The sequence below is a fragment of the Geodermatophilus sp. SYSU D00965 genome (assembly GCF_054050075.1).
The window spans coordinates 1-56,958 of the sequence record NZ_JBJGYQ010000027.1; the positions used below are offsets into that span (position 1 = coordinate 1).

At 75.8% G+C, this 56,958-nt stretch carries 52 protein-coding genes and 1 pseudogene (1 of these 53 only partly in view); 23 read left to right on the forward strand and 30 right to left on the reverse strand.

Features of this window, described 5'->3' with window-relative positions; all coding sequences use genetic code 11:
- The first annotated feature begins 255 nt into the window (after positions 1-255).
- Positions 256-684 carry a hypothetical protein gene (locus ACI789_RS21285; protein WP_457011408.1) on the forward strand — a complete coding sequence of 143 codons (429 nt, stop codon included), beginning with the start codon at positions 256-258 and terminating at the stop codon, positions 682-684.
- On the forward strand, positions 681-1,955 hold the full coding sequence (locus ACI789_RS21290) for a patatin-like phospholipase family protein (protein WP_457011409.1): 1,275 nt from the start codon (positions 681-683) through the stop codon (positions 1,953-1,955). The genes ACI789_RS21285 and ACI789_RS21290 overlap by 4 nt, the downstream gene beginning before the upstream one ends.
- Here the strand turns inward: ACI789_RS21290 and ACI789_RS21295 are convergent.
- Together ACI789_RS21295 and ACI789_RS21300 are read right to left on the reverse strand one after the other, a co-directional pair.
- Positions 1,952-3,769 carry a glycosyltransferase gene (locus tag ACI789_RS21295; protein WP_457011410.1) on the reverse strand — a complete coding sequence of 606 codons (1,818 nt, stop codon included), beginning with the start codon at positions 3,767-3,769 and terminating at the stop codon, positions 1,952-1,954. The genes ACI789_RS21290 and ACI789_RS21295 overlap by 4 nt on opposite strands.
- Positions 3,766-5,031 (reverse strand): glycosyltransferase, encoded by a 1,266-nt coding sequence (locus ACI789_RS21300; RefSeq protein WP_457011412.1) that lies wholly within the window; start codon positions 5,029-5,031, stop codon positions 3,766-3,768. The genes ACI789_RS21295 and ACI789_RS21300 overlap by 4 nt, the downstream gene beginning before the upstream one ends.
- Positions 5,032-5,084: 53 nt before the next feature.
- On the opposite strand from ACI789_RS21300, the gene ACI789_RS21305 reads away from it, so the two are divergent.
- From ACI789_RS21305 to ACI789_RS21325, 5 genes are read left to right on the forward strand one after another with little or no spacing between them, the layout of a single operon-like run.
- On the forward strand, positions 5,085-6,167 hold the full coding sequence (locus tag ACI789_RS21305) for a glycosyltransferase family 9 protein (RefSeq protein ID WP_457011413.1): 1,083 nt from the start codon (positions 5,085-5,087) through the stop codon (positions 6,165-6,167).
- Positions 6,164-7,246, forward strand: a complete 1,083-nt coding sequence (locus tag ACI789_RS21310) for a glycosyltransferase (protein ID WP_457011414.1) — start codon at positions 6,164-6,166, stop codon at positions 7,244-7,246. The genes ACI789_RS21305 and ACI789_RS21310 overlap by 4 nt, the downstream gene beginning before the upstream one ends.
- Positions 7,243-7,419 (forward strand): hypothetical protein, encoded by a 177-nt coding sequence (locus ACI789_RS21315; RefSeq protein WP_457011415.1) that lies wholly within the window; start codon positions 7,243-7,245, stop codon positions 7,417-7,419. Before ACI789_RS21310 ends, ACI789_RS21315 begins: the two co-directional genes overlap by 4 nt.
- 46 nt (positions 7,420-7,465) lie before the next feature.
- Positions 7,466-8,890 (forward strand): NADP-dependent succinic semialdehyde dehydrogenase, encoded by a 1,425-nt coding sequence (locus ACI789_RS21320; RefSeq protein ID WP_457011417.1) that lies wholly within the window; start codon positions 7,466-7,468, stop codon positions 8,888-8,890.
- 52 nt (positions 8,891-8,942) lie between these two features.
- Positions 8,943-9,890 (forward strand): NADP-dependent oxidoreductase, encoded by a 948-nt coding sequence (locus ACI789_RS21325; RefSeq protein ID WP_457011419.1) that lies wholly within the window; start codon positions 8,943-8,945, stop codon positions 9,888-9,890.
- Between the two features lie 33 nt (positions 9,891-9,923).
- Here ACI789_RS21325 and ACI789_RS21330 read toward each other — a convergent pair whose 3' ends face one another.
- The 3 genes from ACI789_RS21330 to ACI789_RS21340 all read right to left on the reverse strand — a co-directional run bounded on the left by ACI789_RS21330 (position 9,924) and on the right by ACI789_RS21340 (position 12,736).
- Positions 9,924-11,384, reverse strand: coding sequence for an amino acid permease (locus ACI789_RS21330; protein ID WP_457011420.1), 1,461 nt, complete (start codon positions 11,382-11,384; stop codon positions 9,924-9,926).
- A gap of 46 nt (positions 11,385-11,430) precedes the next feature.
- Positions 11,431-12,282, reverse strand: a complete 852-nt coding sequence (gene pdxY, locus ACI789_RS21335) for a pyridoxal kinase PdxY (protein WP_457011421.1) — start codon at positions 12,280-12,282, stop codon at positions 11,431-11,433.
- A 100-nt stretch (positions 12,283-12,382) separates the two neighbouring features.
- Positions 12,383-12,736: a rhodanese-like domain-containing protein gene (locus ACI789_RS21340; RefSeq protein WP_457011422.1), complete on the reverse strand. Its 354-nt coding sequence runs from the start codon at positions 12,734-12,736 to the stop codon at positions 12,383-12,385.
- A gap of 201 nt (positions 12,737-12,937) precedes the next feature.
- Between ACI789_RS21340 and ACI789_RS21345 the strand changes: the two genes are divergently transcribed.
- Entirely contained in the window at positions 12,938-14,113 is a 1,176-nt protein-coding gene (locus ACI789_RS21345) for a cysteine--tRNA ligase (RefSeq protein WP_457011423.1), read from the forward strand.
- A 70-nt stretch (positions 14,114-14,183) separates the two neighbouring features.
- Complete coding sequence (locus ACI789_RS21350; protein ID WP_457011424.1) at positions 14,184-14,828, forward strand: class I SAM-dependent methyltransferase; 645 nt, start codon at positions 14,184-14,186, stop codon at positions 14,826-14,828.
- A gap of 37 nt (positions 14,829-14,865) precedes the next feature.
- Here the strand turns inward: ACI789_RS21350 and ACI789_RS21355 are convergent, their stop codons facing one another.
- Together ACI789_RS21355 and ACI789_RS21360 are read right to left on the reverse strand one after the other, a co-directional pair.
- Positions 14,866-16,344: an FAD-dependent monooxygenase gene (locus ACI789_RS21355; protein WP_457011425.1), complete on the reverse strand. Its 1,479-nt coding sequence runs from the start codon at positions 16,342-16,344 to the stop codon at positions 14,866-14,868.
- Positions 16,345-16,464: 120 nt separating this feature from the next.
- Positions 16,465-16,677 carry a hypothetical protein gene (locus tag ACI789_RS21360; protein WP_457011426.1) on the reverse strand — a complete coding sequence of 71 codons (213 nt, stop codon included), beginning with the start codon at positions 16,675-16,677 and terminating at the stop codon, positions 16,465-16,467.
- A 71-nt stretch (positions 16,678-16,748) separates the two neighbouring features.
- On the opposite strand from ACI789_RS21360, the gene ACI789_RS21365 reads away from it, so the two are divergent.
- Positions 16,749-16,928 (forward strand): hypothetical protein, encoded by a 180-nt coding sequence (locus ACI789_RS21365; protein WP_457011428.1) that lies wholly within the window; start codon positions 16,749-16,751, stop codon positions 16,926-16,928.
- A gap of 31 nt (positions 16,929-16,959) precedes the next feature.
- Here the strand turns inward: ACI789_RS21365 and ACI789_RS21370 are convergent, their stop codons facing one another.
- Positions 16,960-17,214 (reverse strand): hypothetical protein, encoded by a 255-nt coding sequence (locus ACI789_RS21370; protein WP_457011429.1) that lies wholly within the window; start codon positions 17,212-17,214, stop codon positions 16,960-16,962.
- Positions 17,215-17,345: 131 nt separating this feature from the next.
- Entirely contained in the window at positions 17,346-18,263 is a 918-nt protein-coding gene (locus ACI789_RS21375) for an NADP-dependent oxidoreductase (RefSeq protein ID WP_457011430.1), read from the reverse strand.
- 464 nt (positions 18,264-18,727) lie between these two features.
- Here ACI789_RS21375 and ACI789_RS21380 point away from each other — a divergent pair, with 464 nt between their 5' ends.
- On the forward strand, positions 18,728-19,018 hold the full coding sequence (locus ACI789_RS21380; RefSeq protein WP_457011431.1) for a hypothetical protein: 291 nt from the start codon (positions 18,728-18,730) through the stop codon (positions 19,016-19,018).
- A gap of 109 nt (positions 19,019-19,127) precedes the next feature.
- Here the strand turns inward: ACI789_RS21380 and ACI789_RS21385 are convergent, their stop codons facing one another.
- Complete coding sequence (locus ACI789_RS21385) at positions 19,128-19,733, reverse strand: dihydrofolate reductase family protein (protein ID WP_457011433.1); 606 nt, start codon at positions 19,731-19,733, stop codon at positions 19,128-19,130.
- Positions 19,734-20,469: 736 nt separating this feature from the next.
- Complete coding sequence (locus tag ACI789_RS21390; RefSeq protein WP_457011434.1) at positions 20,470-22,077, reverse strand: DUF222 domain-containing protein; 1,608 nt, start codon at positions 22,075-22,077, stop codon at positions 20,470-20,472.
- Between the two features lie 255 nt (positions 22,078-22,332).
- Between ACI789_RS21390 and ACI789_RS21395 the strand changes: the two genes are divergently transcribed.
- Positions 22,333-23,019, forward strand: coding sequence for a response regulator (locus tag ACI789_RS21395; RefSeq protein ID WP_457011435.1), 687 nt, complete (start codon positions 22,333-22,335; stop codon positions 23,017-23,019).
- Positions 23,020-23,073: 54 nt separating this feature from the next.
- Here ACI789_RS21395 and ACI789_RS21400 read toward each other — a convergent pair whose 3' ends face one another.
- From ACI789_RS21400 to ACI789_RS21415, 4 genes are all read right to left on the reverse strand, one after another.
- Positions 23,074-24,729, reverse strand: a complete 1,656-nt coding sequence (locus ACI789_RS21400) for a GAF domain-containing protein (protein ID WP_457011436.1) — start codon at positions 24,727-24,729, stop codon at positions 23,074-23,076.
- Positions 24,730-24,870: 141 nt separating this feature from the next.
- Positions 24,871-25,329, reverse strand: coding sequence for a pyridoxamine 5'-phosphate oxidase family protein (locus tag ACI789_RS21405; RefSeq protein ID WP_457011437.1), 459 nt, complete (start codon positions 25,327-25,329; stop codon positions 24,871-24,873).
- Between the two features lie 218 nt (positions 25,330-25,547).
- Entirely contained in the window at positions 25,548-26,441 is an 894-nt protein-coding gene (locus tag ACI789_RS21410) for a universal stress protein (RefSeq protein WP_457011438.1), read from the reverse strand.
- A 167-nt stretch (positions 26,442-26,608) separates the two neighbouring features.
- Positions 26,609-27,448 carry a universal stress protein gene (locus tag ACI789_RS21415; RefSeq protein ID WP_457011439.1) on the reverse strand — a complete coding sequence of 280 codons (840 nt, stop codon included), beginning with the start codon at positions 27,446-27,448 and terminating at the stop codon, positions 26,609-26,611.
- Between the two features lie 174 nt (positions 27,449-27,622).
- Between ACI789_RS21415 and ACI789_RS21420 the strand changes: the two genes are divergently transcribed.
- Positions 27,623-28,621, forward strand: coding sequence for a zinc-dependent alcohol dehydrogenase family protein (locus ACI789_RS21420; RefSeq protein ID WP_456919548.1), 999 nt, complete (start codon positions 27,623-27,625; stop codon positions 28,619-28,621).
- 51 nt (positions 28,622-28,672) lie between these two features.
- On the opposite strand, the gene ACI789_RS21425 is transcribed toward ACI789_RS21420, so the two are convergent.
- Entirely contained in the window at positions 28,673-31,084 is a 2,412-nt protein-coding gene (locus ACI789_RS21425) for a phosphatase PAP2 family protein (protein WP_457011440.1), read from the reverse strand.
- A 181-nt stretch (positions 31,085-31,265) separates the two neighbouring features.
- Between ACI789_RS21425 and ACI789_RS21430 the strand changes: the two genes are divergently transcribed.
- The gene (locus ACI789_RS21430; protein WP_457011441.1) at positions 31,266-32,825 is read left to right on the forward strand and encodes a DUF4389 domain-containing protein; all 1,560 of its coding nucleotides are present in this window, start codon (positions 31,266-31,268) and stop codon (positions 32,823-32,825) included.
- Positions 32,826-32,905: 80 nt separating this feature from the next.
- Positions 32,906-34,624, forward strand: a complete 1,719-nt coding sequence (locus ACI789_RS21435; protein WP_457011442.1) for an RIO1 family regulatory kinase/ATPase domain-containing protein — start codon at positions 32,906-32,908, stop codon at positions 34,622-34,624.
- Positions 34,625-34,636: 12 nt separating this feature from the next.
- On the opposite strand, the gene ACI789_RS21440 is transcribed toward ACI789_RS21435, so the two are convergent.
- The gene (locus ACI789_RS21440) at positions 34,637-35,023 is read right to left on the reverse strand and encodes a DUF5655 domain-containing protein (protein ID WP_457011443.1); all 387 of its coding nucleotides are present in this window, start codon (positions 35,021-35,023) and stop codon (positions 34,637-34,639) included.
- A gap of 298 nt (positions 35,024-35,321) precedes the next feature.
- Between ACI789_RS21440 and ACI789_RS21445 the strand changes: the two genes are divergently transcribed.
- Both ACI789_RS21445 and pgi read left to right on the forward strand, forming a co-directional pair.
- Positions 35,322-36,770 carry an FAD-binding oxidoreductase gene (locus ACI789_RS21445; RefSeq protein WP_457011444.1) on the forward strand — a complete coding sequence of 483 codons (1,449 nt, stop codon included), beginning with the start codon at positions 35,322-35,324 and terminating at the stop codon, positions 36,768-36,770.
- Between the two features lie 64 nt (positions 36,771-36,834).
- Complete coding sequence (gene pgi, locus ACI789_RS21450) at positions 36,835-38,493, forward strand: glucose-6-phosphate isomerase (RefSeq protein WP_456919554.1); 1,659 nt, start codon at positions 36,835-36,837, stop codon at positions 38,491-38,493.
- Between the two features lie 39 nt (positions 38,494-38,532).
- On the opposite strand, the gene ACI789_RS21455 is transcribed toward pgi, so the two are convergent.
- The 8 genes from ACI789_RS21455 to ACI789_RS21490 form a co-directional block, all read right to left on the reverse strand.
- Positions 38,533-40,155 (reverse strand): peptide chain release factor 3, encoded by a 1,623-nt coding sequence (locus ACI789_RS21455; RefSeq protein ID WP_457011445.1) that lies wholly within the window; start codon positions 40,153-40,155, stop codon positions 38,533-38,535.
- A 145-nt stretch (positions 40,156-40,300) separates the two neighbouring features.
- Positions 40,301-40,738, reverse strand: coding sequence for a VOC family protein (locus ACI789_RS21460; RefSeq protein WP_457011446.1), 438 nt, complete (start codon positions 40,736-40,738; stop codon positions 40,301-40,303).
- 93 nt (positions 40,739-40,831) lie between these two features.
- On the reverse strand, positions 40,832-41,998 hold the full coding sequence (locus ACI789_RS21465; RefSeq protein ID WP_457011447.1) for an alpha/beta hydrolase family protein: 1,167 nt from the start codon (positions 41,996-41,998) through the stop codon (positions 40,832-40,834).
- 22 nt (positions 41,999-42,020) lie between these two features.
- On the reverse strand, positions 42,021-42,773 hold the full coding sequence (locus ACI789_RS21470; protein WP_457011448.1) for an SDR family NAD(P)-dependent oxidoreductase: 753 nt from the start codon (positions 42,771-42,773) through the stop codon (positions 42,021-42,023).
- A complete protein-coding gene (locus tag ACI789_RS21475; RefSeq protein ID WP_457011450.1) occupies positions 42,770-43,732 on the reverse strand; it encodes a fumarylacetoacetate hydrolase family protein in 963 nt (320 codons plus the stop codon). Before ACI789_RS21475 ends, ACI789_RS21470 begins: the two co-directional genes overlap by 4 nt.
- Entirely contained in the window at positions 43,732-44,670 is a 939-nt protein-coding gene (locus tag ACI789_RS21480; RefSeq protein ID WP_457011451.1) for a VOC family protein, read from the reverse strand. Before ACI789_RS21480 ends, ACI789_RS21475 begins: the two co-directional genes overlap by 1 nt.
- 12 nt (positions 44,671-44,682) lie before the next feature.
- Positions 44,683-45,813 (reverse strand): FAD-dependent oxidoreductase, encoded by a 1,131-nt coding sequence (locus ACI789_RS21485; RefSeq protein WP_457011452.1) that lies wholly within the window; start codon positions 45,811-45,813, stop codon positions 44,683-44,685.
- 11 nt (positions 45,814-45,824) lie between these two features.
- Positions 45,825-46,832, reverse strand: coding sequence for a cyclase family protein (locus ACI789_RS21490; protein ID WP_457011454.1), 1,008 nt, complete (start codon positions 46,830-46,832; stop codon positions 45,825-45,827).
- A gap of 87 nt (positions 46,833-46,919) precedes the next feature.
- Here ACI789_RS21490 and ACI789_RS21495 point away from each other — a divergent pair, with 87 nt between their 5' ends.
- Both ACI789_RS21495 and ACI789_RS21500 read left to right on the forward strand, forming a co-directional pair.
- On the forward strand, positions 46,920-47,840 hold the full coding sequence (locus tag ACI789_RS21495) for a LysR family transcriptional regulator (protein WP_457011455.1): 921 nt from the start codon (positions 46,920-46,922) through the stop codon (positions 47,838-47,840).
- 126 nt (positions 47,841-47,966) lie between these two features.
- Positions 47,967-49,211, forward strand: coding sequence for an MFS transporter (locus ACI789_RS21500; protein WP_457011456.1), 1,245 nt, complete (start codon positions 47,967-47,969; stop codon positions 49,209-49,211).
- Positions 49,212-49,289: 78 nt separating this feature from the next.
- Here the strand turns inward: ACI789_RS21500 and ACI789_RS21505 are convergent, their stop codons facing one another.
- Both ACI789_RS21505 and ACI789_RS21510 read right to left on the reverse strand, forming a co-directional pair.
- Positions 49,290-50,231: an HNH endonuclease signature motif containing protein gene (locus ACI789_RS21505; RefSeq protein WP_457011457.1), complete on the reverse strand. Its 942-nt coding sequence runs from the start codon at positions 50,229-50,231 to the stop codon at positions 49,290-49,292.
- A gap of 837 nt (positions 50,232-51,068) precedes the next feature.
- Positions 51,069-51,191 carry a hypothetical protein gene (locus tag ACI789_RS21510; protein WP_457011458.1) on the reverse strand — a complete coding sequence of 41 codons (123 nt, stop codon included), beginning with the start codon at positions 51,189-51,191 and terminating at the stop codon, positions 51,069-51,071.
- 117 nt (positions 51,192-51,308) lie between these two features.
- Between ACI789_RS21510 and ACI789_RS21515 the strand changes: the two are divergent.
- Positions 51,309-51,830 (forward strand): annotated as a pseudogene (locus ACI789_RS21515) (alpha/beta hydrolase family protein); the annotation flags it as partial.
- 335 nt (positions 51,831-52,165) lie between these two features.
- Here ACI789_RS21515 and ACI789_RS21520 read toward each other — a convergent pair.
- A complete protein-coding gene (locus tag ACI789_RS21520; RefSeq protein ID WP_457011459.1) occupies positions 52,166-52,672 on the reverse strand; it encodes a TVP38/TMEM64 family protein in 507 nt (168 codons plus the stop codon).
- A gap of 48 nt (positions 52,673-52,720) precedes the next feature.
- Here ACI789_RS21520 and ACI789_RS21525 point away from each other — a divergent pair, with 48 nt between their 5' ends.
- A complete protein-coding gene (locus tag ACI789_RS21525; protein WP_457011460.1) occupies positions 52,721-53,179 on the forward strand; it encodes a GNAT family N-acetyltransferase in 459 nt (152 codons plus the stop codon).
- 3 nt (positions 53,180-53,182) lie between these two features.
- Here ACI789_RS21525 and ACI789_RS21530 read toward each other — a convergent pair whose 3' ends face one another.
- Positions 53,183-54,868: a ribonuclease J gene (locus tag ACI789_RS21530; protein WP_457011461.1), complete on the reverse strand. Its 1,686-nt coding sequence runs from the start codon at positions 54,866-54,868 to the stop codon at positions 53,183-53,185.
- 62 nt (positions 54,869-54,930) lie between these two features.
- Between ACI789_RS21530 and ACI789_RS21535 the strand changes: the two genes are divergently transcribed.
- Complete coding sequence (locus tag ACI789_RS21535) at positions 54,931-55,470, forward strand: N-acetyltransferase family protein (RefSeq protein WP_457011462.1); 540 nt, start codon at positions 54,931-54,933, stop codon at positions 55,468-55,470.
- A gap of 14 nt (positions 55,471-55,484) precedes the next feature.
- Positions 55,485-56,636 (forward strand): acyl-CoA dehydrogenase family protein, encoded by a 1,152-nt coding sequence (locus ACI789_RS21540; protein ID WP_457011463.1) that lies wholly within the window; start codon positions 55,485-55,487, stop codon positions 56,634-56,636.
- On the opposite strand, the gene ACI789_RS21545 is transcribed toward ACI789_RS21540, so the two are convergent.
- Positions 56,599-56,958: the final stretch of an NAD(P)H-dependent flavin oxidoreductase gene (locus ACI789_RS21545; protein ID WP_457011464.1), read on the reverse strand. Its footprint extends 633 nt past the window's final position; only the last 360 of its 993 coding nucleotides appear in the window; the start codon falls outside the window, past its right edge; the stop codon is at positions 56,599-56,601. The two genes, ACI789_RS21540 and ACI789_RS21545, sit on opposite strands and share 38 nt — an antisense overlap.

The following is a 56,958-nucleotide window of genomic DNA, read 5'->3' on the forward strand; positions in this document are numbered from 1 at the left end:
CGCCCCCCCCCCGCCCCCCCCCCCCCCCCCCCCCCCCCCCCCCCCCCCCCCCCCCCCCCCCCCCCCCCCCCCCCCCCCCCCCCCCCCGCCACGACCCGTCGGCCCACGTCGAGGCGCTGCTGGGCGTCTACCGGCGTGTCGCCCGCGCACCGTGACGGACGGACTTGTTCCACAAGCGTCGTGGGGGGATCCTCCGCTCATCGCCGCGGACGCCGGGCTCCCGGGCTGCGCGGCGGCTCCAGAGGAGGGGCCGTCATGGGGTGGGCCGGCGTCAGCGTCCTCGGCTTCCTGGTGGTGACCGCGCTGGTCATCTGGCTGGCGCGGAGCAACACCGCGCGCTGGGAGGCCCGCCACCGGGCCGCCCAGGCGGCCGTCCGTGCCCGCGAGCAGGCGTCCCTGCGCGCGCGGGCCGCCGCCCTGCTCGCGCCGGGTCCGGCCGGGACCGGGCGGCACCGGCCGCACCTGCACCTGCCGCACGTTCACCTGCCGCCCGCCGTCGTCGCCCGGCTGCCGCACCCGCACGTGCACCTGCGACACCTGCACCTGCCCTACCTGGACGGCCGGCTGACCCGGCGGCGCCTGGACCGGTCCGGGGACCAGCAGGCCGACGCTCCGCCGTCCGTGGAGTCGCCCGGGACGCCCAGCGACTCGCCGTCCCAGGCCCCGGCCGGCCCCGCCGCATGACCGGGGCGCCGCAGCGGCGCGTGGCGATCGCCTGCCAGGGTGGGGGCAGCCACACGGCGTTCACCGCGGGCGTCCTCGGCCGGCTGCTGACCGCCGACGAGCTCGACGGGTACCGCGTCGTCGGCCTCAGCGGGACCTCGGGCGGCGCGGTGTGCGCGGTCCTGGCCTGGTCGGCGCTGGTCGACGGCGAGCCCGCTGCCGCCCGGTCGCGGCTGGAGGGCTTCTGGGCGGACAACGCCGCCGCCGGCCCCGTCGAGCGGGCCATCAACGGGTGGATGCTGTGGGGCACCACGCTGCAGAGCGTCGGCCTGCTGCCGGCCGTCAGCCCGTACGACATCCCGGTCACCGGGCTGGAGCACTTCCGGGCGCTGCTGAACCGGTGGGTGGACTTCGACCGGTTCCGGGCCGACGCCCACGCGCGCCACCCCCTGCTGCTGATCGGCGCCGTCGACGTGCTGTCGGGCCGGTTCCGGGCCTTCTCGAGCCGCCACGAGCGGATCACCGCCGAGATGGTCCTCGCGTCGGCGGCGATCCCCACCGCGTTCCCGGCGGTGCGCGCCGACGGTGGCACCTACTGGGACGGCCTGTTCTCGCAGAACCTGCCGGTCCGCGAGCTGCTCGACGCGCAGCCGGACGAGCTGTGGGTCGTCCAGATCAACCCGACGGCCCGGGACCGCGTGCCGCGCAGCGTGCTCGCCATCGCCGACCGGCGCAACGAGCTGGCCGGCAACCTCTCCCTCTACCAGGAGCTGCACGTCATCGAGAAGGTCGACCGGCTGCTCGCCGACGGCCTGCTGGTCGGCGGGGGCTACAAGCAGGTGACCGTGCGCGTCATCGAGATGGCCCGGCCCCCGTCGTCGCGGTGGCTGGGGCCGGTCTCCAAGGTCAACCGGGACGCCCGCTTCCTCCGCGGCCTGGTCGCCCAGGGGGCGCGGCAGGCCGACGCGTTCCTCACCGCGCTGGCCTTCGAGCGGGCGTGGCACCGGCGGGACGCCGACGCGATGGTGCGCAGCCTGGCCGACGACGCCGAGGTCAGCAGCGCCGCACCCTTCCCCGTCCGCGGCCCGGTCCGCGGCGCCGCGGTCCGGGAGGTCCTCGGCGACCTGGCGCACGCCGCGCGCATCGACGTGACGCGCAAGCAGGTGAGCCGGGAGCGCACCACCTGGACGGTGCACCTCGACGACGGCGGAGCCGGCGACCGCGGGGTCGCCGAGGCCGAGGTCGACGGCGACCGGCTGGTCCGCCTCCGGCTCGGCCCGGCGACGCTCTAGGGACGGCGGGGCGCGGCCAGCACCGACCGGAACAGCGACACCACCCGGTCGGCGTGCGCGTCGAAGGTGTGCTGCTCCCGCACCGCCAGGGCCGCCGCGCCGCCGCGCCGGTCAGCGAGCTCCGCGGCCAGCACGCCGGCGACGTCGTCGGGGGAGCGGTAGAACAGCCCGGTGCCGTCCCGGCGCAGCACGCGCTCCACCGACACCAGCGCCCCGGGGTTGGCCTGCTGCAGGAGGGGCAGCCCGGCGGCCAGGCACACAGGCAGCCGGGCCGGCGAGTTGAGGTCGTCCCACGTGGCCGTCCGCAGGTCGCCGCCGTTGCTGCTGTCGAAGCGGTGCAGCCAGCCGGCGTCGTAGCGGGAGAGCTCCCGCACCCAGTCCTCGGGACCCACCGCGGGGTGCAGGTGCACGTGCCCGGGGGCCTCCGCCCGGGCCCGGTCCAGCCAGCCGGCCCACGCGCCCTTCGGCCCCGGCGCGCGGACCTGCCCGTACAGGTGGGTGTGCACGCCGCGCCGGGCCAGCTCCAGCACCCACGCCAGGTCGAACCCGGCCGGCCGGCCGACGACGACGGTGTGCGGCTGCCCGTCGGTCGCGGAGAGCTTCGGCGACAGGGGCGCGTCGAGCCAGTCGCGCTTGGGCAGGTCGCCGTCGAGGACGCCCAGCCGCGCGGGGTCGACCCGGCCGCGCAGCGCCGCGGCGAACCAGTCCCGCTCCTCCTCGGTGGCCAGCAGGCACGCGTCGGCGCCGGCGACCAGGTCGGCCAGCAGCGGCCACTCGCCGCGCACGATGCTGCGCTGCGGCGCCTCCTTGAACGTCCAGACGAAGGGCAGGTGCGGGACGGCGCGCCGCACCGCGTGCGCGAAGGGCACCGCTCGCCAGTTGAGCTGGGCCCAGACGACGTCGGGGGCCGGCGCCGCGACCTCCTGCTGCCACCGGTCCCGGTCCAGGTCCCGGACGTGCCCGAACGGCAGCGGCCCCACCGTGGCGTCGCCGAGCCCGTCGGTGGTCCACAGGCCGGTGAGCCGGTGGCCGCGCTCGGCGAGGGCGAGCACCCGCTCGGGGTTGAGCGCCAGCTCGCCGACCAGCAGCACCGAGAGCCCGTCGGCCGACGGCGGGTACGCGCGCTCCCGGAACCGGGCGTAGCGGGCGGCCTCGTCCACGAACCCGCCGTCGGTGGAGGCGAAGCGCAGCGGGGCGGCCACCCGGTACCGGCTGCGGAAGACGTTGAGCCCGCCGTCGAGGGACTCGCGGATCGCCGCCGAGCGCTGGCCGGGGTGCCGGGTCCAGGTGCAGGTGACCCGCCCGGTGTCGGCCGTCGTCCCGCGGGTGCGCAGCCGGTCCCACATCAGCCGGCCGAGGTCGTCGGACTCCAGCTCGGCCCGCTCGGTCCAGCGGTCGGTGGTGCGGCGGTGGGCGACCTGCACCAGCTGCGCGTAGCCGGTGCCCGAGGGCTCGGTCAGGCCGCTGCGGGCCAGCGCGACCGCCGGGTCGGCCAGGCACTCCAGCAGCGCGCTCAGGTGGTCGGGGGACCAGACGTCGTCGGCGGGCAGGTAGGCGACCACCGGCGCGGCGACCGCGTCCAGGCCGGCGTTGAGCGTCGTGCCCAGGCCCCGGTTGGCCGGCCAGCGGAGCAGCCGCAGCCGCCGGTCGCCGACGGCGTCCACCACCGCCCGGACGGCGCCGGGGTCGGCCGAGCCGTCGTCGAGGACCACCGCCGTCCACCCGCGGTGCCGCTGGGCCAGCAGGCCGTCGAGCGCGCGGGGGAGGAAGGCCGCCTGGTCGTGCACCGGCACCAGGACGGCGACCGCGCTCACGCCGCCGCCCCGGCCGCGGCGTCCTCCTCCCGCACCCGGGCGTAGACCGCCGCCACGCGCGCGGCCAGCCGCGGCCAGGCGTAGTCACGCGCGCGGGCCCGCGCCCCGGCGGCCAGGCGGGTGCGCAGCCGCGGGTCGGCGACCACCCGGTCCAGCGCCGCGGCGAGCGCGTCGACGTCCCCGGGGGGCACGAGCAGGCCGGAGCCGCCGTCCCGGACCACCTCGGGGATGCCCCCGACGGCGCTGGCCACCACGGGCAGCCCGGCGGCCATCGCCTCGGTGAGCACCGACCCCATCTCCTCGTAGGCCGAGGGCAGCACGAGGACGTCGAGCGAGGCGAGCACCGCCGGGACCGCGGTGTGGGCCACGAACCCGGCGAGGGTGATCCGGTCGGCGCGGGGGCTGCTCGCGGCGAGCGCGCGGACCCGGTCCCGGTCGGGGCCGTCACCGACGACGACGAGGTCGGCGGACTGCCGCATCCGGCCGAAGGCGGCCACCAGCAGGTCGGCCTGCTTCTGCGGGGCCAGGCGCCCGACGTAGCCGATCCGCGGCCGGCCGGCCGCCGGGAACACGTCGTCGTGCGCGGCCGCGAACAGCGCCGGGTCGAACCCGGACGGGACGACGACGACGCGGTCGGCCGGGACCCCGTCGGCCCGCAGCGCCGCCGCGGCCCGCTCGGTGAGGACGACGACGGTGTCGGCCCGCCGCAGCACCGCCCGCTCGATCCGCCCGCCGGCCGCCCGCAGCAGCCGGGCGCGGAGGGACCGGCCGCGCACGGTGTGCCCGACGCTGCAGTGCACGGTGACCACCAGCGGGCAGCGGTGCCGCCGGGCGGCCAGCAGCGCCAGCGGCAGGGTGGCGAGGTCCTCGCCCTGGTGGCCGTGCACCACGTCGACCGGCGCCGGCCGCAGCACCGCCGGCAGCGCGCCGAGCGCCCACAGCTGGCGCAGCCGGGGGATCGGCAGGCCGGTGCGGTGCACCCGCGCCGCGCGCCCCAGCGGCGTGCTGCCGCGCGGACCGGCCAGCCGGGAGGTGACCACCGTCTGGACGGCGCCCCGCGCGTCGAGGCAGCGGGTCAGCGTGGCGGTGTGGTTCTGCATGCCGCCGATCGGGTCGTAGCGGGCGGCCCGGTGCGCCAGCTCGCCGGCCAGGGCGTCCGGACCGGCGGCGCCACCGGCCGGGACGGGCTCGAACACGCTGCACAGCCGCAGCACGTGCAGCGCCCCGGCCGGGGCGGGGACGCGGCGTCGCGGACCTCCCACCTGCCGCAGTAGAGCAGAGTTACGGCCGGCCCGCCGACGGGAAGGGGACCCGGGTGCGCGCCCCCCTCCGCGACCCGTCCGTGCGCCGGGTGGCGCTGGTGCGGCTGCGGGTGGGGCTCGGCGACCTGCTGTGCTCCCTGCCGGCACTGCGCCGGCTGCGCGCGGCCCGGCCCGACCTCGAGGTCAGCCTGGTGACCTGGCCGCAGATGGCGCCGGTCGTGGCGCGGATGGGCGACGCGGTCGACGAGCTGCTGCCCTTCCCCGGGGTCGAGGAGGTCCCCGACCGCCCGCCCGGGTGCGCGCCGGACCCCGGCGGCTGGGCGCCGTTCCTCGCCGAGGCCGCGCTGCGCCGCTTCGACCTCGCCCTCCAGGTGTACGGCGACCGGCCGGCGGCCAACCGGGTGACGGCGGCCCTGGGCGCGCGGCTCGTTGGCGGGTTCGCGCCGACCGGCTGGTCCCCGCCGCCGGGCACCGGGCCGCTGCACCTGCGCTACCCGGTCGACCGGCACGAGGCCGAGCGCCACTTGCGGCTGTTCGAGCACCTGGGCCTGCCGCGCGGCGGACCCCCGGAGATGACCTTCCCGGTCACCGCCGACGACGAGGCGGAGGCCGCGGCCGCGCGCGCCCCGCACGGGCTGGTGCCCGGCCGGTACGTCGTCCTGCACCCGGGGGCGTCGTCCCCGACCCGCCGCTGGGCCGCCGAGCGCTACGCCGAGATCGGGGACGCGCTGGCCGGCGACGGCGCGGACGTGGTGGTGACCGGCGGGCCGTCCGAGCGGGCGGTCGGCGCCGCGGTCGTCGCGGCGATGCGGGCGCCGGCGGCGGACCTCACCGGGGCCACGAGCCTGGGCGGGCTGGCCGCGCTGCTGCGCGACAGCGCCCTGCTGGTCGGCAACGACACCGGGACGGCGCACCTGGCCGCCGCGGTCGGGGCGTGCAGCGTCACCGTCTTCCTGGCCGGCGACCCCGTGCGCTGGGCGCACCGCGGGCCGCGGCACCGCGCGGTCGTCGCCGACGTCCCGTGCGCGCCCTGCCCGCACCTGGTCTGCCCGATCGACTTCCGCTGCGCCGCCTCGGTGCGGCCCGCGGACGTGCTCGCCGCGGCCCGGGACCTGCTGTCCGCGGCGGCCCGGTGAGCAGCCCGCTGCGGATCTCGCTGGTCTGCGACTCCGACGCCTGGGGCGGCGCCGAGGTCTACCTCGCCCACCTGCTGCGACGGGCCGGCCCGCTCGGCGCGGTGGCGTCCCTGGTGGCCGCGGAGCCGGTCGCGGCGCGGTTCGCGGGGGAGGTGCCCTCCGACCGGCTGGCCGTCGTCCCGCTCGCCCGGCACGCCGGCGCGGCCCCCGCGGTGCGCGCGGCACTGACGGCCCAGCGGCCCGACGCCGTCCTGGTCAACCTGGTCGACCCCGGCTCCAACGCGGCCGCGCTGGCCGCCGCCCTCGCCGTCGCGCCCACCGCCGGGGTCCTGCACCTGCCGGGGGACACCGGCGCCGGCGAGCGGCGGGCGCACCTGGCCGCTCTCTACGGCCGGCTGGCCGCGGTGCTCACCCCGGCGTCGGGCGCCCGCGACCAGGTGGTCGCCGACCTGGGCGTGCCGGCCGGGCGGGTGCACGTGGTGCCGAACGGCGTGGACGTCCCGGACACGCCCGCCGGTCCGGCCGGTCGGCCGGTGCCGCGGGTCGGCGGGCTGGGCCGGCTCACCGCGCAGAAGGGCTTCGACGTGCTGCTGGAGGCCGTGCGGCGGCTGACCGCCGACGGTGTGCCGCTGGAGGTGGTGGTCGGCGGGGAGGGGCGCGACGGCGAGCGGCTGCGGGCCGCGGCCACCGGGCTGCCGGTCGCCTTCCCCGGCTTCGTCACCGACGTCCGCGGCTTCCTCGCCGGCCTCGACGTCTTCTGCCTGTCCTCGCGCCGGGAGGCCATGCCGCTGGTGCTGCTGGAGGCCATGGCCGAGGGGCTGCCGTGCGTGGCCACCGACGTCGGGGACGTCGCGGCCGCGGTCGGTCCGGACGCCGTCGTCGTCCCCCCGGAGGACCCGGCGGCGCTGGCCGCGGCGCTCGCCGCGCTGCTGGCCGACCCCGGCCGGCGCGCCGGACTGGGCGCCGGTGCCCGGCGGCGGGCGGTCGCCGCGTTCGACGCCGGCCTCATGGCGCGGCGCACCCTCGACGTCCTCGCGGGCGTGTGCGCCCGACCGGGACGGGGAACCGGGGAGGCATGAGCAAGAAGACCAACCAGCAGGAGCAGCAGGCCGCCGCGCGGGAGGCGAAGAAGGAGGGGATGTCACCCAGCGAGGCCGGCGTGACCACCGGCGCATCCAAGCAGATGCGGCACGTGGAGAAGGGGCAGGATCGGCACGAGCACTCCAGCGCCCAGGGCAAGAGCAAGACCTGACGCCCGGGACGCCGACGCCGACACCGAGCACCCCAGGGAGGACCCCATGGCCATCGCGACGATCAACCCGGCGACCGGCGAGACGCTCAAGACCTACGAGCCGCTGTCGGAGGAGGCGATCGAGGAGAAGCTCGAGCGCGCCGCGGCCGCGTTCGCGCAGTACCGGCTGACCAGCCCCCGGCAGCGGGCGGGCTGGCTGAGCGCGGCGGCCGACGTCCTGGAGGCCGACACCGACCAGGTCGCCGAGCTCATGACCATCGAGATGGGCAAGACGCTGGCGTCGGCGAAGGCCGAGGCCGCCAAGTGCGTCAAGGCGCTGCGCTACTTCGCCGAGCACGGCGAGGACTTCCTGCAGCCGCAGCCGGCCGACGCCGAGAAGGTCGGGGCGGTGGAGGCCTACGTCGTCCACCAGCCGCTGGGCGTGGTGCTGGCGATCATGCCGTGGAACTTCCCGCTGTGGCAGGCGATGCGCTTCGCCGCGCCGGCGCTCATGGCCGGCAACGTCGGCCTGCTCAAGCACGCCAGCAACGTGCCGCAGACCGCGCTCTACCTCGAGGAGCTGTTCCGCAAGGCCGGCTTCCCCGCCGACGTCTTCCAGACCCTGCTCATCGGGTCCGGCGCCGTCGAGCGGGTGCTGCGCGACGACCGGGTGGTGGCCGCGACGCTGACCGGCAGCAACGCCGCGGGCGAGGCGGTGGCGCGGGTCGCCGGCGAGGTCGTCAAGAAGACCGTGCTCGAGCTCGGCGGCAGCGACCCGTTCATCGTCATGCCGTCGGCCGACCTCGACAAGGCCGCCGAGGTGGCGGTGACCGCGCGCTGCCAGAACAACGGGCAGAGCTGCATCGCGGCCAAGCGCTTCTTCGTCCACGCCGACGTCGCCGAGGAGTTCACCCGCCTGTTCGCCGAGAAGCTGGCGGCCCTGACGGTGGGCGACCCCATGGACGACGGCACGAAGGTGGGCCCGCTGGCCACCGAGTCGGGGCGCGACGACGTCGAGCGGTACGTGCAGGACGCCGTCGACAAGGGCGCGACCGTGGTGACCGGCGGCAAGCGGGTCGACCGGCCCGGCTGGTTCTACGAGCCGACCCTCGTCACCGGCGTGACCCCGGACATGGCGGTGTACTCCGAGGAGGTGTTCGGCCCGGTCGCGGCGCTGTTCACCGTCGCCGACCTCGACGAGGCGCTGCGCATCGCCAACGACCACGTCTACGGGCTGGGCGCCAACCTCTGGAGCGAGGACCAGGGCGAGCGGCTGCGGTTCATCCGCGACGTCCAGTCGGGCATGGCGTTCGTCAACGGCATGGTGACCAGCTACCCGGAGCTGCCCTTCGGCGGGGTCAAGCAGAGCGGCTACGGCCGGGAGCTGACCGAGGTGGGCATGTACGAGTTCACCAACGCCAAGACGGTCTGGATCGGCCCGCCGAGCAGCAAGCAGGGCGAGGGGGACACGGGCAAGGCCGCCAGCGAGTGACGACCGGTCGCGGGCCCGGAACAGCCGGGCCCGCGACCGGGTTGGCGCGGGCATGACCCGCGTCGTCCTGGCCACCCGCTACGGCGGGCCCGAGGTGCTCTCCGTCGTCGACGAGCCGGTGCGCGAGCCCGGCCCCGGACAGGCGCGGCTCGCCGTCCGCGCGGCGGGGGTGAACCCCGCGGACTGGAAGTCCTACAGCGGCGCGTTCGGCACCGACCCGGCCCGGCTGCCGCTGCGGCTGGGCTTCGAGGCCGCCGGCGTGGTGACCGCGGTCGGGCCGGACGCCGTCGGTCCGGCCGGCCCGGTCGCGGTCGGGGACGAGGTGATCGGGTTCCGGCTCGCCGGTGCCTACGCCGCCGAACTGGTCGCGCCCGCCTCGGCGCTGGTGCCCAAGCCGGCGTCGCTGGGCTGGGAGCAGGCCGCCGGGTTGATGCTGACCGGCGCCACCGCGGTGCACGCGCTGGCCGCCACCGGCGTCGGCGCGGGCGACACCGTGCTCGTGCACGGCGCCGCCGGCGGCGTCGGGCTCATGGCGGTCCAGCTCGCCGCGCTGCGCGGGGCCCGCGTGGTCGGCACGGTCGGCGGGGACGGCGCGGACCTGGTGCGCCGGCTCGGCGGCGAGCCGGTCCGCTACGGCCCCGGGCTGGCCGACCGCGTCCGGGAGCTCGCCCCCGGCGGGGTGAGCGCGGCGGTGGACGCCGTCGGCACCGACGAGGCCGTCGACGTCTCCCTGGAGCTGGTGCCCGACCGGCGGCGGATCGCCTCCATCGCCGCGTTCGCCCGCGGTGCCGCCGAGGGGCTGCAGCTGCTCGGCGGCGGACCGGGGGCCGACCCGGGCACCGCGCTGCGCGACGCCGCCCGGACCGAGCTCGCCGAGCTCGCCGGCGACGGCCGGCTCGAGGTGGTCGTCGCCGGGGCCCATCCGCTCGACGACGTCGCCGCGGCGCACCGGCAGGGCATGGCCGGGCACACGCACGGCAAGCTGGTGCGCATCCCCTGAGAGAGGACCCCGTCCTCCCCACCCTGCGCACGCTCATTGTGGGACCCGGGACGGGGCCTGGGCGCCCAGCCGCGAGTGCCGGTAGCCGTAGACGGCGTAGACGAGCAGGCCCAGCGCCAGCCAGGCGAGGAAGCGCAGCCACGTCTCGATGCTCAGGTTGAGCATGAGGTACAGGCAGGCCAGCGCGGAGACGGCGGGCAGCACCGGGGACAGCGGCACCCGGAACGGCCGGCGCATCTCCGGGCGGGTGCGCCGCAGGACGATCACCGCGACCGACACCAGCAGGAACGCGAACAGCGTGCCGATGCTGACCAGGTCGGCCAGCGTGCCCAGCGGCACGAACGTGGCCATGACCAGCACCAGGACGGCGAAGCCGAGGGTGATGCGCACCGGCGTCCCGGTGCGCGGGCTGACCCGCGCGACGGCCGGCGGCAGCAGCCCGTCCCGGCCCATCGCGAAGCCGATCCGGCTGACCGTGATCAGGTCGACCAGGATCACCGAGGTCAGGCCGGCGACCGCGGCCAGCGCGATGAGCGCCGACGCCCACCCGAGGCCGACCTGGTCGAAGGCGTCGGCGATCGGTGCGCCGCGGTCGAGCCGGTCGTACTGGACCATCCCGACGACGACCAGCGAGACGCCGATGTACAGGGCGGTCGACAGCCCGAGCGTGCCCAGCAGCCCCAGCGGCAGGTCCCGGCCGGGCCGGCGGGTCTCCTCCGACAGGTTGGCCACCGCCTCGAAGCCGGTGTAGGCGAAGAACACCACCGCGGCGGCGGTGAGCACCCCGCCGACGCCGAACGCGACCGGGTCGATGCCGGCGATCGCCTGGATCACCGGTCGGGCCAGGCCCCCGGATCCCTCGGCCGGCTGCGCGGGCGGCACGAACGGGGTGAGGTTGGCGCCGCGGACGAACCAGGCGCCGGCGACGACCACGAAGACGCAGACGGCCACCTTGATGACCACCAGCGCCCCGGTGACGCGGGCGGACTCCCGGACGCCCAGCGCCGCCACCACCGTGAGGACGACGACGATCAGGGCGGCGCCGACGTTGACCGTGGCCTCCTCGCCGAACAGCGATGGCGGCAGGTCCAGCAGGTTGCCCACGTAGCCCGACCAGCCCCGGGCCACCACGGCCGCGCCGAGGGCGAACTCGAGGAACAGGTCCCAGCCGATCACCCAGGCCACCAGCTCGCCGGCGGTGGCGTAGGCGTAGGAGTAGGCGCTGCCGGCGGTCGGGGCGGAGGCGGCCAGTTCCGCGTAGCAGAGCGCGGCGAGCAGGGCGACGACGCCGGCGAGGGCGAAGGAGATGACCACGGCCGGCCCCGCGGTGTCGCGGGCCTCCACCCCGGTGAGGGTGAAGATGCCGGTGCCGATGACGACCCCGATGCCGAAGCCGACGAGGTGGCGGGCGCTCAGGTGCCGGCGCAGGTGTCCGACGTGCTCGCTCTCGTCGTCCCCGAGCATCTCGACCGGCTTGGTGCGGAACAGGCTCACCCGTCCATGCTCGGTGGCCCCGCCGGATCCCGCCCGCCGAGTGGCTTCACACCTCGGTGACCTCGAAGGTGCGGGACGGCGTCACGAACTCCTCCTGCGCGGCGACGAGCAGGATCTCGCGGGAGCCGGCGTCCTCGGTGCGCTTGAGCAGCCCGTACACCGAGGCCGCGGCCGCGCCCAGGGCGGTGCCGACGTCGCGGCCGGCCAGCCAGTGGGCGAGGAACAGCGCCGCGATCGCGTCGCCGGCGCCGTTCACGTCGACGCCCAGGCGCGGCGTCCGGACCCGGACGTGCCGGCCGCCCTCGGAGGCGAGCAGGTCGACGGAGTCCTCCGGGGTGTCGTCGGTGACCAGCGACGTCGTGAGCACCACCCGCGGGCCGAGCGCCTGGACGGCGGCGACGGCGTCGGTGACCTCGGCCAGCGTCCGGGTGGTCCGGCCCGACAGCGAGTCGAGCTCGAAGTGGTTGGGCGTGACGACGTCGGCGGCGGGCACCGCGACCTCGCGCATGAACTCCGGGATGCCCGGCCGGACGAACACGCCGCGCCCGACGTCCCCGATCACCGGGTCGCAGCAGTACACGGCGCCGGGGTTGGCCGCCCGTACCCGGGCGACGGTCTGCACGACCGCGTGGCCGATGTCGGCCGACCCCAGGTAGCCGGACAGGACGGCGTCGCAGCTGCCCAGCACGCCTCGCTCGGAGATGCCCTGCACGACCTCCTCGATGGCCGGCCCGTCGAAGACCCGCCCGCGCCACTCCCCGTAGCCGGTGTGGTTGGAGAACTGGACCGTGTGCACCGGCCACACCTCGATGCCGAGGCGCTGCAGCGGGAACACCGCCGAGGAGTTGCCCACGTGGCCGTAGGCGACGTGCGACTGGATGGAGAGGACGGCGACCATGCGGGGAACGGTCGCACAGCCGGGGCCGGCCGGTCGCGGTCCGGACCGGGATCAGCCCCACACACGAGCACGCCGAGGCCCTGCGCGACGGCGGTCGCGCTCACGTGACGGTGCCTGGCTCCCCGCTGTCGGTGACCACCGGCCGGCCGGCGGCCGCCCACGCCTGCATGCCCCCGGCCAGGTTCCGCACCGGGACGCCGGCTGCCCCGAGCCGGTCGGCCGCAGTGCCCGAGCGGTTGCCGGAGCGGTGGACGACGACGACCGTGCGGCCCGGTGGGACGGCGGCGGGATCGAGCCGGTCGAGGGGCAGGTGGACCGCGCCGGGTGCGTGCCCCGCGACCCACTCGTCGGGCTCGCGGACGTCGAGCAGCACGGCCTCGCCGCGGTCCACCATGGCCGCGGCCTCGTCCGGGCCCACGTCGGGGAGCCGGGACGAGTGCGCAGCGGCGGACATGAGGTCCTCCCGAGGGTCCGGCGGCCGTCGCGGGCTGCCGCACCCGGAGCGCACCACACCGGCCCGCCGGGCGCCAGGGCCGAGGGCGGGGCGGGCGCAGGACCGAGGTCCTCGCGCGGGTGGGCCAGGAGGGAGGCGACCCCCGGGGCGCGTCCTCCGGCCGGGCGGCGACCGGCCAGGCCAGGCGGGCAGGATGGCGGCATGGCACTGCCTCCACTGAGCTCCTCGGGGATCGTCGGCGCCGCCGGCCGGGTCGGCGAGCCGGTCGACGTCCGCACCGGCGACCTGCGGCTGGCCGGCCGCCCGCTGCCGGTCGTCAGCCCCGCCCGCGTCTACGTCTGCGGCATCACCCCCTACGACGTCACGCACCTCGGGCACGCGGCGACGTTCGTGTGGGCCGACGTCCTGGGGGCGGTGCTGCGGATGGCCGGCGCCGAGGTGAGGACCAGCCGCAACGTGACCGACGTCGACGACGTCCTCACCCGGGCCGCCGACGCCCGCGGCCGGCACTACGACGAGTTCGCGCTCAGCCAGGAGTTCTCCTTCGAGCAGGACATGCGCGCCCTCGGCGTGCGGCCGCCGACGGCCGCGCCGCGGGCCCGGCACCACGTCTCGCACGTGCAGCAGCTGGCCGCCGCCCTGCTGCGCACCGACCGCGCCTACGTGCGCGAGGGGCACGTCTACTTCCGCGCCGGGGACGTCGTCGCCCGCTCCGGGCTGGACGCCGCCCGGGCGCGGCAGCTGGCCACGGAGTTCGGCGACGGTCCCGACGACCCGCTGCGCGACGACCCGTTCGACGTGCCGGTGTGGCGGCCCTCCGGCGACCGCGACCCCGCCTGGCCCTCGCCGTGGGGCTGGGGGCGGCCGGGCTGGCACGCCGAGTGCGCGGCCATGGCGACGGCGACCCTCGGGCACGGCGTCGACGTCCTCGTCGGGGGCGCGGACCTCGCCTTCCCGCACCACGGCTACCAGACGGCGATGGCCGAGGCGGCCTCCGGAGTCGGCCCGTTCGCGCGGGCGCAGGTGCACGTCGGGGCGGTCTCCCAGGACGGCGCGAAGATGGCCAAGTCCACCGGTAACCTCACCCTGGTCGCCGACCTGCTGCGGGTGGCCAGCGGCCCGGCGCTGCGCCTGCTCGTGCTCGACCGGCCGTGGTCGCAGCCGTGGGAGTACCGGCCGGAGCTGGTGGAGCGGGCCGCGGAGCGGCTGGACGCGCTGTACACCGCCGCCGGCCGGCCGTCGTCCTCGCCGTCCGCCGCCGGCGCGGTGACCGACCGGCTGCTCGACGACCTCGACGTCCCCGGCGCGCTCGACGTCGCGCTGACCGACGGCGGGGACGCCGCCCGGCTGCTGGTGCGGGTCCTGTCCCTCGGCTGACCGGCCCGGCCTCCGACCCGCCGGGACCGCGTCCGTGGACAGCCGCCCGCTGCTCTGGTGACCTGGGCGGGTGCGCGCCTCCGACGGGGTGGACCACCCCCTGTTCGCCCGGTTCTACGCCCGGCTGGCCCCGGCCATGGAGCGGTCCGGGGCGGGGGAGCACCGGCAGCGGCTGCTCGCGGCGGTCTCCGGGCGGGTCGTCGAGGTCGGCGCGGGGACGGGGGCCAACTTCGCGCACTTCCCGGCGTCGGTCACCGAGGTGGTGGCCGTCGAGCCCGAGGCGTATCTGCGGGCCCGGGCGGAGGAGGCCGCGCGGCACGCCCGCGTGCCCGTGACCGTGGTCGACGGCGTGGCCGACCGCCTGCCGGCCGGGGACGGGGAGTTCGACGCGGCCGTCGTCACCCTGGTGCTGTGCAGCGTCCCCGACCCGGACGGCGCGCTGCGGGAGATCTCCCGGGTGCTGCGGCCGGGTGGGCGGTTGCACTTCTGGGAGCACGTCCGGGCCGACGGCGGCGCGCTCGCGCGGGTGCAGCGGGGGCTGGACCGCACCGTCTGGCCCGCCCTGTGCGGCGGCTGCCACGCGAGCCGGGACACCCTTGCGGCGGTCGAGGGCGCCGGGTTCCACGTCGAGCAGGTGGACCGGTTCCGGTTCCCCGACGCGGTGCCACCGATGCCCACGGCGCCGCAGGTGCTGGGGACCGCCGTCCGCACCTGACCCGGTCGTCCGCCGTCGGGTGGTCCGTCCCGCCCGATCACCCCCGCCCGGTGGCAGGACCGAACCAGCGGGTCAGCGCCTCCTCCAGGCCCGCGTCGGTACCGTCCCCGACCCAGGCGACGTGCCCGTCGGGTCGGACCAGGACGGCGGCAGGGGGCTCGACGACACCGACGACCGGCAGCTCCCAGAGCCCGTCGTAGGAGGCGTCGACCAGCTGGACGCGGTCGCCCCACGGTCCCACCGCGATGCTGCCCGGCTCGCCCAGGTCCAGCAGCGCCGGGCGGCCACCGTGCAGGAGCGTGGACACCCGCAGCGGACCGGCCGCGGTTCCCACGTCGAGATCGGGCATGCGGCGGCCCACCAGCGGGTGTCCGCCGTCGGCCTCGTGGCGGACGTCCAGGCCGAGGTGCAGGGCGGCCAGCCTCTGCCGGGCCCCGTCCACGGACAGCAGGTCGGCCACGACGTCGGCGAGCGCGCTCACGCGGGCGTCGGTCCGCTGCGTCGCCGACATCGCCATCGTGTGCTTCAGGACGCGGGCCGTGGCCGGGTGGCGCTCGGCCTGGTAGGTGTCCAGGAGGCTGTCCGGTGCGACGCCGTCGACCACCAGAGCGAGCTTCCACCCCAGGTTCACCGCGTCCTCGACGCCGAGGCCGACCCCCTGCCCGCCGGTGGGGCCGTGCACGTGGGCGGCGTCGCCGGCCAGCAGCACCCGCCCGGCGCGGTAGGCGGCCGCCTGCCGGGTGGCGTCGCTGAACCGCGAGATCCACCTGGGGTCGCGCACGCCGAAGTCGGTGCCGTACACCGCGACCAGCGCCCTGCCGAGGTCGGCCAGGGTGGGTTCGGTCGCCGGACCGACTTGCTGCTCCGTGACGAGCACCTGCGTCGTCCGACCGTCGTCCAGGGGGGTGAGTCCGTGGATCCCCGTCTCGTCGACGCGGACGCCCTTCGGCGTCTCCTCGGTGACCTCCACCTCGGCGATCAGGGTGGTCCTGGTCGCCTCCCACCCGGGGAACCCGATGCCGGCGGCCTTGCGGATGGTGCTGCGTCCGCCGTCGGCCGCCACCAGGTACCGCGCGCGCATCGGGGCGCCGTCGGCCAGGTGCAGGTCGACCCCGTCGGCGTCCTGCGCGAACCCGACGACCTCTCGGCCCCGGTGGACCGGCACGCCCAGCTCGCCGATCCAGCCGGCCAGGATCTCCTCGATGCGGCTCTGGACCAGCGCCAGCGTGTACGGGTGCCGGGTCGGGACGTCGCTGACGTCCATCGACGCGTTGGCGAAGGACGCCGCCGGAACGACCTTCCCGGCGGCGAGGAAGCGGTCGGCGATGCCTCGCTGGTCGAGGATCTCGATGGTGCGCGAGTGGAAACCGCGGGCGCGCATGCCCACGAGGCCCGGCGTGGAGCGCCGCTCCACGACCTGCACGTCGACCCCGGCCAGCGCCAGCTCTCCCGCCAGCACCATCCCCGTGGGACCCGCACCGGCAACGAGCACGTCGACCATCAGCACCACCCTCACGCAGGCCCTCGTCGGGCAGGACCGGGGGAGTGTGAGGGACGGGGAGGGCCTTGCCGCAAGACCCCCCGTCCGCTGTACGTTCGGAGTGACGGCCCCGGTGATCCTCGCTCCCGAGCGACCTCAGCAGCCGCCGCTGCCGCCACCCCATGCGCCGCCGCCACCCCAGGCGCTGCCGGCTGCAGTCGACGTCGACGGCGGGGCGAGTCGGGTGTCGTACTGGGCGGGGTCGACGTAGCCGGCGCCGCGCCGGCGGCGGTCCGGCTCGGGCAGCCGGGCCCACACCACCAGGGCGAGCAGCAGCACGACCGCGACGACGACGCCGATGACGCTCATGGCTGCTCCTCCTGCCGGGGAAGGGCAGTGTGCAGCGTCGCTGACCTCGGCGCCTAGACCATCCTCTGCCCATGGACGCCGATCCGACGTGCCCCCGGGCTCTGCTCCAGCGCGACGCGAGGGCACTGATCGGCCTGCTCGCCGTCGTGGAGGGTCATGCGATGGCCGGCACGTTCGACCCCCTCAACCACCGGGTGCGGTACTCGCTGGGCGAGCGCGATGACCCGCCGCAGTCGGTGCCGGTGCCGTAGGTGCTGGCAGCGCCGCGACCTCGCCGTAGGTCTACGTCGTTATCACGGCGTTGTGGTTGCCAGCACTGGCGGTGGCCATCGCCTCCACCATCACGCCGACGGTCATGGTCCTGAGACGGTCCGGCACTCGCCGCGTGCCGTTCTCCTTCGGCTCGGGCACAGCCCGAGCGCCCTGGTGGGCCACCCTCCTCTCGTTCCTGGGCACACCCGTGTACTTCCTGAGCGCTCGCGGCCTCGGCGGCAGCGCCGGCTTCTGGTCCTGCTTCATCGCGGCGGTCGGGATCACCGTGGTGATCCAGGCAGGCCTGGTGCTTCGGCACAACCGATGTGCGAGGTCCCCCTGAGCGGCTCATTCGAGGACAGCCACGTCCTCACAGGGTGCGTCCATGACCATCACCGGTCGCTGTTCCCGAGTCCTCACGGACGAACGCTGATGATCGTCTTCCCCCTGCGTCGCTCGGTCGGGTTGAAGGCGGCGACGGCATCGTCGAGGGTCGCGACGTTGCCGATGTTCGTCCGTAGTCGTCCGTCCCGCACCCGCTGCACGACCTCACGCAGTTGTGCTCGATCGGACTCGACGACGAAGTCGACCGCCAGACCGTCGGCGGGCCGCGCTTCGGCCGGTCCGACGACCGACACCAGCGTTCCGCCGCCTCGAATCAGACCCACGGACCGCTGCTGGATGTCGCCGCCAATGACGTCGAAGACCAGGTCGACTCCGTGGACGTCTTCCAGCGCGTCGTTGTCGAGGTCGACGAACTCCTGCGCGCCGAAGTCCAGCGCCACTCGACGGTCGGCAGCGCGTCCGGTGCCGATGACGTGCGCACCAAGCTCACGCGCGAGCTGCGTCACCATCGCTCCGACTGCGCCGGCCGCGCCGTGCACGAGCACGCTCTGCCCTGCCTGGAGGCGGCCGTGCTCGAACAGTCCCTGCCACGCGGTCAGCCCCGAGATCGGCAGGCTCGCGCCCACCGTGAAGTCGACGTCGCCCGGCAGCGGCGCGAGGTTGCGTGCCTCGACGGCCACGTACTCCGCCAGGGTGCCGTCGCGGTGCCAGTCCGTGAGGCCGAACACCCGCTGTCCCACCGACAGCCCCGTCGTGCCATAGCCGAGGGCGGCGACCACTCCGGCCAGCTCGTGCCCAGGGATCGACGGTGTTCGGTCACGGCCGCGGCGATCGGTCCAGGTCGAGGGCCACGCCAACTCGGTCGGGACGAATCCCGACGCATGGACCTCGACGACGACGTCGTTGATCGCCGCCGGCGGCTCCGGCCGCTCGACCAGAGTCATCCCGGCCGTGCCCGCCGCCTGGTCCGTCACGACGATCGCCTTCATCAGGCACCTCCCCTACGTCCAGTCCTCTCTGCTGCACCATGAGGCCTGCCCGGCCTTCGCGACCGTCGTCAGCGTGGCGAGGCGCGCCTCAACACCTCTGCCCCGGTGTTTCGTGCGGTCGATCGGCGTAGCGAGACAACCACTGGCCGGACCAGGCCGCAGCGGGGCGGGCAGTCGCTCGACACCGGATCGTGGGCGACCACGTCGTCACCGGACGTCGGCCGGCTGTGCCACAGAGGCCGGCGAGGGACCGGCCGGGTGCCCTCGCGTGCGCAGGCGCACCGCTCCTGGAGCCGCTCGTGGCCGAACCGTGGGACGGGGATGGCCGTTGGGTAGTCGCCACGCGCGCGGGTCGGCCCGGGACGCAGCAGTTCCTCTCCGCTCAGTCGATCGGCCGTACCGTCCCGCTCGTCCGAGGCCCGGGCGGGTTCGCCTGGGCACGAGTGCGTCACCGGGAGGTCCGCGTGAGCATCGTGGTGCGTTTTCCGGTAGTCGGCTTGACGCGTCAGCAGTACGACGAGGTGAGCCTCCGCCTGGAGAAGGCCGGGATGTGGCCTCCGGACGGCATGCAGCTGCACGTGCTGTTCGGGACTGACGGGGACCTGAAGGTGAGCGAGATCTGGGACTCCCCTGAGCAGCTCACAGCATTCGGCCAGCAGCTCCTGCCGGTGCTCAACGAGGTCGGAGTCCAAGCCGCCGGCGAACCGGAAGTCTTCGAGGTCCACAACCTGGAACAGCCGCGGACGACGGCGTAGTCGTCCTGGTGGCGCGCCGAGCGGCCCGCCATGGGACACGCTTCTGACCAAGCCGGTCGACCGCGGTCTGTACGTCGGGCGACCGTCCGGACCGGCGGGCGGGGCGACGTCACGCAGGGGCGCTGAGCGGCGGGTGCTCGAGCACGCGGGGCTTGTACTCGACCAGCTGGATGCGGCCGTCGAAGGTGCGGTGCTCGATCATCTCGAGGGCGACGTCCGGATAGCCGTCGTAGATGCGTTCTGCGCCCGTGGCCCCGGTGATCACCGGGAACATCACGACTCGGAAGCGGTCGACGAGTCCGGCTCGTAGCAGGGACCGGCACAGGCTGAGGCTGCCGATCGTGCTGAGGAGCCCCGAGCCATTCGCTTTCATGGCGCGGACCGCCTCGACGGCGTCGTCGCGGACGAGCGTGGAGTTGGCCCACGTCAGTGGCTCCTCGAGTGAGGAGGAGAACACCACCTTGGACGCTTGTGTGAGCTCGTCGACGGACGCCTCTTCTTCGGGCCTGAACTCGTCTTGGCCATCCGGCAGCTCGCCGGCGGCGAAGCCCGACATCAGGCGGTAGGTGTTCGCTCCCATCAGGTAGGTGACCTCGGGCTGCTCGCCGAGCCATGCGAGGTACTCCGGGCCCTCGAGGCCCCAGAACCCGGGCCAGCCCTCTCCCGATGCGTAGCCGTCGAGGGAGGTGATGAAGTCGACGAGAAGCTCCGACATGGCGGCGTCCTTTCCTCGGGTGTCACGAGCGTGGACCGGCCAGGAACCACGAACTCATCGACCGCGCTGTGGGGGAACGAGGAAACGCATGACGCTGCGACGCCCCGAGTCCTTGAGCCGGCCTCCGAGCTGGCAGAGCAGAAAGCTGTGTGCCCTCGATCTGGCCCGGTGCTAGACACAGCGGGCATGGCACGCGCGTCGGAGGAGCGACTGGCGGGCGGCAACTTCAGTGTCGTGCACCGCTCGGGCGGGGAGGTCCTTCGCGGGAGGCATCCCTGGAGCGTCACGACGATCGGATTGTTGCTGCACCTGAACGAGGCAGGGTTCGCGGCATCACCCTGTCCTGTCGGGAACGGCTTTGCAGCGGACGGTCGTGAACGGCTGGCCTTCATGGACGCTCAGCCCCAAGGCGGTCGGCCATGGTCGGCTGAAGGCATCTACGAGTTGGGGCAGCTCCACCGCCGATTGCATGAACTCGCGTCCACCTTTCGCCCCGACCATCCGACATGGTCGAGCGGTTGGCCCCGAGGGCTGCCGTTGCATGACACGGACGTGGTGATAGGGCATGGCGACCCGGGGCCGTGGAATGTCCTTGCCCGAGACGACCGGTCCATGCTCATGCCCGAACACGCCGACTAGGAGGGCGTGCAGCTGCCGTGCCGGCTGCCGATCCAACAGCCGCGGCAAGGTGTCCCACGGTGAGCAGTCAGGGCACGCGGGGGCCGGAGGACGGGCCCTAGAAGGGTGGTGGGTCGTCGTCCGGGCCGGGCGCCGGTGGCTGGGGTGGGGGTTGGGCCAGCACGCGGGGTCCGGTGAGGGGTAGTGCGGGCCGGTCGGTGCCCGGTGGCCGGCTGGTGCGGGTCACGGCGCTGGGGGTGGTGACGGTCAGCACGCCGTCGGGGGTCAGGGCGTAGGTCCAGCCGCGGGCGAAGGTCTTGAGCCGGTGATGGCGCCGGCACAGGCAGCACAGGTTCTCGCAGGCGGTGCGTCCGCCGCAGCCGTGCGGGGTGACGTGGTCCAGATCCGCCCAGCCGGCCTTGTTGGCACAACCCGGGTGGCGGCAGGTGCGGTCGCGGGCCTGCAGCCAGCGGCGCTGGGCCGCGGTGGGCGCGTAGCCGTCGATGGGTGCGGGCCGGCCCAGCAGCGGGCACGCGCAGTCGCCGGTGGGGTGGGTGGGGCAGCCGCGGCGGGCCAGCCGTTCGATCTCGGCGCGGGTGGTGGTGGCCAGCAGCCCGCCGGCGGCGTCGGTGAGCGCCACGGTCAGCGTGCCGCCGGCCGGCGCCTGCAGCCCACCGGGGCAGACCGCGTCCAACTGGGCGAGCAGTGCCCGCAGGTGAGCGGCGGTGATCGGCTGCCCGTCGACCTCACCGGTCGGCGCCGCCACCGCCCCCGGCCGCGCCCACGCCGCCGGCACCGGACCGCCGTCGGCGAGGAAGCGGGCGGGGGTGAGCGCGTCGAGGGGGGCGGTGACGGTCAGCTGCGCGGTCACCGGCTCCCGCCCGGCCTCCCAGGGCCGCAGCACCAGATCGGCCAGCGCACCCACCCGCAGCATCCCCAGCGGCCGCTCCTCGCCGGCGGTCTTCGCCGCCCGCGCCAGGCCGTCGACCACGCCGCGGCAGGCGGTGGCCAGCTCGTGCGGCATCTTGGCCACCAGCTCCGACATGCCATCCCCGACCGGGCGCACCACCACGTTCACCCCCCGCTCGGCATCGCGGCGGCGCCGGTCGGCGGCCGCCGCGGCATCGCGGGCGGCCAGCTCGGCGGCCACCACCGCCTTGAGCCGGCGGATCGACAACTCCCCGGCCCGGGGCAGCACCGCCGCCTCCACGGCCGCCAGGATCGCCGGATCGGTGGCCCGCGCCTTCCAGCCCAACTCCGCGGCGATCGCCCGGGCCCGCGGCCAGTCCAGCCGCCCCTCGGCCAGCGCCGCCCGCGTCCCCGGCAACGTTCCGGTCAGCGCCGCCGCCTGGTCGATCAGGCCGCTGGCCGCGGCGCGGGAGGTGTTGAGCACCAACGCCAACTCGTCGGCGAAGAACTCACTGACCCCCGCCGGCTGCCCCGGCCCCCGCTGGGCGTCCGCGGCGGCACCGGGCTGCCCGGGCCGCCGGTCGTGCGTGTCGGGCCGGTCGGCGGCCAGCCCGGCGATCAGATCGAGCTTGTACGCGGCCAGCATGCCCTCCAGCTGCTGCAGCCGCTGCAACTCAGCGGCCTTCTCCTCCGGACTGCGGGCGTGCACCGGCAACGCGTCGGACAGCTGCACCGGCACCGGGTCCACCGGCACGCCGGCCGGCAGCTCGAGTGGGGCCACCGTCAGCCCCACCCCGAACCCGCTGCCACCGAACACGCCCTCAACCTAGGCCGGGGGTACGACAATTCCGGCCTCTCACCAGCGAAGACATCGCAGCACGACCCCGCCTCCGCGCGGTCGACCGGCTGCGGGATCCAAGCCAGGCCTCGCCCACACCGACGTCCTCCGCACCTCGCGACCCGGGACCTTCGACCCTGCCCGCGCCCGGCCCGGCCGCCCCTAACCTGTGCCGACGGCGGGCCCGACCGCCGGACCGGTGCCGTCGCACGGCGGCGGACGGAGGGTGGGTGGGTGCTGGTGAGCGCGAACGGGCAGAGCCCCCGGATCCGGGTCTTCCTCCTCGACGACCACGAGGTGGTCCGGCGCGGCGTGGCCGACGTGCTGGAGAGCGACCCGGGGATCACCGTCGTCGGCGAGGCGAAGAACGCCGCCGAGGCCCTCGCCCGCGTCCCCGCGCTGCGCCCGGACGTCGCCGTCCTCGACGTCCGGCTCCCGGACGGGGACGGCGTCACCGTCTGCCGTGAACTGCGGTCGCGGATGCCCGAGCTCAAGGTCGTCATGCTGACCAGCTACAGCGACGACGAGGCGCTGTTCGAGGCGATCATGGCCGGGGCCTCGGGCTACCTGCTCAAGCAGATCCTCGGGCAGGACCTGGTGAGCGGCGTCCGGGCCGTGGCCGCCGGCGGCTCGCTGCTGGACCCGACGGCCACCACCGCCGTGCTGGAGCGCCTGCGCCGCGCCGCCGAGCCGGTCGGCCCGCTGGCGAAGCTCAGCGAGCAGGAGCGCACCGTGCTCGACCTCATCGGCGAGGGGCTGACCAACCGGCAGATCGGGGAGCGCATGTTCCTGGCCGAGAAGACGGTCAAGAACTACGTCTCCCACCTGCTGGCCAAGCTGGGCCTGGAGCGGCGCACGCAGGCCGCCGTCCTCGCCACCGAGCTGCGCGGCTCCACCCCGCCGGCCTCCCGCCAGGCCTGACCGGCCCCAGCGCCGGCCCTCACGCCGGCCCCAGCGCCGACCCCGGCACCGGCCTCAGCGGGTCGGCGCCCACCAGCGCACCCGGGTGCCGCCGTCGGGCAGCGACCCCACGCTGAACCCGCCCCCGCGGGCCCGGGCGCGGGCCTCGAGGTTGCGCAGCCCGCTGCGCGCGGCGTGCGGCTCGATGCCCCGGCCGTCGTCGACGACCTCGAGCACGACCTCGTCGCCCACGTCGACGGTGACCGTCACGTGCCCGGCGCCGGAGTGCCGCGCGGCGTTGCTCACCGCCTCCCGGGCGACCGCCTCGACGTCGGCGGCGAGCTGGCCGGTGACCAGGCTGTCGACCGCGCCGGACATCCGCACGATCGGGCGCAGGTCCCGGCCGGCGGTCTCGGTGACGATGTCGAGGACCCGGCGGCGCAGGCTCGTGGACGGGTCGGCGTCGGTGGCGTGCAGGTCGAAGATCGTCGTCCGGATGTCGCGGACGGTCTCGTCGAGCTGGTGGACCACCTGCCCGATGCGTCGCTGCGCCTCCGGGTCGGGGACCCGCGGCAGCACCGACTGCAGGGTCAGCCCGGCGGCGAACACCCGCTGGATGACGTGGTCGTGCAGGTCCTGGGCGATGCGGTCGCGGTCGGCGTAGACGTCCAGCCGGCGGGCCAGCCGCTGCCGGGCGGCCATGTCCAGTGCCGCGGCGATCTGGTCGGCGAAGGAGGCCAGCAGCGGCGGCAGGTCCGCCGGGAAGGGGGGCGCCCCGGGACGGCGGACGGCGAGGACGACGACGTCCTGCGCGCTGGCCCCGGGCAGCCGCACGCCGATGCACGGCCCCCCGGCCGGCCCGAGCACCCGCCCCGGCGGCCCCGGCTCCGTCGCGTCCAGCGTGACCACCGACTCCGCGGCCAGGACCGCCGCCAGCACCGGGTGGTCGCAGGCGGACACCCGGGCGTCGACGCCGTCCGTACCGCCCTCACCGGCCCGCGCCCGGACGACGTGGCAGCCGTCCGAGGCATCCGGCCCCGTCAGCAGCCACGCCGTGTCGGCCCCGGTCAGCTCGGCCACCCGCGCGGCGATCAGCGTCAGGGCGTCGTCGGGGGTGGAGGCGCTGAGCAGGCAGGCACGGACGTCGGACACCGCGGTCGTCCACCGCCGGCGGGCCTCGCCCTCCTCGTACAGGCGGGCGTTGTCGATCGCGATGCCGGCGGCGCCGGCCAGCGCGGTGAGCACCGCCTCGTCCTCGGCGGTGAACACCCCCTGCCGCTTCTCGGTCATGTACAGGTTGCCGAACGCCTCGCCCCGGACCAGCACGGGCACGCCCAGGAAGGACCGCATCGCCGGGTGGTGCGAGGGGAACCCGACCGACGCCGGGTGTCGCCGGAGGTCCGGGATCCGCAGCGGCCGCGGATCGGTGATGAGCTGGCCCAGCACGCCCTTGCCCTCGGGCAGGGCGCCCATCCGGGCGGCCAGCTCGTCGTCGATGCCCACGGTGATGAACGCGGCCAGCCCTCCGTCGGGCGCCAGCACGCCCAGCGCGCCGTAGCGGGCGTCGACGAGGTCGGCGGCCACGTCGACCAGCCGGTGCAGCGTGGTCTCCAGGTCCAGCCCGGTGGAGACGCTGAGGAAGGCGTCGAGCAGGTGCTGCACCCGGGCCTGGCTGCGCGCGACGGCGGTCAGCCGGTCCTGCACCTCCTGCAGCAGTTCGGTCAGGCGCATGCCGGCCAGCGGGGACTCCGTGGCCTCTGGGTGCCTCCCCGGCTCGGACGGCGCAGGCGACATGTGCGACCCCCTCTTCGCACAACCGAGACTTCCACGTCCGGAATGCGAAGGGAACCGGATTCCTGCGGATCGCGCCGATCAGGCGGGGTAGGGGACGGCGGAGGGGGAGACCCGCCCAGCCGGCAGGGGGACGGCGCGCCAGCCGCGCACCAGGTCCATCGCGACGGTGACGTAGCGCCGGTCCGGCCACGGCCCCGGACCGGCCCAGGGCAACCCGTCGAGGGCGGCGACCTCCGCCGGGTCGGTGACCGCCCGGGAGGGGCCCACCACGGTGACCGCCCAGCCGGTCCGGCTGTGCTCGTCGAGGCAGTCCGCCTCGAACGCGACGACCGCGCCCCGGGTCCCCAGCAGCAGCGGGCTGCCGTCCCGGGCGGAGATCACCACGCGGCCGTCGTACACGTGGAAGGGGACCGGCTGGATGGTCGGCAGCGCGTCGAGGCTGAACGCCAGCCGGCCGATCCGGACGGTGCCGATGAGGGCGCGGCACTCCTGCTCGGCCAGCACCTCGACGACGCGGTCCTGGTCCGTGGTCGGCACGGGGGTCCTCTCGCAGCCGTGGGCGGCACACCCGGGGTTGGGGGGCCGCACCTGGTCGACGGCTCGGCCTCACTGTCCGCGGAGGCCGACGGCGGTGCGCAGGGACGGAGGTCCTGAGACCGACGGTCGACCGTCCTGCACGACCGTCGCACGGGACCGACCGGGACGCGACCCGGCCGGTGCGGGCAGGCGGCGGGCGGGCGGCACCCGGGCACCGCTCACCGGGCGTCGTCCGCCAGGGGGACGACGGCGACCGGACAGGTGGCGCGGTGCAGCACGCCGTGCGTGGTCGAGCCCAGCCGCGCCAGACGGCGGCGCCGGTGGCCGACGACCAGCAGCTCGGCGGTGAGCCCGGCGGCCACCAGGGCGCGGGCGGTGCGGTCGCGCACGACGACCTCGCGCACCGCGACGTCGGGGAACTTGTCCGGCCAGCCGCCCAGGGCCTCGGCGAGCAGCCGCTGCTCGTCGGCGAGCACGCCGGCCCAGTCGATGAGCGGGGCGACCGACTGGAGGGCGGTGTCGAGGTCGACGTCTTGCCAGGCGTGCACCGCCACGAGGTCGGTGCCGCGCGCGGCGGCCTCGGCGAAGGCGAACGCCAGCACGTCCTCGTCACCGGCCCGGCGCTCCACGCCGACGACCACCGACCGCCGGCCGCGGACGACGGCCGCGGTCTCGTCGGGGACGACCACCACCGGGCACGGGGCGTCCAGGGCCAGCGCGTTCGCGGTGGACCCGACCAGCAGGCCGGCGACCCCGCCGACGCCCCGGCTGCCGACGACGACGAGGGCGGCTCCCGCCCCGGCCTCCCGCAGCGCCTCGGCCGGCCCCCTGTCGGCCACCGACCAGGAGACCCGGCCGGCGCCCAGCACCTCCTCCGCCTGCGCGGCCGCGGACTGCAGCACCGCCTCGGCGCTGCTCTGCAGCAGGCCGGGGAGGTCGACGTCCCGCACGGGGCGTGCGGCGATGCCGCCCCGCGGCCAGGCCACCGCGGAGACGAGGAGCAATGGCGCCCCCCGCAGCCGCGCCTCCTCCCGGGCGAAGTCCGCCGCCCGGGCGGCAGCGGCGGAGCCGTCGATGCCGACGACGACCGGTCGGGTCCCTGAGTGGGTCACGGCTCCTCCTCGCTGGCGCGGACTCCGCCCGACGCTAGGGCGGGCCGGGGGAGGCCCCCAGGGTCACGCGGCGCAGGGCCCGGGGACCTCCGTCCCTGCGGGTGCCCGCCGCAGGTCCCCCAGCGGTGCCCGCCGCAGGTCCCCCAGCGGTGCCCGCCGCAGGTCTCTCAGCGCACCGCCGCCGTCCGGCCGGCCTGCCGCTGCGACGGGACCAGCGGCCGGGGCACCGGGACGACCAGGACCGGGCAGGCGGCCGCGCCGGCCAGTGCCACGGCCAGGGTGGCCGGCGAGTTCGGCGCGCGCCCCACCACCAGCAGGTCGGCCGTCCGGGACGCCATCAGCAGGGCGTCCGCGGGGTCGCCGTGCCGCACCTCCACCGTGACCGGGACGCCGGGGTGGCCCTCCCGGCGCGGGGCGACGTACTGCTCGACGAGGTCCCGCTCGGCGGCGTCCACCGCGGCCCGGTGGCGGTCCTCGACCCCGCCGGGCACCTCCCGGCGGCGGGTCCAGGTGTGCAGCACGTGCAGGCCGGTGCTGCGCAGGGTGGCGGCGGTCACCGCGGCGTCCAGCAGGTCGGCGGTGCCCGGCCCGCCCTCCACCCCGACCACGACCCCGGAGCCGGCCGCCGGCCGCGGGCGGTCGACGAGCACCGGGCAGGCCGCGCGCCGCAGCAGCGCCCCCGTCCCCGGGTCGAGCCGGCCCGCCGTCCCCCGGACCACGACCAGCTCCGCCTGCCGGGACTCGTCGGCCAGCACCAGGTCGGGCGGCCCGTCGCGGACGACGACGGTGACCGAGCCGGCGGGCAGCGCCTCGACCGCCGCGGCGCGGGCCCGCTCCAGCTCGGGCCCGGCGGGGACGGCCGTCCGCGACGGGACGGCCTGCACGATGCGCACCGGCAGCAACCGCCGGGCGGCCTCCGTCGCCGCGGTCCGGGCGGCTGCGGTGGTGGCGTCGGACCCGTCGACTCCGACGACGACGGGGCGGAACCGGCGGGCGGACGAGGACATGGGGAGCTCCCTCGGTCTGCGGGTGCGCCTCTCAGCATCGACCGGAGCGGGGTCGGAAGGCCCGGGCCGGGCGTCCCGGGCACCACCGACCAACGTCCCTCCCTGCCGGCGCCGGCCGCCGACACGATCCGACGGGACGCCGGTCGACCGGCCCGGACGCTCGAGGGGACGGCCGTGCACGCCTGGGTGGTGGAGCAGCCCGCGCCGATCGACGAGGGGCCGCTGGTCCGCGTGGAGCGCCCGCTCCCGGAACCGGGGGCCGGCCAGGTGCGCGTCGACGTGGTCTGCTGCGGCGTCTGCCGCACCGACCTGCACGTCGCCGAGGGCGACCTCCCGCCGCACCGGCCCGCGGTCGTGCCCGGCCACGAGGTGGTCGGCCGGGTGGCCGCGCTCGGTCCCGGGACCAGCCGGTTCGCCCTCGGCGACCGGGTGGGGGTGGCGTGGCTGGGCCGCACCGACGGCACCTGCCGCTGGTGCCGGCACGGCCGGGAGAACCTCTGCACGGCACCGGTCTTCACCGGCTGGGACGTCGACGGCGGCTACGCCGACGCCTGCCTGGTCGACGAGCGCTTCGCCCACCGGCTGCCCGACGGCGTCGACGACGAGCACGCCGCGCCGCTGCTGTGCGCCGGGATCATCGGCTACCGCGCGCTGCGGCTGGCCGAGGTCCCGCCCGGCGGCCGGCTGGGCGTCTACGGCTTCGGCGGCAGCGCGCACCTCACCGCCCAGGTGGCCCTGGCCCAGGGGCTGCGGGTGCACGTGCTCACCCGCGGCGAGCACAACCGCGCCCTGGCCCGCGAGCTCGGCGCGGACTCGGTGGGCGACGCCCGCGACGCCCCGCCCGAGCCGCTGGACGGCGCGATCCTCTTCGCCCCGGCCGGCGACCTCGTGCCCGTGGCGCTGCGGGCCCTCGACCGCGGCGCCACCCTCGCCGTCGCCGGCATCTGGCTCTCCGACGTCCCGCGGCTTGACTACGCCGCCGAGCTGTTCGGCGAGCGCCGGCTGCGCAGCGTCACGGCCAACACCCGCCGCGACGGCGAGGAGTTCCTGACCCTCGCGGCGCGGCTCGGCGTTCGCGCGACGACGGTGGCCTACCCGATGGACGACGCCCCGCGGGCGCTGGCCGACCTCGCACACGGCCGGTTCGGCGGCGCGGCGGTCCTGCACCGCTGAGCGGAGTGCTCCGGCGCGGTTCCCGCGCCCCTCGCACTCCGCCGGCAGCCGTCAGGCGCCGAAGCGGTGCTCGAAGCGGGCCGACAGCAGCGTCCCCAGGACGGCCGGGATCCAGAAGACGAGCAGGCGGAAGGCCAGCGCGGCCGCGCAGGCGTCGGCCAGCGGAGCGCCGAGGGCGGTGAGCGCCAGCAGCAGGGTGACCTCCGCGGCGCCGGGGGCGCCGGCGGCGGGCAGCAACGCCCACAGCAGGTGCAGGCCGGCGTAGGCGGTGGCGGTGGCCAGCACCGGCACCGACGCGCCGACGGCGTGCATCGCGGCGGCCAGCGCGACCGCCTCGAGGGCGACGCCGACGACCGACCAGCCCACCTGCGCGCCGCGGTGCCACGGCCACCCGGCGCCGTCCCGGCCCGGGCCGCGGCCGAGGGTGCGCACGACCTGCCGGCGCACGTGCGGCCCGGTGTCGTTCCGGCGGGCCAGCCACTGGCCGGCCATCACCAGCGCCCAGGCGCCCAGGCCCAGCGCGACGGCGGGCACCAGCGCCGCCGGGGTGCGCCAGCTGCCCAGGCGGCCCTCCTGCAGCGCCAGCGCGAGGGTGCCCGCGGCGACGAGGACCGCCGCCACGACCTCGCCCGTGACGTACCGGTCGACCGCCCGCCGGGCCGCGTCGGGCAGCACGCCGGCCCGCTCCAGGAAGCGCGCCGCCGACCGGCGCCACCCCTCACCGCCGTGCAGCAGCGACGCCCCCTCGGCGCCCATCGACGCGCCGTAGGTCCGCCCGAGGGCCAGCCGCCGCTCGACGGTCAGCAGCGCCGCGGTCGCGTGGCCGGCCCGGGCCAGCACCGCCAGCGCGACCGCGGCGCCCAGCCAGCGCCAGCCGTCGTCCTCCACCGCGTCGACCAGCCTGGGCGCGCCGGCGAGCAGCGGCACCCCGACGAGGACCAGCACGCACCCGGCGGCGACGGCCAGGCGGGCGGCGGCGCCGGGCGGCCCGAACTCCGGCCGGTCCGGGTCGGGCAGGTCCAGCCGCCGGCGGACGGCGGTGCGCAGCGCGTCCAGCCGGGGGCGGTCCGCCCGGACCTCGGCGCGGGTCGCCGACGACAGGCTCAGCGGCGCCAGCCCGGGCAGCGCGGTCGCCACGACGTCGCCGCCGAGGACCGCGACGGCGGTGTCCACGACCAGCGCCGGGTCGGTGCGCAGCGCGAGGGAGGCCATCAGCTCGGCGACGTCACCGGCCATCGCGTCGTCGTCGGCGCCGGTGAGGGCGTTGCCGAAGTCGACCACCCACACCCGCCCGGCGGCGTCGACGAGGACGCTGGCGGCCACCAGGTCGTGGTGGGCCACCCGGGCCTCCCGCAGCAGCGCGACCTGGTGCCACACCCGCGTGAGCAGCGCGGGGGTCAGCTCATCGGCCGGCAGCTCGTCGAGCCCCCGCCCCGGCACGAACTCCTGCACGACGAGAGCGCCGCGCTCGCTGCCCCGGGCGAGCAGCACGAGCGGGACGCGGACACCGCGCCCCCGCGCGGTCATCGCCGCCACCGCCTCGTGCTCGGCCTGCTGCCCGAGCGGTGCCACGGCGTCGGCGTCCTTGACGTCGCGCACCGCCAGCAGCCGCCACAGCCGGTAGAGCCAGTCGCGCTCGAAGCGGTCCGGTTCCAGGAACTTGACGTAGAGCCGGCCGCCGCGCTCGTCGACGGCCTCGAACGGGTGCGAGCTGCGCGCCCGCACCGCCGCCGGCCGCAGCTCGCGGACAGGCAGGCCGTAGCGCTCCAGCAGCCGCCCGACCGGTGCGGTCCCCACCTCCCGCCGCGGCACGCCGAACGCCCAGTGGACCACGGAGCCGATCGCCCAGCCGAGCGCGAGCCCGCAGACGACGTCCAGCGGCAGGTGCGCGCCGACGTACACCCGGGCCAGGGCCACCGTCCAGGCCAGCGCCCACGCCCACCGCCGTCCCCGCCGGGACACGTACGGCACGACAGCGGTGGCCAGCGCCGCCGCCACCGCGGAGTGCCCGGAGACGAAGCCGAGCCCGCCCACCGGCCCCTCGGGCAGGTTGACCTCGAGCTCGAAGCCACCCGGCCGCTCCCGCTGCACCAGGTTCTTGACCAGGTCGGCGGCGAGGTAGGCCAGGCCGCCGGAGACCAGCAGGTCCCGCGCCAGGCGGAACCGCCGGGTCAGGGCGGCCAGGCCGGCGAGCACCGGCACCGCCACCACGTTGCCCAGCTGCATGACCGCCCAGACGACCGGGAAGACCGCCGCGGGCAGGTCGTTGACGAGGCGGAACACGTCCCGCTCGAGCACCGGCAGCACGCCCCGCTGGGCGACGAGGAGACCCAGCCCCAGGACGGCGAGCCCCAACCCGGCGCGCACCAGGTCGACCGGGTGCCGCTGCACCGGCCGGCGACCCGGGCCCGGCCGCGGAGCCGGGAGGTCCCGGCCGGCGGGCGCGGCGACGCGCGAGGTCATGCGGGGAGTCCACACCGTCCGCGCCCGGCCCGCTCAGGGTCTTCCGGCCCGAGCCCTCCGTCCCGCCGGACACCGACGGAGGGCGGTGTCCGGCCGGCAGCGGCCCCCGACGCTGGAGGGGCCCCGCCGGCGGCCGGCGCGACCGCGGAGGACGGGCGGGCGAGCGGGGAGGACCGACGCCGTGACCGAACAGCACGACCTCTACCCGGTGCGGGTCGACGCGGCCCTGGAGTCGCCGCTCTCACGCTGGCTGTGGCTGGTCAAGTGGCTCCTGCTCGTCCCGCACGCGATCGTGCTGGCGTTCCTCTGGATCGCCTTCGTCGTCCTCACCGTCGTCGCCTGGTTCGCCATCCTGGTCACCGGCCGCTACCCGCGGCCGCTGTTCGACTTCGACGTCGGGGTGCTGCGCTGGAGCTGGCGGGTGCACTACTACGGCCACGCGGCCCTGGGCACCGACCGGTACCCGCCATTCACCCTCGCCGACGTGCCGGACTACCCGGCGCGCCTGGACGTCCCGTACCCCGAGCGGCTCTCCCGGGGCCTGGTGCTGGTGAAGTCCTGGCTGCTGGCCATCCCGCACCTGCTGGTCGTGGCGCTGTTCGCCGGCGGCGGCACCTGGCTGGCCGGCCGGCAGGGGCCGGACGACTCCTGGTGGGCCGCCGGCGGGCTGGTCGGCCTGCTCGTGCTCGTCGCGGGCGTCGTCCTGCTGTTCACCGGCCGCTACCCGGAGCCGGTCTACGACTTCGTCCTCGGCATGGACCGCTGGGTGCTGCGGGTCGCCGCCTACGTCGCGCTGATGACCGACCGCTACCCGCCGTTCCGCCTCGACACGGGCGGCACCGACCCCGCCTCCGCGCCCGGCGCCCCGCCGCCGGCTCCGGCCGCGCCGTCCGGCCCGGCCGCCGGGTGGTCGGCCGGCCGGGTGGTCGCCGTCGTCGTCGGCGCGGTGCTGCTGCTGGCCTCGACCGGCCTGCTCGCCGGGGGCGGCGGGCTGGCCTGGGCCGACGCCACCCAGCGCGAGGGCGGCTACGTCTGGACGCCGACCGAGGACCTCAGCACCGAGCAGTACGCGCTGGCCACCACCGCGATCACCCTGGACACCGCCGGTGAGGAGTGGCTGGTCGACGACGTGCTCGGCGACGCCCGGCTGCAGGTCACCGCCGAGGACCCGTCGACCGAGCTGTTCCTCGGCGTGGCGCCCAGCAGGGACGTCGCCCGGTACCTCGACGGCGTCGGCCGGCGCGTGGTCGCCGAGGTCGGTCCCCAGGGCGGCGCCCGGGGCGTGGAGGTGCGCGGCGGTCCGCCGGCGCAGCCCCCGGGCGACCTCGACATCTGGACGGCGCAGGCGCAGGGCCCCGGGACGCAGACCCTGACCTGGACGCCGTCCGACGGCGCCTGGACCGTCGTGGTGCTGCGGGCCGACGGCAGCGCCGGCGTGGACGTCGCGGCGCGCGCCGGGATCACCGCACCGGCGCTGCCCTGGCTGTGGGCCGGCCTGCTGGTGCTCGGCGGGCTGTTCCTGGTGGCCGGTGTCCTGCTGGTGGCGCTGGCCGTGCAGCGGGCGCAGGCCGTGCCCCCTGGGAACGTGCCGCCCGGCATGGTGCCGGCCCCGCCCGGGCCGGCCCCGGCGATGCCGCCCCCGGCGATGCCGGCCCCGCGGTCCGAGCCGGCTCCCGGCAGCCCGGCCGGCGGTCCGGCCGGCAGCTCCGTCGGCACCCCCGCGCCGGGGAGCGAGCGCTGACCGGCCGTCGGCGGTCCCGCACGGTCCCGTAGGCGCGGCGCCGCGCGCCCCGGGGCCGAGGGCGGGCGGATGATGCGCGGGTGACCGCCGACGGGACGCCGGTCGGGGAACTGTCCGGGGCAGCCGCTCCGGCGGTGCGGCACGCGCGCGTCCCCGCGGTGCGGGCCCGGCGTCCGGTGTGGCCGGCCGGGAGCGGCTCCCGTCGCCCGTCGGGGCGCGAGCGCGACGTCCCGAGAGTGGTGTCGCGGTCGGTGTGGGCGTACGGCGCGGCGTTCGCCGGAGCGGTCGCCCTGCTGGTGCTGTGGAGCGGGCGGCCCGGCGGGCTGCCGGCCCTGGACCGGGCGGTGCACGACCTGCTCGCGCCGGCCGGCGCGCCGCCGGCCTGGGCCGCCGACCTCGGCCGGGTGGGCGTGCTGCTCGGCTACCCGGTGCTGTGGGTGCCCGTCGTCGCGGTCCTGGTGTGGACGGCGCGCTGGCGGCACCTGCTGGTCTACGCCGGGAGCATCAGCGCGGTCGCGGCGGCCGCGCAGCTGGCCACCGGCGAGTCCGACCTGCACCGGCTGCTCCGCGAGGGGGTCACCGGCTCGCCGGGGGAGCTGAGCCTCACCGCGTGGCCGGTGATCGTGCTGTCCACCGTGGCCACCGCCGACCTGCTGGTGCTGACCCCGTCCGGGCGGCTGCGCCGATGCGGCTGGGCGGTCGTGGTGCTCGTCGTCGGCGGGCTGGCGGCGGTGCGCGTGGCGCTGGGGGTCGACACGGCGTCCAACGCGGTGGTCGGCGCCGCGCTCGGGTGCGGCGCCGCCGGGCTGCTGTTCGGCCTGCTCGCACCCGAGGACCGCTTCCCGGTCACCCTGCGCCGGGCGGACAAGGCCCACCTGGAGCTGGACGACGACCGCAGCGCGCGGGTGCTGCGCGCCGTCCGGGACCAGCTCGGCATCGAGGTCGCCGCGATCGAGCCGTACCGGCTGGACGGCTCGGCGGGCTCCACGCCCTGCCGGCTGCGGCTGGCGGCCGGCCCTCCGGAGCACCTGTTCGGCAAGCTCTGCGCGACGCCCCACCTGCGCTCGGACCGCTGGTACAAGCTGGCCCGGGTGCTCCGGTACGGCCGGCTGGAGGACGAGGCGCCGTTCGCCACGGTGCGCCAGCTGGTCCAGCACGAGGACTACATGCTCCGGCTGATGCGCGACGGCGGCGTGCAGGTGCCCGAGCCGGTGGGCGTGGTCGAGGTGCAGCCCGGCCGGGAGTACCTGCTGGTGACCGAGCTCGTCCCGGACGCCGTGGAGGTCCTCGAGTCGGGGGTGCCGGACGCGGTGGTCGACGACGCCCTCCGCCAGGTCCGCCGGCTGTGGGCCGCCGGCGTGGCCCACCGGGACCTCAAGCCGTCGAACGTGCTCGTGCAGGGCGACCGGGTGGTCCTCGTCGACGTCTCGTTCGGCGAGCTGCGGCCGACGCGCTGGCGGCAGGCGGCCGACCTGGCCAACGTGCTGCTGACCCTCGCGCTGGTCGCGGGCGCGCCGCGGGTGCTCGAGCGCGCCCTGGCGTTCTTCGACCGCGACGAGCTGGCCGAGGCCTTCGCCGCCACGGGCTCGCTCACCGTGCCCACCCAGCTCGCCCGGCGGCTGGACGAGGCCGACGGCGACCTGCTCGAGGAGTTCCGCTCGCTGCTGCCGCCCGCCCCCCGCATCCGGGTGCAGCGCTGGAGTCCGCGCCGGGCGCTGCTGACGCTGGCCACCGTCGGGGGAGCGGTGCTGGCGGTGGTGCTGCTCGCGCTCAACCTCCGCGCCGGCGGGCTGCTCTGAGCTCGGGCCGCCTCACCCGGCGCGGTCGGCGGCCTCCCGCAGCCAGCCCGCGACCTCGTCGTCCACCTCGGCCGGGTCGCGCACCTCCAGGTGGTGCACCCAGTGGTCCCCCGTGGGGTGGACGACCTCCTTCCACCGCGGGGACCCGTCCTGCCGGCCGAGCGAGACGGTGAGCACGACCGCCGCCGGGGACGAGCGCAGGTACCGGTCCGGCCGCCACAGCCAGGCGAACCCGCGCCGGCGGCGGAAGCCCACCTGGCTGGTGGTCACGCGCACCTCGGCCGCGCCGGCGGCGTCCACCGTCGCGGCGACCCGCTCGTACACCGCCAGGCCCAGCGGGGAGCCGGCGAAGAACTCCTCGGGCGTCCCGGTCCCCGCGGCCCGCTGCTTCGGCGTCACGTCCCGCGGTCCCGTCCCACTGCGGACCTCCGTCCCGGTGCGGTCCCCCTGCAGCGCAGACGATCGTCCGTCCGACCCGAGCCGGACGCGGTCGGAAGGCGCTCCGGCGGAGGGACTTCGGACCCGGCGGCCGCAGCTGACCGGGCGGGCACCTGCGGCGACCCCGGAGTCACCACGCGCCGTCCGCCCGGGTGCAGCGGGGACCGTCCCGTTCCACGACGGCGCCGGGGGAGGCCACCATGCCCTCGCTCCCAGCCGGGTCCCCGGGGAGCGCGCTGTCCCGGCCCGAGGAGCCGACATGTCGATCGACGCAGCGACCACCCGCTTCCTGGACGCCTTCGGCGGTGAGGTGGTGCGCCCCGACGACGCGGGGTTCGCCGCGGCCCGCGCCGCCGCCATCTGGAACGGCGACATCACCCGTCAGCCGGCACTGATCGCCCGGCCGCGGACGGCCGAGGAGGTCGCCGCCGCCGTCACCGCCGCCCGGCAGAGCGGGCTGGACCTCACCGTGCGCGGCGGAGGGCACGGGGTCGCGGGCAACGCCGTCGAGGACGGCGCGGTCATGATCGACCTGTCCCCGCTCGACGGGGTCCGCATCGACCCGGACGCCCGGCGGGCCACGGTGGGCGGGGGCGCGACGTGGGCACCGGTCGACGCCGCCACCGCCCAGCACGGCCTCGCGGTCGTCGGGGGCACGGTCAGCCACACCGGCGTCGCGGGGCTGACCCTCGGCGGCGGCATGGGGTGGCTGACCCGGCGGCAGGGGCTGTCCTGCGACAACCTGGTCCGAGCCACGCTGGTGACCGCCGACGGACGGGTGGTGACCGCGTCCGAGGAGCAGGACGCCGAGCTGTTCTGGGGCCTGCGCGGCGCGGGGACGAACTTCGGGATCGTCACCGAGTTCGAGTTCGCCCTCCACCCGGTCGACCCCATGGCGAACCTCGGCATGTTCTTCTGGGCGATCGAGGACGCCGGCGAGCCGCTGCGTGCTCTCCGCGGCTACTTCGAGCAGCTCCCCGCGGACATGGGCGCCCTGGTGGCCGGGCTGTCGGTGCCCCCGGCGCCGGGGATCCCGGAGCAGTACCACGGGCGGACGGCGCTGGCCGTGCTGGTCGCCGACTGGGGCAGCCCCGAGGCGCACGCGGCCGCGATCGCGCCGCTGCGCGACCTGCGCCCGCTGACCGAGCTGGTGACCCCGATCCCGTACACGGCCCTGCAGCAGCTCCTCGACGAGAGCACGGCCTGGGGCGTGCACGCCTACGAGAAGGGTCTCAACCTCGACGAGCTGCCCGACGAGGCGATCGACATCATGATCGACCGCGTGGGGCGCAAGACCTCCCCGCTGTCGTTCATGCCGGTCTTCCCGCTGGGCGGCCGGTACGCGGAGATCCCGGACGACGCCACCGCCTTCGGCGGCAACCGGTCGACGCGGTGGTCGCTGACCTTCGCGGCGCAGGGGCCGGACACCGTGACCCTCACCGCCGAGCGGGAGTGGGCCCGCGACTCCTGGCAGGCGCTGCGGCCGTTCGCCCAGGGCGACGGGGCCTACGTCAACTTCCTCGGCGAGGTCAACGAGCTGCGGGTGCGGGCGACCTACGGGGAGGAGAAGTACCGCCGCCTGGCCGCGCTCAAGGCCGTGTGGGACCCCGACAACGTCTTCCGGCACAACGCCAACGTCCCCCCGGCGGCCGGCGTCCCCGCGCCGCGCGAGCCCGCGGGACAGGACGTGACGACGCCGGCGACCTGACCGCGTTTGTGCTGCTGGTGCCCGGCCTACCAGGCTGAGGGGACCGCGACCGCCCGGAGGCACCATGACCAGCACAGGCACCGACACCACGGTGGACATCACGGCGACGCCGGAGTGGGCGGCGGTGGCCGAGCACCACCGCACGCTCGCCGGCCGCACCCTGCGCGACCTGTTCGCCGAGGACCCCGACCGCGGACGGCGGCTGGCCGCGCGCGCCGGCGACCTGTACCTGGACTGGTCCAAGCACCGGGTCACCGACGAGACGATGCGGCTGCTGGTCGCGGTCGCCGAGCGGGCGGGGCTGCGGGAGCGGATCGACGCGATGTTCCGTGGCGCGCACGTCAACCCGACGGAGGACCGCGCCGTCCTGCACGTGGCGCTGCGCGCGCCGGCCGACCGCGCTCTGGAGGTCGACGGGCAGGACGTGACCGGCGACGTGCACGCGGTGCTGGCGAGGATGCGGGCCTTCGCCGAGCGGGTCCGGTCGGGGGAGTGGGTCGGCGCCACCGGACGGCGCATCCGGGCCGTGGTCAACATCGGCATCGGCGGCTCCGACCTGGGTCCGGCCATGGCCTACACGGCGCTGCGGGCCTACAGCGACCGCGACCTGACCGCGCGGTTCGTCTCCAACATCGACCCGACGGACTTCGCCGAGGCCAGCCGCGACCTCGACCCGGCCGAGACGCTGTTCGTCGTCTGCTCCAAGACGTTCACCACGCTGGAGACGCTGACCAACGCCAAGGTGGCCCGCGACTGGCTGCTGGCCGGCCTCGGCGGCGACGAGTCCGCCGTCGCCAAGCACTTCGTCGCGGTGTCGACCAACACCGAGGCGGTGCGCGAGTTCGGCATCGACCCCGAGAACATGTTCGAGTTCTGGGACTGGGTGGGCGGCCGGTACTCCTACACCTCGGCGATCGGCCTGTCGCTCATGGTGGCGATCGGTCCGGAGGCCTACGACGAGATGCTCGCCGGGTTCGCCACCATCGACGAGCACTTCCGGACCGCCCCCTTCGAGCAGAACCTGCCGGTGCTCCAGGGGCTGCTCAACGTCTGGTACACGGACTTCTTCGGCGCCCAGACCCACGCCGTCCTGCCCTACAGCCAGTACCTGTCCCGGCTGCCGGCCTACCTGCAGCAGCTGACGATGGAGAGCAACGGCAAGTCGGTCCGCTGGGACGGGCAGCCGGTGACGACGTCGACCGGCGAGGTCTACTGGGGCGAGCCGGGCACCAACGGCCAGCACGCCTTCCACCAGCTGCTGCACCAGGGGACGGTCCTCGTGCCGGTGGACTTCATCGGCTTCGGCGAGCCCAACCACGACATCGGCGAGATGCACGACCTGCTCATGGCCAACCTGTTCGCCCAGTCCGCGGCGCTGGCGTTCGGGAAGACCGCCGAGGAGGTGGCCGCCGACGGGACGCCGGCGGCGCTGGTGCCGCACAAGGTCATGCCCGGCAACCGGCCGTCGAGCACGATCCTCGCGCCGAAGCTGACGCCGTCCACGCTCGGGCAGCTGGTCGCCCTCTACGAGCACACGGTGATGACCCAGGGCGTCGTCTGGCAGATCGACTCGTTCGACCAGTGGGGCGTGGAGCTGGGCAAGGTCATGGCCCGCGAGCTCGCACCGGCGCTGACCTCTGCGGAGGCCCCGGAGCTGGACCAGGACCCCTCGACGGTCGCCCTGGTCGCGCACTACCGGCAGCTGCGCGGCCGCCCCGCCTGAGCGGGAGGGGCAGGAATGGCCGCTTCTGCCCCTCCCGGTTCAGCCCAGGTCGGCGGCGACCATCGGGACCAGGGTGAGGTGCGGGTTGTTCTGCTCGAGCACCCGCAGCGACCACTTGTCGGTGAACAGCGCCAGCAGCTGCCCGTCGGGGCGCTGCAGCACCTCGGCGTTGCGGTTGGCGGCGAGCTCGGCGGCCGACGCCGCGTCGGTGATCCGCGCCAGGGTGTAGGGCAGCGGCTCCAGGGAGATCCGGGCGCCGAACTCGTGCTCCATCCGGTGCGCGGCCACCTCGAACTGCATCGGCCCGACGACGGCGAACACGGGCGCGCCGTCCCCGCGCCGCTCGGAGACCAGCACCTGGACGACGCCCTCGCCGGCCAGCGTCTCGATGCCCTTGCGGAACTGCTTGTAGCGGCTGGTGTCGGCGACCCGGGCGACCGCGAAGTGCTCGGGCGCGAACGTCGTCACCGGCGGGTAGGTGACCGGGCGTCCGGCGTGCAGGGTGTCGCCGACGCCGAGCGCCGCGGCGTTGACCAGGCCGACGACGTCGCCAGGGTAGGCGGTCTCGATGGTCTCCCGGTCGCGGCCGAAGACCTGCTGGGCGTACTTGGTGGCGAACGGCCGGCCGGTGCGTGCGTTGGTCACGACCATGCCCCGCTCGAAGACGCCGGAGCACACCCGGATGTAGGCCAGCCGGTCCCGGTGCCCGGTGTCCATCCCGGCCTGCACCTTGAAGACGAAGGCGCTGAACGGGGCGTCCAGCGGGTACGGCTCGCCGGCGGCGTCGGGTCGGGCGGCGGGCGCCGGGGCCAGGTCGACGAGGGCGTCGAGCAGCTGGCCGACGCCGAAGTTGGAGACGGCGGAGGCGAACAGCACCGGCGTGGTGGCCCCGGCCAGGAACAGCTCCTGGTCGTGCTCGGCGCCGGTCTCGGCGAGCAGGTCGGACTCCTCGAGGGCCTGCTGCCAGGCCTCGCCCTCGCGCGCGGCCGCCGCCGCGGCGGGCAGCACCTCCTCGGGGGCGACGGTGGCGCCGCCCGCGGTGCGGGTGAAGTGCCGGTAGGTGCCGTCGCGCCGGTCGAGGACGCCGCGGAAGTCGCCGGCGATGCCCACCGGCCAGGTCAGCGGCGTGGGGGTGAGGCCGGTGCGCTCGGTGATCTCGTCCATCAGCGCGAGGGCGTCCATGCCGGGCCGGTCCCACTTGTTGACCACGGTGATCACCGGGATGCCGCGGTGCTTGCAGACGGCGAACAGCTTCATGGTCTGCGCCTCGAGGCCCTTGGCGGCGTCGACGAGCATCACCGCGGCGTCGACCGCGGTCAGCACCCGGTAGGTGTCCTCGGAGAAGTCGGCGTGGCCGGGGGTGTCGAGCAGGTTCACCACGCAGTCGCGGTAGGCGAACTGGAGGGCCGCCGACGTGATGGAGATGCCGCGGTCGCGCTCCATGTCCATCCAGTCCGACACCGTGCCGCGCCGTCCGGCCTTGCCGTGCACCGCGCCTGCCGAGCCGATCACCCGGGCGTGCAGGGCCAGGGCCTCGGTGAGCGTCGACTTGCCGGCGTCGGGGTGGCTGATCACCGCGAACGTCCGCCGCCGGGCGGACTCCTCGACGATCGGGTCGGCCGCCGGACGTGCGCCGACGGTGGCCAGAGGGGACGTGCTCACGGAGGACTCCTGGGGACGCGCGCGGGGCGGGGCTGCCCTCGCCGGACCGCTGGTCCGCGATGACCGCGCGCAGTCCCGGGGTGCCCCTCCCTCCGACGTTACGGCACGCCGGAGTGCCGGGGGTGCGCCGTGACCGGTCAGTCGCTCAGCGCAGCTCCTCGACCAGCCCGAGGATGACGCCGGCGGGGCCGCGGACGTAGCAGTACCGGTAGGCGTCCCCGTACTGCGCCACCTCGCCCACGAGCTCGGCGCCGTGGGCGCGCAGGCGGGCGAGGACGTCGTCGACGGCGTCGACGACGAACGTGAGGCGGGGGATGCCCGGGGTGTTCACCGGCGCCCTCGGCGCAGCGCCGGTGGCCGCCGGCGAGTGGAAGGTCGACAGCTCGACCCGGCCGGAGCCGTCCGGGGTCCGCAGGAAGGCGAGGTCCGCTCGGACGCCGTCCAGCCCGACGAGCTGGTCCACCCACTCGCCCTCGACCGCTGTCTCGCCCTCCAGTTCCAGCCCCAGGTCGACGAAGAACGCGACGGCGGACGGGAGGTCCTCGACCACGACGCCGACGTGGTCCATCCGGTGGATCGTCATGCCGCCGCAACGTAGGGGACCGCGGACCCGACCGGCGTCGTCCGGTGGACCGACGCACTCCGCCGCGGGCGTGGCGGAGTGCGTCGACCGGGCTCAGCCCCGCCCGAGCTCGGCGAAGGTGTCGGCCACCCAGTCGGCGACGAACGTGCTCACGTACATCAGGTGGTCCAGCCCGATGTGCTCGGTCGCGCCCTCCTCGGGGGTGAACACCCGCAGCTCGCGCTTGGGCGAGTTCACCGCCTGGTCGTACGAGCGGTGCGCGTACTCCAGCGGGATCTGCCGGTCGTTGGCGCCGTGGGCGACGAGGAAGGGCACGGTGATGTTCTCGACGACGCCGTCGAGGTGGACGTCGTCGGCGAACTCGATGAACTGCTGCAGGTCGGTGTGGCCCCACACCCACAGCACGTGCTCCCAGTAGTGGGGGACCGGCCGCTCGCCCTCGCGCTCCAGGCGCCGGCGCTGCACCGCACCCCAGTTGTGGTTGGCGCCCCAGGCCACGCAGAGCGCGAACCGCTTCTCGAACGCGGCCGCGCGCGGGGCGTAGTAGCCGCCGAGGGACCAGCCGACGATGCCGATGCGGCTGGTGTCGACGTCGGGCCGCTGCTCCAGCCAGTCGACGGCAGCGCCGGCCCAGGCCTCGGTGTCGATGCGGGCGGTCAGCCCCTGCAGCCGCAGCGCCTCGCCGGTGCCGGGCTGGTCGAGCATCAGGCAGGAGATGCCGCGGGCGGCGAGCTCGGCCCAGTGGTCGGAGGAGTACATGTGCTCCTTGGTGGAGTCCAGCCCGTTGACCAGCACCATCACGGGGGCGGGGCCGTGCTCGGTGGCCGGCGCGGCGCTGAAGTAGGCGGGCAGCGTCGTCCCCTCGTAGGGGATCTCGACGCGGGAGACGCGCGGGCTGTGCAGCTCGAAGGCCTTCTGCGCCAGCTCCAGCAGCCGCCGGTAGGTCGGGATCCGGTTCGGGTCGGAGTGCGCGAGCATCCGCTCGGCCTGGGCCAGGTAGTTCGTGGCGCGGGAGTAGAGCTGGCCGGCGGTGCGGGTGTGGCCGGCCTTCTCGGCCTCCTCGGCCTGGCCGACGAGCTGGTCGGTCAGCGCCGTCCAGGCGCGGAGGAAGTCCGGCGTGCCGGCGTCCTCCCCGGCGTTCGCGGCGTCCTTGATCGGCCGGCAGGCGCGGTCGACCTCGTCGATCAGCCCGCCGGAGTTCAGCGTCGCGACGACGCTGAGGTTCCAGGTGTAGGGGCCGGTGGGGAAGTACTCGAACACGGTGCGGTTCCTCTCGGGTGGTTCAGGAGGCGGCGCGGACGGCGTCGCTGATGCTCTTCACGCCGCCGTGGGCGGTCATCCCGCCGTCGACGGGGATCTCGGCACCGGTGACGAAGGAGGCCTCGTCGCTGAGCAGGAAGGCGACCAGCGGGGCGACCTCGTCGACGGTGCCGGTGCGGCCGAGCGGTGTCTCGGCGACGTTGGCGGCGCGGAACGCCGGGGCCGCCGAGGCGGTCATCGGCGTCTCGATGTAGCCGGGGTGCACGGTGTTGACCCGGATGCCGTGCGGGCCGAGCTCCAGGCACGCGGCCTTGGCCAGGCCGCGCAGCGCCCACTTCGACGCGGTGTAGGCGACGGGGAAGTGGCCGGTCAGCGCGGCCACCGAGCCGACGACGACCACCGAACCGCCGGCGGTCATCAGCGGGGTGAGCGCCTGGATGCCCAGCAGGGTGCCGGTGACGTTGACGTCGGCGACCCGCGCCAGGTCGGCCGGGCGGAGGTCGGCCAGCCGGGCCCGCCAGGTGACCCCGGCGTTGGCCACCAGCCCGGAGGCCACGCCGTACCGGGCTCGCAGGTCGTCGGCGAGCGCGGCCCAGCCGTCGGCGTCCGTGACGTCGAGCTGCCGGTAATCCACGCCCGGCAGCTCCTCGGCCGGCTGGGGCTCCACATCGCAGCCGAGGACCGTGGCGCCCTCGGCCGCGAGCAGCCGCGCCTCGGCCGCACCCTGCCCCTGGCCGGCGCCGGTGACGACGACGACCTTGCCCCGCAGCCTCATGCCGGGCGCTTGCGCAGCCGTGGCCGTGGCCGGGCGGGGCGGACCGGGGGGAGCTCGAGGCCCTCGACGACGCGGTTGCGGATGGTGCCGATGCCCTCGACGGTCATCTCCACGACGTCGCCCGGCCGCAGCGGCGGAGGTGCGGCCTCGCCGCGGCGGCCCCACAGCTCGGCCAGGCAGCCGCCGTTGCCGCAGGTGCCCGAGCCCAGCACGTCTCCGGCGCGGACCTCGGTGCCGCGGGAGGCGTAGCTGATCAGCTCCTCGAACGGCCAGCCCATGTTGCTCAGCAGGTCCTGGCCGACCTCGGTGCCGTTGACCGACACCCGCAGGTCGAGGGCGAGGAAGCCGTCGTCGTCCCGGTAGGGCTCGAGCTCGTCGGCGGTGACCAGCCACGGGCCGAGGGTGGTGGCGGAGTCCTTGCCCTTGGCCGGGCCGAGCTTGACCGCCATCTCCCGGAACTGCAGGTCGCGGGCCGACCAGTCGTTGAGCACCGTGTAGCCGAAGACGTGGTCGCGGGCCTGCTCGGGCGTCAGCGACGCGCCGTCCCGGCCGACGACGACGGCCACCTCGAGCTCGAAGTCGAAGCGCTGCGAGCCGGGCGGGACGGCGACGTCGTCGAACGCGCCGACGAGCGCGTAGGGGTTGGTGAAGTAGAAGGTCGGCGCCTGGTACCACTCCGGCGCGACCGCCTCACCGTTCGGGGCGACCATCCCCTCGACGTGCTCCTCGAACGCGACGAAGTCGCGCACCGTCGGCGCGGCCAGCGGCGGCAGCAGCCGGACGTCGTCGATCGGCACGGCCGGCCGGTCCAGGGCGACCGCGCCGAGGTCGAGCGCGGCGGGGAGCCCCGCGCGGACGAGGTCGAGCACCGTCGTCCGCGCGGGGAGCTCGTGCAGGCCGGCGTCACCCACGACGCCGGCGCGGACCTCGCCGTCCGCCTCCCAGGTGGCGAACCGCATCAGACCGGCGGGGCCACGAACAGGCCCTTGTCCGGGTCGTTGAACGACTTCGCGGCGACGAACTCGTTCATGGCGTTGGCCGTGCCCCACTGGTCGGAGACCTCGGGCTGGGTGAAGTCGTAGACGTGCGGGTGCCAGGAGTCCTCGTCGAGGACCTCGAGCTCGGTCGTGTACTCGACGGTGTTGCCGTGCGGGTCGAGGAAGTAGCTGAAGGTGTTGTTGCCGGCCATGTGCCGGCCGGGGCCCCAGATCTTCTCGACGCCGGCGCGCAGCAGCCGGCCGGTGCCGCGCATGTACTCGTCGATGCCGCGCAGCTCGAAGCTGGCGTGGTGCAGCGAGGGGTGCGGGCCGCGGGCGATCGCCATCGAGTGGTGCCAGGCATTGGTGCGCAGGAACCACATCATGTTGCCCATCCGCGGGTGCATGAGGGTGTCCGACAGGGAGAAGCCCAGGTGCTTGTCGTAGAAGGCGACGGTGCCCTCGGGGTCGGCGGAGTTGATCACCACGTGCGACAGCCGCACCGGGATCGACTCGCCCGCCTCGACCGGGCGGTGCTGCCGCACGGCGACGTCCGAGCTGACCTCGATGGTGCGTCCCTCGTTGTCGAAGAACCGGAAGCCGTAGCCGCCGCCGGGGGTCTGCAGGGTGCCGGGCTCGGTCACCAGCTGCACGCCGTCGGCGGCCAGCCGGCCGGCGAGGGTGTCGACGTCGGCGGCGTCCTTCGCGCCGAAGGAGATCAGGTCGATCCGCTTGTCGGCGGACTCCCGCAGCCGGACGACGTACTGCTCGGGGCTGCCCTCGGCGGCGAGGAAGGTGAGGCCGGAGTCGGTGTGCTCCTCCTTCAGGCCCCAGGTGTCGGTGAAGAACTCGCGCTGGACGGCGAGGTCGGGCACGGCCAGGTCGACGTGCCGCAGGTGGGTGATCAGGCGCTGGGTCATCTCTGGAGTCCTCTATGCGGGCTGGCTGGTCAGCTGGGCGATGCGGCGCATCACGCCGGGGACGTCGCCCTGGACGTGGTCGAGCTGCCACTGGGCGACCTGGTTGGAGGCCTGGACGACGGTCCAGGCCCGGTCGAACCGGCGGGCGGTGAACGCGTCCCACAGGGCGTCGTCGACCGCGTCGCGGGTGAGCAGCAGGTCGGTGAGCGCGTAGGCGTCCTCGAGCGCCTGCGCACCGCCCTGGGCGATGGTGGGCGGGCAGGTGTGCGCGGCGTCGCCGATGAGCACGACCCGGCCGCGGTTCCACGGCGCCGGGAGGACGTGGGTCTCGAACCAGGTGTAGTTGACCCGGCTCGGGTCGGTCAGCGTCTCGCGGATCTCGTCCCACGGACCGTGGTAGGCCTGCGAGAGCTCCAGCATCGTGGCCAGCTGCTGCTCGGGCGTCAGCGGAGAGCGGTCCTGGGCGGGCTCGACGATGTAGGCGTACAGGCTGTCCTCGCCGGTGGGGCAGTAGCCGGCGATGAACGAGGGCCCGCCGTAGAACAGGTCGGTGCGGGTGACGCTCGCCGGCCGGGGGCCGAAGACCCGCCAGATGCCCATGCCGACCGACTTCGTCTCGAGGTCGATGCCCAGCGCCCGGCGGGTCCAGGAGCGGACGCCGTCGGCACCGACGACCAGCTCGTAGCGGCCGGTCGAGCCGTCGGCGAAGGAGACGTCGACGCCGTCCGCGTCCTGGCGCAGCTCGGTGTGCGTCGTCCCGAACCGGACCTTGACGCCGACCGCGACCGCGCGGTCGACGAGGATCCGGGCCAGCTCCGGGCGGGACATGCCCATGGCGGCGGGCAGGTCCGGGCCGCCGGTCCTGGCGTCGGGGATCTCGGCGACCACCGTGCCGGCCGGGTCGGGGGCCCGGATGCCGGTGACGTCGAAGGCGTAGCCGGCGGCGCGCACCTGCTCCCAGACGCCGAGGGTGCGCAGCTCGCGCAGCGCGTTGCCCTGCAGCGTGATGCCGGAGCCGAGGGCGGTGGTCTCGGGCTTGATCTCCACGAGGTCCACGGCGACGCCGGCCTCGGCGAGGCGGATGGCGGTGGCGGTGCCGGCCAGGCCGGCGCCGACCACGAGGACCGAGTTCACGGCGGGCACGGGCGTGCTCCTCACTTCACGGCGATCGGGTTGACCGGGGCGCCGACGGCGCCGGTCACGGGCAGGGGCGCGGCGGTGAGGAAGAAGTCCCACCGGCCGTCGGCGGCGCAGTCGGCCGCGAGCGCGTCGAGGTCCCACATCTCGCCGATGAACAGGCCCATGTTCGGGATGGCGACCTGGTGCAGCGGCTGGAAGGCGACGTCGAACTCGTTGGGGCGGACCTCGAAGCCCCAGGTGTCGGTGGCGACGCCGGCGATCTCGGTGCCGTGCAGCCAGTCGGCGGTGGTGAAGCTCAGGCCGGGGGAGGCGCCGCCGGCGTAGTCGCCCCAGCCGCGGCCCTCGGCGATGTCGCGGCGGGCGCGCGCGAGCCGGCCGGTCCGCACGAGCAGGAGGTCGCCGCGGCCCACCCGGGCGCTCTCGCCCTGGGCGGCGATGGTCGCCTCGAGGTGGTCGGCGGTGATGGCGAAGCCGTCGGGCAGTTCGCCGTCGGTGCCGATGGCCCGGCCGACGTCGAGGAGGACGCCGCGGCCGGCGAACAGGGCTGCGGTGGTCTCGATGCCGGTGACCGCGTCGCCATCGCTGGTGACGACGTCGCCCGCGCGCCGGCCGTTGTAGGCCATGCCGTGGTCGAAGATGTGGCCGAGGCCGTCCCACTGGGTGGAGGCCTGCAGCGGCATGAAGATGACGTCGTCGGCCCCGCCGATCCCGTGCGGGAAGCCCTGGGTGCCGCGCTCGGCGTCGGTGCCGGTGTCGGTCATGGTGTGCACCGGGTTGGTGCGCCGCCGCCAGCCCTTCTGCGGGCCGTCCGTGTCGAAGCGCTGGGCCAGCGAGAAGCTCACCCCGCGGCGGACCAGCCGGGCACCCTCGACCCGCTTGGCCTCGTCGAGGAAGTTCAGCGTGCCGAGGACGTCGTCGGCGCCCCAGCGGCCCCAGTTGGAGCAGCGCTTGGCGGCGGCGGCGATGGCGCCCTCGGGGTCGGCGGGGTCCAGCGGTGGGACGTCGGTGGTGGCGCGGGTCACGCCGTCCACGGTCGCGGCCCACCGGGGTATCAGGGAAGACCGAAAGGGTGATGCCGGTCATCGATGGCGTCTATAGGCTGCGCGACCGTGAACCTGGCCAACCTCGACCTCAACCTGCTGGTGTCGCTGGACGCGCTGCTCGGCCAGCGCAGCGTCACGCGGGCGGCGCAGCAGCTGGGGCTCAGCCAGCCCGCGCTGTCGGCGTCCCTGGCCCGGTTGCGTCGGCACTTCGGCGACGAGCTGCTGTCGCGGGTGGGCAACAGCTACCGGCTCACGCCGCTGGCCGCGCAGCTCAGGCCGCGGGTGCGGCTGGCGCTGGACGGCGTGGAGCGGGTGTTCACCGCGCAGCCGGACTTCGACCCGGCCGAGTCCACCCGGGAGTTCTCGGTGCTGATCAGCGACTACAGCTGCGCCGTCCTCGGCGACACGCTGGCCCAGCTGCTGGAGGAGGAGGCGCCGGGGGCCCGGCTGCGGCTGGCGCACAACACCCCGGACGCGGTCGACCAGGCCCACCAGACGTTGCTCAACACCGACCTGATGGTGCTGCCGCGCGGCTTCCTCTCGGACCTGCCGTACGCCGACCTGCACCGCGACCGATGGGTGCTCGTCGTCTCCTCCGACAACGCCGAGGTGGGGGAGTCGCTCACCGTCGAGCAGCTGCAGACGATGCCGTGGGTGGCCACCTACCACGGGCCGACGGCGTCCACCCCGGCCGCACGGCAGATGCGGATGCTGGGCATCGAGCCGAGGGTCCAGGTGGTGACCGAGAGCTTCCTGACCGTGCCGGGGCTGGTGGCCGGCAGCGACCGGATCGCGCTGCTGCAGGAGCGGCTCGTCCGGTTGCTGCCGCTGGACGCCGGGATCCGGGCGCTGGCTCCGCCGTTCGAGGTCGGGCCGCTGCTGGAGGCGATGTGGTGGCACCCGCTGTACGACGGCGACCCGGAGCACATGTTCTTCCGCGACCTGGTGCTGCGGGCGGCGCACCAGGCGACCGACCCGGTCGAGTGAGGCATCAATCTCGCTGATAGTGCGCATCAGGACTTCGCCGTTCCCTGATGCAGGCCGGCGTCCGCACACTCCTGCGCCAGTGATGCCGGTCACCGGGCCGGCACCCCGCCCTCTCGGAGGAGCCCCGTGTCGGAACGTGTCCTCAACTCGCCTGCGCCCGGAGCGGAGTCGCTGGCCGGCGAGGTCGCCGTCGACCCCACCACGGGGCGACCGGCCGGCCGGCCGCAGGCGCTGGTCCTGCTGCTGTCCAGCTGTCTCGGCGTGCTGGGGTCGGTGCTGCTGGCCCCCGTGCTGCCCCGCATCCAGGACGCCTTCGCCGGCACCCCGGGCGTGGAGGCCCTGACCCCGATCGTGCTCACCGCGCCGGCGCTGGTCATCGGCCTGACCGCGATGGTGGCCGGCCGGATCGTGGACCGGGTGGGCCGCAAGCGCCTGCTGGTCGGCGCCCTGGTCGTCTACGCGATCGCCGGCACCGCGCCGCTGTGGCTGGACTCGCTGCAGCTGATCGTGGCCAGCCGCGTGCTCGTCGGGCTGACCGAGGCGGCGATCATGACCTGCTGCACCACGCTGCTCGGGGACTACTTCCACGGCTCGCAGCGGGAGCGCTACTTCGGCCTGCAGGTCGTGTTCACCACCGTCGCGGCCACCGTCTTCTTCGGTCTCGGCGGCGCCCTGGGCGCCCAGGACTGGCGGACGCCATTCTGGCTGTACGCGGTCAGCCTGCCCCTGGCGGTGCTCGCCGCGAAGTACGTGTGGCAGCCGACGCCGGTCGCGCGGACCGAGAAGCTGCCGCCGATGCCGTGGCGGCAGCTGGCCGGCCCCGTCGGGGTCACCCTCTTCGGTGGCCTGGTCTTCTACGTCCTCATCGTCGAGCTGTCGTTCGTCCTCGACGGCATCGGCGTGGAGTCCACCGGGACCATCGGCGCGGTCAGCGCCATCGCCTCGCTGGGGACGGCGGTCGGCGGGTTCCTGTTCGCCCGGGCCGCCCGCCTCGGCCCCGCCGTCACCGTGCCGGCGGCCTTCGCCCTCTCCGGGGTGGGGCTCGTCGGGCTCGGCCTCGCGGGCTCGGTGCCGATGGTGGTGGTGTGCGCCGTGGTCACCGGGTTCGGCAACGGGCTGCTGCTGCCCGCGATGCTCAGCTGGGCGCTCGGGTCGCTGAGCTTCGAGCAGCGCGGCCGCGGTACCGGCGTCTGGACCTCGGCGATGTTCATCGGCCAGTTCGTCTGCCCGCTCGTGGTGCTCGGGCTCAGCGGTGCGATCAGCGGGTTGGGGTCGGCGCTCGTGGTGATCGGCGCCCTCGCCGTGGTCGCGGCGGTCGGTGTCCGGCTGGCCCGGCCGTCCGCGGCGGCCGATCCGGCGCTCGCCCACTGACTCCTCCCGGCTTCGGTCTCCCCGGCCGGCCGCGCCCCTTCCCCGAGGGGTGCGGCCGGCCGGTTCGCGTCTGCGGGCTCAGCCGGCTTCGGGGTCGGGTGGGTGCGTCTCGTCGAGCCAGGGTGGGTCGGGTTCGGGGTCGGGGGAGTGGCCGGGTGGGCTGCTGATCCGGGTCAGGCCGGTGGGGGTGCGCACGAGCAGCCGGCCGTCGGCGAGCAGGTCGACGTGCCAGTGCCGGGCGAAGGTCTTGATCCGGTGGTGGGTGCGGCACAGGCAGCACAGGTTGGTGCAGGCGGTGGGGCCGCCGTCGGCGTGCGGGCGGACGTGGTCGAGGTCGTGGCGGGCCGGGGATCGGCGGCAGCCGGGCCAGCGGCGGCGGCGGTCGCGGGCGCGGATGAAGCGGCGCTGGGCGGCGGTGGGCCGGTAACGGGACGTCGGTGGGGGCGGCCGCAGCCCGGGCCCGTCGGGCGGGGCTCCGGTCGCCGTGCCGCCGGTCGCCGTGTCGGCTGGTCGAGGTGTCGCGGAGTCGCTTCGTTGGCTTGTCGCCGTGTCGACTCCTCGACGCGATCGGCCCCGCTGGCGTCTCCTCCGGCGGGTGGCGCCGGCGGCGCGGGCCAGCTGGGCGCGGGTGGCCACGGCCAGCAGCGCGCCGCCGGCCGGATCGTGCACGGCCACGGTGACGCCGCCCCCGCGGGGGGCGGGGCGCAGGCCGAGCATGTCCAGCTGGGCCAGCAGTTCCCGGCACTGGGCGGCGGTGACCACCGCGCCGTTGATCTCGGCGGCGGGCTGGTGCGCGGCGGCGGGGTCGAGGGCAGACAGGGCGGCGTGGATGGTCAGCTGCGCGGTGACCGGCGGGCGGGTGGTGTCCCAGGGCCGCAGGATCAGGTCCCGGGCGACCTGCGCGCGCAGCACCCCGATGGGGCGGTCGTCGCCGGCGGCGCGCAGCAGGTCGGCGTAGCCGGCGACGGCGTCGGCGCAAGGCGTGCGCGGCGGGCGTGGGCATCTCGGCCACGAAGGCACTCAGCCCCTCGTCGACGGCCTGGACGCGGACCTGCGCGCGGGCGGCGGCGGCCCTGCGGCGGCGGTCGAGGGCGTCGGCGTCGATGCGGGCGAGTACCCGGCGGGTGCGCTCGCGCAGCGCCGGGGCGGTGCGCGCGCCGGCGCCGGGCAGCACGACCGCCAGCACCCGGGCGGCCACCTCGGGGGTGACCTCGCCGAGCAGGTCGGCCAGCACCGCCGCGCGGCGGCGGTCGATGCGGCCGGCGTAGAGCGCGCTCCACGCCTCGGGCAGCCGCTCGACGAGCACCAGGGACTCCACCGCCAGGACGGCGGCCTCGGCCTCGGTGCAGCCGCGGATGAGCGCCAGCTCGGGCACGAAGGTCTCCGACACGTCGGCCAGGCACGGCGGGCGCCGGTCGAGGGTGTCCCGGCCCGGGCGCCTGGCCGGGCCGACCTCGGCGTCGGCGTGCTGCCGGTCGATCCGCCGCCGGCGGGCCAGCGAGGCGATCCAGACGGCCAGCTCCGCGGCGGCGCGGGCGGCGAGGGCGTCGGCGGCCCAGATGTCGGCCACGTGCTCCAGCTCGCTGCCCGGGCCGCCCAGATGGCCCGGCCGCACGTCGACGGGCGCCCCGCACTCCGGGGGTCGCGGCGGCTGGGTGTCGAGCACGACCCCATCCTGACCTGCGGTACGACACTTCCGACGCCGTCCGAGACCGGACCACGCGTGGACCGTCGTCGCGGGCTCACCGCCGGGCCGGCCGGGCGCTGCGGCAGTTCCTCGCCCACCTGGCCGCGTAGCCCTCGAACGCGAACAGCCCGTCCGGACGACGTCCGGACGGGCTGTTCGCGTCTCGTGGGTCAGGCGGCGCGGTGCACCGACTGGGTCGTCGGTGTCGGCGCGGTCCAGCGCATCTCCATGTGCCGGCGGCCGGAGCCGTCCACCACGAAGACCCAACGACACTGCGGGCAATCCGTACGCACTTCAGCCACCTCTCGTTCACCTGTTGTTCACCTTCTCCCCACAACGGCACGGATGGGTCTCGAGTCACGCAACCGTTACCGACCCGTTATGAAGAGCGGGTGACGTGGGCGGCAGGGATGCGGGTGCTCGAGGTGCGGGACGAGCGGACGGGGGAGACGTTCCCGACCTGGCTGCTCCACCCGGCGGACGGCGAGGCGCGCGAGGTCCTGCTCGGCGACCGGTACCCCGTCTCCGCGATCCCGGACGCGCCGGTCCGCCCCCAGCCCGCTCCCCTGGTCGTCGTCTCGCACGGCACCGGCTCCAGCCCGTTCCTCCACCGCGAGCTCGCCGCACACCTGGCCCGCAACGGGTTCGTCGTCGCGCTCCCCGAGCACCCGCGCAACAACCGCGACTGCAACGACCTCGCCGGCACCGCCGAGATCCTGCGCAACCGGCCCAGCCACGTCCGCGCGGTCATCGACGAGGTCGGCCGGCACCACCCGGTGACCGCTGCCGTCGCCGTGGTCGGCCACTCCCTCGGTGGCTACACCGCGCTCGCGGTGGCCGGCGCGCGGCCGGCGGCGTTCCCGCACGAGACCGCCGACCGGCAGCCGGCGCCCGTCCCGGTCGAGGCCGACGACAGGGTGCGCGCCCTCGTCCTGCTCAACCCGGCCACCCCGTGGTTCGGCACGCCCGGCGCGCTCACCGACGTCCGCGTGCCGATCCGCGTGCTCACCGGCACCGTCGACCCCCACACGCCGGCCTGGCAGGCCCAGCTGGTCCTCGACGGGGTCCCCGACCGCGCGGCCGTGCAGCACACCGCCGTCCCGGGCGCCGGGCACTTCTCCTTCCTCAGCCCGTTCCCGCCGCACCTGGTGAGCCCGTCGCTGCCGCCGTCCGTCGATCCACCGGGCTTCGACCGCGCCGCCCACCACCCGCGGCTGCTCGCCGACGTGCACGCGTTCCTCGCCCGCCACCTGACCCGAGCCAGCGACTACAGCCAGCCCAGCACCGAGGCCCCGAGGCCGACCTGCAGCACCGCCCCCGGCACCACCCCGGCCGCGGTGCCCAGCGCGTGCGGCCACCACCGCACGCTGGACAGCCCGGCCGCGTAGCTGACCACCCAGAACGGCACCGGGCTCATGCGCGCGACGAGCACGGCGAGGAAGCCGCGGGAGCGGAACAGCCGGTCGGCTCGCGCGAGCCGCCGTCCGGCGATCCGCGCGACGGCGTCCCGGCCCAGGGAGCGCGCCACCGCGAACCCGCCCATGCCCCCGAGCCACCCGGCGGCGATGGCCACCGCCAGCCCGGCCGGGAAGCCGGCTGCGGCACCCAGCAGCACCGACAGCGCCGTCCGCGGCACCGGCGTCATCAGCGCGCCGGCGCAGGCCAGGACGACGGCGGCCCACCCGGCCGGGCCCGCGTCGTGCAGCCAGCTGCGCAGCGCCGGGACCCCGGGCCGCTCGACGGTCAGCGCCAGGACGACGGCCCCGGCCAGCACCAGCCCCAGGACGACGAGCCGGCGCCATCCGCTGGCAGGCTCGCCGCCGTGCGCATCGAGCCGGTCGACCCCGCCGCCGACGAGGGCCTCGCCCGGGACCTGCTCGCCGTCCAGGCCGCCGCCTACGCCGTCGAGGCCGGGCTGATCGGCGACGACCGGATCCCGCCGCTGCGGGAGGACCTCGCCGGCCTCCGCGGCGCCGGCCTCACCTGGCTGGCCGCGCTCGACGCCGACGGGCGGCCGGCCGGCGCGGTCGCCTGGACCGAGGACCGCGCACTCGTCGACGTCGAGCGGCTGGTCGTGCGCCCCGCCGCCGCCCGGCAGGGGATCGGGACGGCGCTGGTGGAGGCGGTCCTCGACCGAGCCGGCGGGCGTCCCGTCGTCGTGGCCACCGGCCGGGCCAACACCCCCGCCCGGGCGCTCTACGAGCGGCTCGGCTTCACCCCGACCGGGGACCGGGAGGTCGCGCCCGGGCTCTGGGTCACCACCTACCGGCATGCCGGCTGAGGCTCACGCGTCGACGACGATCGGGATGATCATCGGCCGGCGCCGGTAGGTCTTGTCCGCCCAGCCGGAGACCGCGCGGGCGATCAGCTGCTCCAGCTGCACCGCGCCGCCGACGCCCTCCTCGGCCGCCTTGGCCAACGCCTTCTCGATCACCGGGATGGCCGTCTCGAACGTCGCCTCGTCGTGCACGAAGCCGCGGGCGAGGAAGTCCGGCTCCTCGGCCAGCCGGCCGGTGTCGGCGTCCACGATCGCCACCACGGTGATCACGCCCTCCTGGGCCAGGGTGCGGCGGTCGCGCAGGTGCGCCTCGGTGGCCTCGCCGACCGTCGTCCCGTCGACGTAGACGTTGCCCGCGGGGACCTTCCCGGTGATCCGCACCTTGTTGTCGACCAGGTCCACCACCACGCCGTCCTCGGCGAGGACGACGCCGCGCGGGTGGACCCCGGTCTTGACGGCGATGTCGCCGTTGGCCCGCAGGTGCCGCCACTCGCCGTGCACCGGCATCACGTTGCGCGGCCGGACGACGTTGTAGCAGTAGGCGAGCTCGCCGGCGCTGGCGTGGCCGGAGACGTGCACCTTGGCGTTGCCCTTGTGCACGACGTTCGCGCCCCAGCGGGTGAGCTCGTTGATCACCCGGTAGACGGCGTTCTCGTTGCCCGGGATGAGCGAGCTGGCCAGCAGCACGGTGTCGCCCTCCGTGATGCGGATGACGTGGTCGCGGTTGGCCATCCGCGACAGCGCCGCCATCGGCTCGCCCTGCGACCCGGTGCAGATCAGGCACACCTGGTCGGCGGGGAGCTTCTCCAGCTCCCTCATGTCCACCAGCAGGCCGGGCGGCACCGTCAGGTAGCCCAGGTCGCGGGCGATGCCCATGTTGCGGACCATCGAGCGGCCCACGAACGCCACCTTGCGGCCGTGCGCGTGCGCGACGTCGAGGATCTGCTGGATGCGGTGCACGTGGCTGGCGAAGCTGGACACGATGACCCGCTTGGGCGCGGTCCGGAACACCGTCTCGATCGCCGGCACCAGCTCGCCCTCGGACGTGGTGAACCCGGGGACCTCGGCGTTGGTCGAGTCGGTGAGGAACAGCGACACCCCCTCCTCGCCGAGCCGGGCGAACGCGCGCAGGTCGGTGATCCGCCGGTCGAGGGGGAACTGGTCCATCTTGAAGTCGCCGGTGTGCAGCACCATGCCGGCAGCGGTGCGGATCGCCACGGCGAGCGCGTCGGGGATCGAGTGGTTCACCGCCACGAACTCGCAGTCGAACGGGCCGAAGGACAACCGGTCGCCCTCGCCGACCTGGCGGGTCACCGGCCGGATCCGGTGCTCCTTGAGCTTGGCGTCGACGAAGGCCAGCGTGAGCCTCGAGCCGACCAGCGGGATGTCGCGCCGCTCGCGCAGCAGGTAGGGCACCCCGCCGATGTGGTCCTCGTGGCCGTGGGTGAGCACGATCGCCTCGACGTCGTCCATGCGGTCCCGGATCGAGGTGAAGTCCGGGAGGATCACGTCGACCCCCGGCTGGTGCTCCTCGGGGAACAGCACGCCGCAGTCGACGACGAGCAGCCGGCCGGCGTGCTCGAAGACGGTCATGTTGCGGCCGATCTCGCCCAGGCCGCCGAGGGCCACCACCCGCAGGCCGCCGTCCGGCAACGGCGGGGGAGTGCGGAGGTCCGGGTGCGTGTGGCTCATGCCTCAACGCTACGGCGGTCCCCCGGCGGACCCCTGCACGGGCGGCCCGGTTGGATGGGCCCGTGGCGGAGGGCTGGCTGGTCAGGGACGCGACGCAGGCGGACGCCGCCGGGTGCGCCGAGGTCTACCGGCCCTACGTCTGCGACACCGCGATCTCCTTCGAGACCGAGCCGCCGGACGCCGGCGAGATGGCCGCGCGGATCGCGGCCGCCGTCGGCACGCACGCCTGGGTGGTGCTGGAGGACGCCGGCCGGGTGGCCGGCTACGCCTACGGCGGGCCGTTCATGACCCGCGCGGCCTACCGCTGGTCGACGTCGGTCAGCGTCTACACCGAGCGCGACCGCCGCCGACCCGGGGCCGGGCGGGCGCTCTACACCGCGCTGTTCGACCGGCTCGCCGCCCGCGGCTACCGGACGGCACTGGCCGGCATCGTGCTGCCCAACGAGCCCAGCGTCGCCCTGCACCGCGCGCTGGGCTTCGCGCCGTCGGGCACCTACCGCCGGGTCGGCTGGAAGCTGGGCCGCTGGCACGACGTCGCCTGGTGCCAGCGCCCGCTCGGCGACGCGACCGACGACGACGGCGCGCCGGAACCGCCCCGCTGAGGCAGCCTCGGGGCATGCCGACGCTGACCGACGACGAGCAGCAGATGGTGGCGCTCACCGCCCGGTTCGTCGACGAGCGGGTGCGCCCGCGGGTCGCCGAGTTCGAGGCCGAGGACCGCTACCCCGAGGAGTTCGTCGAGGAGATGAAGGCCCTCGGCTGCTTCGGCCTGCTGGTGCCGGAGGAGCACGGCGGCCTCGACGTCAGCGCCGCCTGCTTCGCCCGGGTCACCGAGGAGCTGGCGCGCGGGTGGATGAGCCTGGCCGGCGCGATCGGCGGGCACTCGGTGATCGCCCACCTGCTCCGCACCTTCGGCACCGACCAGCAGCGGGCGGCGTACCTGCCGCGGATGGCCGACGGCTCGCTGCGGGCGACGATGGCGCTGACCGAGCCCGGCGGCGGCAGCGACCTGCAGGCGATGCGCACCACCGCCGTCCGGGACGGCGCGGGCTGGCGGGTCACCGGCACCAAGACGTGGATCTCCAACGCCCAGCACGCCGGCCTGATCGGGCTGCTGTGCCGCACCGACCCCGAGGCCGACCCGCCGCACACCGGCATGGGGGTGCTGCTGGTGGAGCCCGGCGACGGGCTGACGGTCGGCCCGAAGATCCCCAAGCTGGGCTACCGCGGCGTGGAGGCCTGCGAGCTGGTGTTCGACGGCATGCGGGTGCCCGCGGACGCCGTCCTGGGCGGGGAGCCGGGCGCGGGCTGGGCGCAGATGATGCGCGGCCTGGAGGTGGGCCGGGTCCAGGTCGCCGCCCGCGCGGTCGGCGTCGCGCAGGCCGCGCTCGACTCGGCCACCCGGTACGCGCAGCAGCGGGAGTCGTTCGGCAAGCCCATCTGGCAGCACCAGTCGGTGGGCAACCTGATCGCCGACATGGCCACCCGGGTGGCCGCCGCCCGCCTGCTCACCGCCGACGCCGCCGAGCGGCTCGACGGCGGCGCGCGCGCCGACATGGAGGCCGGCATGGCCAAGCTGTTCGCCTCCGAGGCGGCGATGCAGGTGGCCCTGGACGCCATGCGGGTGCACGGCGGCTACGGCTTCTCGAAGGAGTTCGACGTCGAGCGCTACTTCCGCGACGCGCCGCTGATGATCCTGGGCGAGGGCACCAACGAGATCCAGCGCACCGTCATCGCCGCGCAGTGGATCGCCCGGCACCGGATCTGAGCGCCCGGTCGGCGGCGGCGGCGAGCTCGGCGACCACCTCGCCGGCAGGCCGCACCGAGGTCACCTCGTCCACGCCCGTGCCGGCGTAGAGCGCCATCGCGTCGACCGTGCCGGAGACCGCCGCCACCGGCGGCAGGCCCGCCCCGCGGGGGAGGGGCACGTCCTCACCGCCCCGGCGCACCGTGCCCACGACGTCCCCCTCGAAGACGCCGAGCCGGTCGACGGCGGCGCGCAGCACCCGGGCACGGGGGCTCGTCGCGCACACCGGGCACTCCACGGCGAACGCGCCGGTGATCACGGTCGAGTCGGGGCCGGCCGCGAG

Excerpts from the sequence above, each read along its gene's own strand:
- ACI789_RS21285 (WP_457011408.1), top strand. The coding sequence starts at position 256 with ATGGGGTGGGCCGGCGTCAGCGTCCTCGGCTTCCTGGTGGTGACCGCG.
- ACI789_RS21470 (WP_457011448.1), bottom strand. The coding sequence starts at position 42,773 with ATGAGGCTGCGGGGCAAGGTCGTCGTCGTCACCGGCGCCGGCCAGGGG.
- ACI789_RS21445 (WP_457011444.1), top strand. The coding sequence starts at position 35,322 with ATGTCGATCGACGCAGCGACCACCCGCTTCCTGGACGCCTTCGGCGGT.
- ACI789_RS21320 (WP_457011417.1), top strand. The coding sequence starts at position 7,466 with ATGGCCATCGCGACGATCAACCCGGCGACCGGCGAGACGCTCAAGACC.
- ACI789_RS21375 (WP_457011430.1), bottom strand. The coding sequence starts at position 18,263 with ATGAAGGCGATCGTCGTGACGGACCAGGCGGCGGGCACGGCCGGGATG.
- ACI789_RS21475 (WP_457011450.1), bottom strand. The coding sequence starts at position 43,732 with ATGCGGTTCGCCACCTGGGAGGCGGACGGCGAGGTCCGCGCCGGCGTC.
- ACI789_RS21345 (WP_457011423.1), top strand. The coding sequence starts at position 12,938 with ATGGCACTGCCTCCACTGAGCTCCTCGGGGATCGTCGGCGCCGCCGGC.
- ACI789_RS21290 (WP_457011409.1), top strand. The coding sequence starts at position 681 with ATGACCGGGGCGCCGCAGCGGCGCGTGGCGATCGCCTGCCAGGGTGGG.
- ACI789_RS21415 (WP_457011439.1), bottom strand. The coding sequence starts at position 27,448 with ATGTCCTCGTCCGCCCGCCGGTTCCGCCCCGTCGTCGTCGGAGTCGAC.
- ACI789_RS21480 (WP_457011451.1), bottom strand. The coding sequence starts at position 44,670 with ATGACCCAGCGCCTGATCACCCACCTGCGGCACGTCGACCTGGCCGTG.
- ACI789_RS21340 (WP_457011422.1), bottom strand. The coding sequence starts at position 12,736 with ATGTCCGCCGCTGCGCACTCGTCCCGGCTCCCCGACGTGGGCCCGGAC.
- ACI789_RS21400 (WP_457011436.1), bottom strand. The coding sequence starts at position 24,729 with ATGCGCCTGACCGAACTGCTGCAGGAGGTGCAGGACCGGCTGACCGCC.
- ACI789_RS21315 (WP_457011415.1), top strand. The coding sequence starts at position 7,243 with ATGAGCAAGAAGACCAACCAGCAGGAGCAGCAGGCCGCCGCGCGGGAG.
- pgi (WP_456919554.1), top strand. The coding sequence starts at position 36,835 with ATGACCAGCACAGGCACCGACACCACGGTGGACATCACGGCGACGCCG.
- ACI789_RS21360 (WP_457011426.1), bottom strand. The coding sequence starts at position 16,677 with ATGAGCGTCATCGGCGTCGTCGTCGCGGTCGTGCTGCTGCTCGCCCTG.
- ACI789_RS21425 (WP_457011440.1), bottom strand. The coding sequence starts at position 31,084 with ATGACCTCGCGCGTCGCCGCGCCCGCCGGCCGGGACCTCCCGGCTCCG.
- ACI789_RS21385 (WP_457011433.1), bottom strand. The coding sequence starts at position 19,733 with ATGTCGGAGCTTCTCGTCGACTTCATCACCTCCCTCGACGGCTACGCA.
- ACI789_RS21460 (WP_457011446.1), bottom strand. The coding sequence starts at position 40,738 with ATGACGATCCACCGGATGGACCACGTCGGCGTCGTGGTCGAGGACCTC.
- ACI789_RS21365 (WP_457011428.1), top strand. The coding sequence starts at position 16,749 with ATGGACGCCGATCCGACGTGCCCCCGGGCTCTGCTCCAGCGCGACGCG.
- pdxY (WP_457011421.1), bottom strand. The coding sequence starts at position 12,282 with ATGGTCGCCGTCCTCTCCATCCAGTCGCACGTCGCCTACGGCCACGTG.
- ACI789_RS21540 (WP_457011463.1), top strand. The coding sequence starts at position 55,485 with ATGCCGACGCTGACCGACGACGAGCAGCAGATGGTGGCGCTCACCGCC.
- ACI789_RS21530 (WP_457011461.1), bottom strand. The coding sequence starts at position 54,868 with ATGAGCCACACGCACCCGGACCTCCGCACTCCCCCGCCGTTGCCGGAC.
- ACI789_RS21325 (WP_457011419.1), top strand. The coding sequence starts at position 8,943 with ATGACCCGCGTCGTCCTGGCCACCCGCTACGGCGGGCCCGAGGTGCTC.